The sequence below is a fragment of the Flavobacterium panici genome, assembly GCF_903819335.1.
GTDB lineage: Bacteria > Bacteroidota > Bacteroidia > Flavobacteriales > Flavobacteriaceae > Flavobacterium > Flavobacterium panici.
Genome location: NZ_CAIJDE010000029.1, coordinates 269,904 through 327,574 on the forward strand (window position 1 = coordinate 269,904; position 57,671 = coordinate 327,574).

The following is a 57,671-nucleotide window of genomic DNA, read 5'->3' on the forward strand; positions in this document are numbered from 1 at the left end:
GATTTTCCTGCAATGTTAAAAATCGTTGGATTGGCTAAAACTGTTGCCATTGTTTTCATGGCAATAGTTTTTGCTTTTGGTGTATAACCGTCTTTTACCAAAACCTGACGCCATTTGTACAATTGATCGTGAATATCAATTTTTACAGGGCAAACGTTGGTACAGGAACCACAAAGTGTACTGGCAAAAGGCAGGTCGGCATTTTTGCTCATGTCTAAATTGGGTGCCAAAATAGAACCTATTGGCCCGGCAACCGCATTATGATAACTATGTCCGCCGCTTCGTCTGTAAACTGGACAAGTATTCATACACGCACCACAACGAATACATTTTAGGGAATTTCTAAAATCTTCTCTTCCTAATTGCTTGCTTCTGCCGTTGTCGACAATTACGATATGAAGTTCTTTTCCGTCTCTTGGTTTCTTGAAATGGCTTGAAAAAGTTGTTATGGGCTGTCCTGTTGCGCTTCTTGCCAATAATCTAAGGAAAACGCCTAAATGTTTACGCTGCGGGATCAGTTTTTCAAATCCCATACACGCGATGTGAACATCGGCTAGATGAGCGCCCATATCGGCGTTTCCTTCGTTGGTGCAGACTACAAATTCTCCGGTTTCTGCAATGGCAAAATTAACTCCGGTCAAAGCTACCTTTCTAGTTAAAAATGTATTTCTTAAACTATGACGCGCCGACTCGGTTAAGTATTGCGGATCAAAATTTCCTTTTTCTGTTCCTAAATGTTCATGGAAAGTTTCACTTACGTCTTCTTTTTTAAGATGAATGGCTGGTAAAACAATATGACTTGGCGGTTCTTTACGAAGCTGTACAATATATTCGCCTAAATCTGAGTCGATAACTTCAATGCCTTTTTCGGCTAAATAATCATTTAAATGACATTCTTCTGTAAGCATTGATTTTGATTTCACCATTTGCTTTACGTCATGTTTTGCCATGATTGAATGCACTATCTCGTTGTGTTCTTTTGCATCGGCTGCCCAGTGTACAATGATTCCGTTTCTTTGGGCATTGGCTTCAAATTCAACTAAATAATCGTGAATATTAGAAAGCACATTGGCTTTTATTTGCGATGCCGTTTCACGTAATAATTCCCAATCCTTAATTTGATGTGCCGATTTATCACGCTTTGCACGAACAAACCAAAGTGTTTCGTCATGCCAATTGACACGCTCTACATCTTTGTTGAACTTTGTTGCGGCTTCGCTGTGCTGTATTATTTTTTCTGAAGACATCTTTTGTCAGTTAAATGTTTTTACCATTAAGGTATTAAGTTAATTAAGCCAAACTTTATGAACTTAAATGCTTAAGGATAAAAGAAAATTAAGCTTCAATTTTAAATAGTTTCTCTGTTTTAGCATTAAGTCAAACTTTATGAACTTAATATCTTAATGGTAGAAAAAGAAATTTATGTTTATCTTAAATTTACTTCGTTTTCGAGTGAATTTAATATTTCAGCAATATGAATGGTTTTTATTCGGCTTTTTTGTCTTTTCAAAATTCCGTCTAAATGCATTAAACACGACATATCACCACCTGTAATATAATCTACATCATGGCTTTCGTGGTCTTTAATTCGGTCTTGTCCCATTTTTACAGAAATGGCTTCTTCGGTCACACAAAATGTTCCTCCAAAACCACAGCATTCATCTTTTCTCGTTAAAGCAACTAAATCTAATCCTTTTATATTATGCAGTAATTGTTCAGGTTTTGAGAAAAATGGTGCGTTTAATTCCGACATTTGAGAAAGATGTAATCCACGTTGTCCGTGGCAGCTTACGTGCATTCCGACTTTAAAAGGAAAACTTCCGTCAATATGGTCAATTTTTAAAATATCAGTTATAAATTCTGTTAATTCAAAAACGGTGTTTCTAATTTTTGTCGCTGCTGCTTCATTTTTTTCGTCATGCAAATGATCTTTTACATGCAGCACACAACTTCCCGAAGGACATACTATATAATCGAATCCCGCAAAATTGGCTATAAAATTAGCGTCACAGCCTTTTGTTAAATGTGCATAACCGCTGTTTGCCATTGGCTGTCCGCAGCAGGTTTGTCCCATCGGAAAATGAACTTCACAGCCTAATTTCTGTAAAAGTTCGTATGTCGCAATACCTACTTTTGGATAAAACTGATCGACATAACACGGTATAAATAGTCCGATTTTCATTTTTTATTATTTTATTTTTAGCCCGCAGATTTGGCAGATTAAACAGATACACGCAGATTTTCTAAAATTAAATCTGAATGAATCTACTAGTTTGTTTGTCATTTCGACGAAGGAGAAATCTTCGTAAGTAACTCCGCAACTAAAGTCCAATCGAGCTTCTCGCGAAGATTTCTCCTTCGTCGAAATGACAATACTATCTCAATTTAACGCACATTTTTAATTCTTAATCTATTTATCTGCGTTATTATGTTAATGCTTATAAAATTTCAAATCAATCAAATCATTCTGGATTGGTTTAGGATTCCAGTTTTGGTGAATGGCCAAAGCTGCTCCTAAAGCACTTGCCTGTGCCATTGATGCGGCATAAACTTCTACATCCGGGAAAGCTTCGGCTAATAAATTCATATAAATGGAATTTTTACTGAAACCTCCGTCTACAAATATCTTTTTTACAGGGCTGTTATGAATGACTAAGTTAGTTGAAAAAACCTGCTGTTCTACCAAATCTAACATTAATTGATGATAGGCCGTTTCGTAATTTTTGAATGTTGAAAGGTCTCTTTTTTGAAAAGGGCATTCTTTCAGAATATCAAAATTGTATTTTTTAGGATAAATGATTTGAAAGTTTAATGCGCGTAAATTTGAAACAACATTTTTATCAAAATAAACGTCTTTGTATGTATCAACCGGAACGTTAAAATGTTCTGCTAAACGTTTGGTTTGTACTTCGTGTTCGTTTCCTGCAAAAAGTCTTGCGGCTTTTACAGGCTTTTCTGTGTATTGTAAATAACACAAACAATCGTTTTGTAACTCTTCAAAAGTCAACGGTTTATTATTGAACGGGTTCAAGGAAATACTCCAGGTTCCTGTCGATAATAAAACGAAAGGTTCGGTAAAGTTTATGGTATACGGAATTATCGCCGATGAACTATCGTGAAGTCCAGCGCCTACTGCTAAACCGTCTTTTGTTTTGACAACATCTTTTCCGTAATAAAACGACGGAATTTTACCTGAAATGCCTTCACTTTTTATCCATTTGTGGTATTTCATTTTTTTGAAATTCCAAAGATTGGTATGACAGCCAACGCTTGTAATATCGGCGTAAGCTTCATTGGTTAAAAGAAAACTCAGAAATTGCGGAAGGTGTAAACAATATTGCACCTTTTTAAACAAGTCCGGCTTTTCTTCTTTTAAACGGTAAATCTGCATTCCTGAATTTAAGCTTCCCAAAACGGGAGAAGCTGTTTTTACGGCAAATGCTTCTTTTCCTTTGTATTTTTTATAGAAGTCGTTTTTTAAATCCTCCGGATAATCTTTTAAATAATTATACAGAGGAGTTAAAACTTTTCCTTCTTTATCAATGTAGACAAAACTAGCACCGTAAGTACTGAAATTGATGGCTTTTAAAATATAATTGGTTAAAGCTTTAATTTCTGATAAACGCTCAAAAATCCAGTTTTTAAGCACTTCTATATCTTCGCAGGGAAAACCATCTTCGTCGACAGTTTCGTCAAAATTGACTGATTTCTCCCAAACAATTCTATAATTTTCATCAAATAAAAATACCTTTTTGTTTGTTTTACCAATATCAAAAATTGCAACTACATTCATTTTTTTAATTGTAAATTGTGAGTTGTGAATTGTGAATTACAGATATTAACTTATAATTCAAAACTCATAATTATAATCCCGTAGCTAATGTTTTTAATCCTCTTTCTCCAATAAGATTTTTTCTAACAGAAAGACTTCTGTATAATTCTACAGGATTTAAAGCTGCTCCTGAACGTAAACGAGCTTCGGCAACAAGAGCGCGAACGTCTGTACGGAAAGCGTTTTGAAGAATTTCCTGTGCTTTTACTACATCATTTTCCTGTTGTGCTTGTTCTAATGCTTTTCTGTCTACAGAAAGTGCTTGTGCGTAAGCAATCATAATGGCTTCTACAGATTGTAATAAATCTTCTAACGGATCTTTGATGTTGTGCGATGCGTCGATCATCCAGCCTAAATCTTTGGCGTGGTTCATTCCTCTTGCGTCCATTCCTTCAACTAATTCATTGAAGATCAAGAATAACTGATATGGTTTTAATGCTCCGGCAGTTAAATCGTCGTCACCGTATTTTGAATCATTAAAGTGGAATCCGCCCAGTTTGTTTTCCATTAATAATAAGGAAACGATCTGTTCGATATTAGCGTTTGGTAAATGATGTCCTAAATCAACTAAGGTTTGTGCTTTGTCTCCTAATTTTTTTACGTAAGAATATGATTGTCCCCAGTCTGCAACAGTTGTAGAATAAAAGTTAGGTTCGGCACATTTGTATTCTAAAAATAGTTTCCAGTTTGAAGGTAATGCATCGTAGATTTCTTCTAAACTTTCTAAGGTATTTTGGTACGCTTTACGGAAGTTTAATTGCCCAGGAAAGTTAGAACCGTCAGCTAACCAAACGGTTAATGACTCTGATCCTAATTCGATTCCGTGTTTAATTACTTCAATATTGTGTGCAATTGCCTGTTTGCGAACGGCCTTATTTACGTTTTGTAATGAACCGTATTTGTATGTATGTTCTGCATCTGCCTGATCCTGAAATGTATTCGAGTTCATGGCGTCAAACTTTAAATTGTGCTGCGATGCTAATGTTTTGATTGCTTTATAATCTTGTGGAATATCCCACGGAATATGAAGCGAAATGGCTCCTGAAGCATTGTTTAATTTATGAAGCAACCCAACATCTTCGATTTTTTCTTCGATTGAACGTGGTTCTCCGCCTCCTGCAAAACGTCCGAATCTTGTTCCTCCTGTTCCTAATGCCCAAGATGGAATTGCGATTTGAAAATCGATTAGTTTTTTAATAATCGACTCTGTATTATCAATTTCTGATGCTGTAAAAACAAGTTTGTTTTGGTGTTTTTTTAATAATCCCTCGTTATGAGATTCGATGTGGTTTGATCCGATTAACATAGTTATTGATATTTTAATAGAGTCACAATATATGAATTTTATCCGTTTGCGTTTATTTTTCTAACACATAGAAACATAGTTTTTCTTTACGTTCAAAGGCGTTTCACTTGCATTAACAAACATAGCTCTGTGTGATGACTTGTCATCTTTTTAATCTTTACTCAAGAAAAAAAATCTATGTTTCTATGTGTTTAAAAAACTTCTGCTGATTAATTTATATAATCTAAACTCTGGTTTAACTTTACTATTTTATGGTAATTGGTCTGCTTATAAAAATGGATTGTCTAAAAAAATCTAACGTTCGAAAGAATTCGAACGCTAGACCACAAAAAACCACTTTTGCTTAAACAAACTTATAAAAAAACTTAAATATTTTTTATCTATAAAAGCCCATTGCAACGCCGCCGTCTACGTTTAAGGCATTTCCTGTCGATTTGTTCAGGAAACCTCCAACAAACGCAAAACAAGCATTTGCGATATCATCCGGCAATATGATTTCATTCAATAACGTACGTTTTGCATAGTAAGCCGGTAATTCTTCTACCGTGATTCCGTATGCTTTTGCACGACCTTCTGCCCATCCGCCAGACCAAATGTTTGAATCTGAAATTACGGCATCAGGATTTACGGTGTTTACACGAATTTTATCGGCTCCTAATTCAGCAGCCATTAAACGTGTTAAATGCGCCTGAGCAGCTTTTGCAGAACCGTAACCTGGATTATTTGGGCCGGCTACCACTGCGTTTTTAGAAACAATGTTTACAATATCCCCTCCAAAACCTTGTTTGCGCATTACTTCGATTCCGGCTTTAGAAACAATAAATTGTCCTTTTACCAAAATATCATATAATCTGTCCCACTCTTCAAGAGTATGTTCTGCAATAGATTTTGAAATACTGATTCCTGCATTGTTCACAATAATATCAGCACCTCCAAAAGCTATAGAAGCTTGGTCAAAAGCTAATTCTGTGCTTTTTTCATCCGTAACATTTAATAAAGTGCTTGAAACTGCATCTTTACCAAAAGCTTTTATAAATTCAGCTGTTGCGCCTTCTAAACGCTCTTCGTTGATATCGTTGATTACTACACAAGCACCTTCCTGAGCAAATTTCTTAGCGATAGCTTTTCCAATTCCGCCCGCAGAACCTGTAATTACAGCTACTCTTCCAGACAATGCTTTTGGTTTTGGCATACGCTGTAATTTAGCTTCTTCTAACAACCAATATTCGATATCAAATGCTTCCTGATGCGGCAGTGAAGTATATTCTGAAACGGCTTCTGCACCTTTCATTACATTTACGGCATTGATATAATATTCTGATGCCAAACGCGCCATCGTTTTATCTTTTGCAAAAGTGAACATTCCTACTCCCGGATATAAAATTACCACCGGATTTGGGTCACGCATTGCAGGTGAATTTGATTTCTTGCAGGCATTGTAATAATCTTTGTACATAGCACGGTAAGCTTCAAAAGCAGGAGCTAATTTTGCTTTTACCGCATCAACATCTGATAAATCTTCGTTTGGATCTAATGTTAAAACCAGCGGACTGATTTTTGTTCTTAAAAAGTGATCCGGACAAGATGTTCCTAATGGAGCTAATTTTGATAAATCATTAGAGTTAATGAATTCCAATACTCTTGCATCATCTGTATATTGTCCAATCATTTGACGCTCTGATGAACAGAAACCTCTTAAAATCGGGGCTACTTTTGCTGCTTTTAGTTTACGGTCTGCTTCTGGAAGGCTTTCGATTTTTTGACCTCCAAAAACCGGACGTTTTTTACCGTAGTTATTTTCTAAATATTCAGCACATTTCTCGATTACTTCCAGCGTATTGATATAACTTTCGTATGCAGTATCTCCCCAGGTAAAAAGACCGTGAGAACCTAACATGATCCCGCGTAGTTTTTTTCCTTTTTTAGCAGCTTCTTCTAAACAGCTTCTTAATTGAAGCCCTAAGTCAAAGCCCGGGCGCTGCCAGCCTACCCAGCCAATTTCTCCGTCAAATAATTCTTCAGTGATTTTTGCTCCGTCTTTTGCAGCAGCGATTGCAATTGCCGCATCTGGGTGCAGGTGATCAATATGTTTGAATGGTAAAAAACCATGCAAAGGCGTATCGATAGATGGTGCTTTTGATGCCAGATCGAAAATACAATGATTGAATAATTCTACCATTTCATCTTCAAACTCGATTCCTTTGTAAACATTTTCAAGATTACGTAATCTGTCTAAATACAATGCTGCACAGCCAGATTTTGTCAATGTACCAATATCTCCTCCAGAACCTTTAATCCACATAACTTCTGAACTTGCTCCTGTTAAGGGATCTTTGTCTGTAATTTTTACAGAAGTATTTCCTCCTCCATAGTTAGTCAATCTTAAATCGGCTCCTAAAAGGTTCGAACGATAAATGAAAAGCGCTACTTCATCTCCTGCTAATGCTGCTGCTTTAGCTTCATCCCAAAGATAGCTCACATGCTTAAAATTCATATTTTTTGTATTTGTATTTGACATTGTTATCATATATTTTTTCAAGTATTTACAAAGAATTCCCAATTCCGACTAAAATGATCGAAAGCATTATCAATCCGATTCCCCAGATAAAAGTCCTGAATGTTTTTTGCGAAACACCCTGCCACTCTTTCAAATAGAATCCCCAAAAATTTGCTGTTAAAATAATAGTTGCCATATGCAGAATCCATGAGCTTGCCCCGTTTCCTAATTTGCTTTCGCCCATTCCGTAAAAGAAAAACTGCAAAAACCACATTGTACCGGCAAGTGCTGAAAAAAGCACATTTTTTGTAATTGGAGTTGCTTTATTGGTATAATCTCCAATCGTTTTATTTTTAAAATTTAAATAGATACACCAGATAAAATTGGTGGTTAAACCTCCCCAAAGCAAAACAATATAGGTTACATTATTTTGAAATAATGGGTTACAGCCATTTATTACTGCCTGTTCTGCCATTGGTTTTCCGGCTTCGATTCCGTAGTTAAAAAAAGAACTTAAAATTCCAGAAATTACCGCAATGATTAAACCTTTTACAAGACTGAAATCTTTGTCTTTATCTTCGTGACCAACAGCAAAATCTTTTTCTTTTAAGATTCCCGCTTTTCCAGAAATTGCAATTCCCAAAAGGCAGACAGCAACACCTAGTAAAACCAATCGTCCGCCAGAACTTGCCAGCATTTCACTAAACGAAATTTTACCTTCTGTTGGATATAAATCATAATATATAGAAGGAACTAAAGCTCCAAATGCAGAACAGAACCCTAAAATGATCGAATTTCCAAGTGACATTCCTAAATAACGAACGCCAAGACCGTATGTTAATCCTCCAATTCCCCAAATCAGTCCCATTGAAAAAGTAAAGGTTTTGATGGCAGGTGACGCTGTTACAATAATTTCAGTAAAATTTGGAATCGTTAAATAGGCAGCAATTGGCGGTACAATTAACCAGGAAAAAAATCCGCCTACAAGCCAGTAGCTTTCCCAAGCCCAATCTTTAACTTTTTTAAAAGGCATATAAAAACTACCTGAAGAAAATCCTCCGATAGAATGAAAAATGATTCCTAATAATGATTCCATTTAATAATTTGTTTGTGGTTAATTGCGATAGTTAATTTCGTTTTGTAAAATAATATAATGTAAAAAAGAAAACTGTCCTGTACTATCCTTTATGATTCGTGTATTTTTTGTTAAAAGTGCGCATTAATTGCAAAGATCAATGCAATTGTATTGGAAAAATAAATTTAAAAACGCTACTTTAGCAATCGATTTCGTAATTATTATTTCCTCTAGTTGATATAACACCCTGAAAATAAAGAGTACTTTTATTTTATAGTTATTGTTTGTAAGGAAAGTAGTAAAATCAATATATGAAGCAGTTTTTAGGATTGTTTTTTATAAAATTATAATTAAAAAAAATTGTTTCATGCCCCAAAACCTGAAACAGATTGCAAAATAGCAGCATGATTAAATTAATTAAAATAGATGAAGATTCGAGGGTTCCAAAATACAAACAAATTGTTGACTCGATTTTGCAGAATATTGCTAACGGAAATTTAAAAATCAACCAAAAAATTCCTTCTATAAACAGTTTCAGTGAAGAGTTTTATATGTCACGCGATACGGTTGAAAAAGCATACAATATTTTAAAGGAAAGAAAAATCATTTCTTCGATTAGAGGAAAAGGATATTATATTACCCGAACAAAACTGGAATCGAAAGTAAATATTTTGTTCTTGTTTAATAAACTGAGCGCTTATAAAATGAAAACCTACAGCTCGTTTATTGATACGCTTGGTGCTAATGCGCATACTGATCTTCATATTTACCATTGTGACGAAACGCTGTTTTTAAATTTACTGGATAAGTTTGAAGGGGCTTATGATTATTATGTTATTACAACGCATTTTAAAACAGATGAATTAAAACATTTGAGTTTTACGGATGAAGTTGCCAAAGCGATTCAGAGAATTCCGGAAGAGAAACTGGTTTTAATGGATAATATCAAACTTTCGCATGAAGGTGAAATCATTAAAATTTATCAGGATTTTGAAAATGACATTTACAATGCACTGAAAGAAGGCTTAACAAAAATCACCAAATACAAAAGATTAATTTTAGTTTATCCTGATAAAGCTGTTTATCCGTATCCGAGAAGAATTCTGCATGGTTTTAGAAAATTTTGTGTGGAACACGAAATCAACTTTGAGATTCTTAGTGAAGTTTATGATGATATGATTCTTAAAAAAGGGGACTTATTTATTACTATTGAAGAATCTGATCTGGTGAATTTAATGAAACAGATTCGGGATGAAGAATATGTTTTAGGGAAAGATATCGGCGTAATCTCTTATAATGATACGCCATTAAAAGAATTACTGGGCATAACCGTAATGTCTACCGATTTTAATATTATGGGAGAAACTGCTGCCAGAATGATTTTGAATAAAGAAAAAGGGCAGTTTAAGGTTCCTTTTAATTTTATTGATAGAAATTCTATTTAAGGGAGGTTCAAAGGTGCAGAGGCTCAGAGGTTCAAAGGTTTTTTCTTTAGGTTTTGAGATTCTGAGATGCTAAGGTTCTAAGTTTTTTTGCAGACGTTTAAAATAAAAAATCTGCAATAAGTTTTTTTCTCATTGCAGATGATTAGATACTTTATTTAATGCTTTTATAAAGTTGCCATGTCGATTACGAAACGGTATTTTACATCATTTTTTAGCATTCTTTCATAGGCTGTGGTGATGTCTTTGATGTCGATTAATTCGATGTCTGCAACAATATTATGTTCGGCACAAAAGTTTAGCATTTCCTGAGTTTCAGCTATTCCGCCACAGGCAGATCCAACAATACTTTTGCGTCCGCCTAATAATGAAAAAGCACCTAAAGCTCCATCCAGATGAATTCCTTCTACCGGAACGCCTACGCAAATATGAACTCCGTCGATATTAAGTAAAGACAGATAAAAGTTAAAATCGTGGTCTGCTGCCACTGTATCTACAATAAAGTCGAAAGATCCTTTTACTTTTTCAACTTGCTCTGCATCTTTCGTTACTACAAAATGATGAGCACCCAATCTTTTTGCATCAACTTCTTTTTGTGGAGAAGTACTCAAAATAGTAACTTCAGCTCCCAGAGCAACTGCAAATTTTACAGCCATGTGTCCAAGTCCGCCCAAGCCAAGAACGGCAACCTTATGTCCTTTACCTATTTTCCAGTGTTTTAATGGCGAATAGGTTGTGATTCCTGCACACAACAAAGGCGCAGTTGCTGCTAAGTCTAGTGTTTCAGGAATGTGCACGGTAAAGTTTTCATGGGTTACAATAGAATTAGAATAACCTCCATATGTTGGTTTTCCGTCACCAAATTTGTCAAGACCGTTATAAGTAGGCACAACACCTTCGCTGCAATACTGCTCTAATCCGTCCTGACAGTGTCCGCATTCTCCGCATGAATTAACCATTGTACCAATTCCGGCAAGATCGCCTATTTTAAATCCTTTAACGTGATCTCCCACTTTTGTGATACGTCCTACTATTTCGTGGCCGGGAACCATTGGGAAAATTCCCGGAAACCATTCATTGTTAATTTGTGCAAGATCTGAGTGGCAGACTCCACAATATAAAATTTCGATTTGTACGTCATGTGCCCCAACTTCCCTTCTCTCGAAATTCCATGGAGCCAGCGTTTCATTTGCACTTTGTGCCGCATATCCTTTTACTGCAATCATTGTTTATAGGTTTAGTGTTATAATCGTTGCAAAGTTATTGGCAGCACCTATCATCAAAGATGTGTTTATCAAATAGAAAGCTGAAAAAATCAAATATGTCAAACAGCAAACGTTTCTTTGATTTTTACAGCTTTCTATTTGATATTACCAATTTACTTGTATTCGATTTTATACCTTTGTACTATATTTACATAAAGCAATTTTAAGGCTATAAGTATCTGTTAAAAAAGCGATTAGAATAATTTTGGAATTAAATGAAGGAAATTGATTTACATAAGGATCTCAAAAATGACAGCAGGGTTTTTATGCCCGGATTGTTTGATAAAGACATCAAAAATTTTAATGTGCTTTACATAAAACACAATACAGATGACAAATTTAATTGCAAGCCTTTCAACAGGAAATCACTCTATAAAATAAGTTTATTAAAAGGCAGAACCAAGCTGTATTATGCTGACAAAACAATGGAGTCTGATTGTGCTTTATTATTCACTAATCCTAATATTCCTTATTCCTGGGAACATATTGATTCTGAGCAGTCTTCTTATTTTTGCATTTTTACCGATGAGTTTTTTGACCAATTTGTAAATATCAAAGATTATCCGGTTTACAAACCTGGCAATGTTCCGCTTTTTCATTTAAATGAGGAGCAATATGTTCAGTTTGAAAATATCTTCAAACAGATGCTGCACGAAATTACTTTGGAATTCAGCTATAAATACGATTCGCTTCGAGCCATGCTGCTTCAGCTTATTCTTACCGCATTAAAACTGGAACCGGCGGCCTATCAGCGATATAATGACTCAAATGGTTCCCAAAGAATAAGTTCTATTTTTATGGAACTCCTGGAAAGACAATTTCCTATCGAATCACATATGCAGCGAATGGAATTTCGTTACCCAACTGAATTTGCACATCAATTATCCATACATGTTAATCACTTGAATCACGCTTTAAAGCAGGTAACAGGAAAAACGACTACACAGCTTATAGCCGAAAGAATTATGCAGGAAGCAAGAAGCCTTCTTCAGCATACGGATTGGAATATCTCTGAGATTGCGTGGTGTCTGGGTTTTGATGATCTTCCTCATTTTATCAATTTTTTCAAAAGAAGCCAGCAATTAACTCCAAAAATCTACCGCAGAGAAAGCAATATTTGATTTTTTCAGCTTAAACCACATTTCTTTTTAATAGTTTTGATGTATTAAAATCAGATTTCCAGATCTTATTTTGCATCCAAAACAAAAACTTCTATTTCATCATCAATGATACAAAACTACCTTACGGCTATTCTCTGCTTATTTTTATCGCTTAAAACATTTGGTCAGACCACAAATCAGCATGCCAGTAAACGGGTTTTAAATGCTCCCGAAAGTGTCTATAAAAAATTTCGCGATGCCGGAATGAATCCTGTAAATCACGAATTGACTGAAAATGAAAGAGCAAAGGTTGAAAAAGCATTCTCTTTTTTACCGCCTCTGCATCAGAAAATCTTAAAGGCAAATTTGCATAGTATTAGTTTTATGGATAACATGCCTAATACTGCCCTTACATCTCCTGTTGAAAATCAAGATAGTTTGAAAGTATTTAATATTACTTTTCGGGCTGGTATACTCAACGAAACAATTTCTCAATGGGCTACTGCAAAAGAGCTTATTTGCTATGATCGCTCCACAAATCCCGATTATGAAATCCGTATCGAAGCCGGTGAAATGGATGCGTTTCTTTATGTGCTGCTTCATGAGGCTACGCATGTTGTTGACGCCGTCCTTAAACTAACGCCGCATCCTCTTGAGAAAGATACTCTAATGGAACCAACAGTTTTTACAGAATCTATTTGGTACAAAATGAATATTCCTGTGGAAAAATTCATTGATCCATTACTAGAAAAAACTCGTTTTAGAGGTGGCAGTCCGTTACCTGTAGAAGTGGCACCCGAAATATACGCAAAGCTGCAAAAAACGCCTTTCCCTTCTTTATACGCAATGGCAAGCTGGTTTGAAGATATTGCCGAACTGGAAACAATTTATCATCTAACACAAAAAATGAATCAGCCGTTTTATATCACAGTTAAAAAAAATAATGCCGAAATATTTCACTTCGAACCTCTAAAAAATGACTTTGTAAAAAGCCGATTGAAACAACTGACTGTTTTTTACGAAGTTTAACCAAATAAAAAGCATACCAATCCCAACCTTTTTACAATTTATTATATCATTATAATAAAAGTAAGTCTATGAAAAATATAGTTTATGTATTGCTGATTCTATCTTGTATCCTTTTTAATTCCTGCAAAGCAAAATTAAAATATTACCCTTTTTCAGATACGCCTTATTCTATATTTATGAAAGGTACTAAAAGCGGTGTAATGGTTACTTCTACCAAACAAGTTCTTATTCCGCCAAACTATGAGGCAATAGATCGGTATTTGGTTGGTGAAACTTACCCGCCAACATCAAAGCAGATTTTTTATATTGGATATTCTCCGCTAGACACGATTACCTGGAATTCCAAAAGTTTTCTATTTAATGTAAATGGCAAGCTGCTATATACTTTTGATGAAGGTGAAAGTATAAAATCACTTTTTCACTATAATAAACAGCTTTACCTTATAACTAAAAAACAATTTTTAGGTGAACCAACAATTCCCGAGCAGACCAATCTTATAAAATTTGATGACAAATTACTTCGTTTAGATGATAATAAAGCGATTGAAATTTGTAGTTATCCTGTAATAACACATCTTGATAAAAATATGATTTATCTTAATAGCGACAATCAATTTGGATATTTCGATCTCAATACAGATAAAAAGATTTTATTAAAATTATATAAAGATTTTCAAAGCTATTTATATGTAAAAAAGAAAAATGAAATTTGGGCACAGAAAAGCAATTCAGAAACCGGAAAACCAAATCCATATTATGATACCGTTATTGACAGTACATTAAATATAAAACCTAATACTGCCAAAAATGTGCTAATGGCTTATGATAAATATTATTTTTCTGAAACTGAAAAAGGGATTCAGATTGTTGATTTTGATGGAACTGCTGCACCTTTTGCCTATCCTTTTCTTGAACCTGTAAAAAACAGAGTTGCTTTTTATATCAATACTTTTGGCAGAGAAGCAATTACAGATAAACTTTTTACTTTTTCACCTCGAAAAGAAGGAGATATAATAGGTATTATAGATCAAAGCGGAAAAATTATCCTGCCTGCCGAATTTAATCTAATAGCGATGCAGGAAATACATTATTATTATCAGCCAAGTGAGGAGTTACGAAATTTTTTCAAGGAAAATAAATTATTAAACTTTTACTATTTTACGGTTAAAAACGAAGATACCCATGATGTATATGCTTTGTACAATCAAGAAGGTCAGGAAATCATAAAATTAAAAGAAGACAAAAAAGATCGTTGGACGTATCAGTTTGATTTAATGGAACAAAATCGACTGCAAATTAAGTTTCAATGCAGTAATAAAACTAAAATATATGATTTAAAAACCAAAGAATTAATTGCTGTTGGGCCAAGGCAATGGTAAGTTTTTTTTAGAGGTAATAAGATGCTAAGATTCTGAGATACTAAGGTTTTTAAAACCTATATATTAAAGCAAAAAAAACCTCGCCAGTTGACGAGGTTTTAGTTGTATTATTTTTTTGATTCTTCGATAGAAACTTTTCTGAACTCTTTTAAAAGTTTTTCGATTTCTAAAGTAGCTTTACGTGCTCTTGGTCCTGCAGCTTTGATACCTTTTTCAGTTAAAGATTCAGCTTCTGCTTTGAATGTGTCAATTTCGGCGTTGATTTTTACTAATAGATCTTTCATGCTTATAATTATTAAATTAAGGCGCAAAAATAGAAGTTTGATTGATAGTTACAACATATTTGCTGTTAAAATTATCATTGTTTTTTACTCTTTAAATTAACCTAAAATTTACGAATCACATTTTGCTAAATCATCTTTCCGCAACAAACTATTAATCAGACAATTATTATCAAAACAAAATTTAAGAGCTTATTTAGACATGTTTTAAAATAGGTTTATAAAAAATAAAATGATTTTTAAAGTATAAGATTTTCGCTTAAATTTTTATTTCACCACTGAGAATGTGTGGAATTTTTCCCCAATTGATTGTCTATTTAAAGGCAGAACTTCAAAATACAAGTCAAATATTATGATTTTGTTATTATATATCTTAAATGACGTTGATATCAAACTTATTTTATACTTATCTTAATTTTAGCCGAAAGCTGCTTTGCCAAATTGGTTACATAATTGGTGAAGTAAACAGAATCCTTAAAGTTTGCATCTGCACTTAATTCCCATCCCGCTATTGGATAATAACTAATTTCTTCTTTGTTCTTTGTTTTCAGTTTTATTAAATAAGAATCTGTCAGCTGTCCTGTTTTTGGTGCTTCAATATATCCTTTGTAAACATTTTTCGGAACAATAACAGCAGTTCCTAAAATCCATTGACGTTCATAGGTCAATTTATCATGTTGTATAAAACACACAAAATCTCCAGCTTCAATTACCTGCAGCGGGTTTTGGTTGTTAAGATTAGAAAGTGTAACAAGCAGCATTTCGTTTCCTTTTAAACCATTCAGCGAAACTGTATTTTTATAACCATACATTCCCGGCCAGATTGAAGTGGTTTCCTGTGCCTGATATTTATTTCCCGAAGCTTCCCAATTTTGATACCTATAACTTAAAACCGAATTAACCGGGCCTTCACTAACAATTTTAAAAGTTGTTTTTTCGATATTATTTAAAGTGTCAGCAGCAAGTATTCCCAGTCTGTTGATTTTATTGTCATTAGTCAATAAGGCAAATCCTCCTAAACCAGCCGAATTTCCAACAGGAAAAATATCTCTTCCCCAGTCGTACATTACATGATAATTGTCTTCAACGGCGCCTTTGCTGTTAATTCCAACATCTTCCGGCGTTATTCCCGGCAATTTTTTCCCAAAGACATCTTTTGAGTTTCTGCCATCTAAATAATGCCTGAAACCTACTTTATCATTTTCCCAGGTTGGTCCGTCCGTTTGGTATTTTTGATAACCTAATTTTTTATGAACCTGATCTGCCATCAAAATTTCCTGAGTATCTGGATGAACGGGAAGGTTCTTCCCTTCTCTTTTTCCAAATCGCACACTTGTTTTTATTGGATATTTAGGATCTTTCTGCGACCAATTGAGCAGTATTGTTTTTTCTTCATTTGGAGAAAAATTGGTTACAAAAAAAAGTTCATCCCATTTTCCGTCACCGTCTAAGTCATTAACCTGAGCAGGAATTGTATCGTTCTTAAAAAGTAATACAGGATAAGTTCCTAAATCTTTATTTAATGTAATCTGATTTCTTTTTACAGTAATCGCTTTTTGAAATAATTCGATATTAGATATGTTTTTTAAAACAATCTTATTTTCTTTAGAGCGTTTTTGCTGCGCTTGACACGATGCAAAAATTAGTACCGAAAATGCTGTCGATGCGTAAAATTTAATTGTGCTTTTCATTCTTTTTATTTTAAACCCATTCAGGCATTTGAAATTAATTTATTTATCTGATTCCTTTTTTAAGGTTTTCTAAAGTTTTATCATCTAAAACTTTAATTTGATTTACTACTATTTGTGCAATCGTTTTGGCACCTAATAAAGAAAGATGCGTATCATCTGCCTTATCTTTATCATAATAGGCATTTTCACCTGCTTTAAAATGCAAATGCAGTTGTTTTGATTTTTCTGGCCCGTAAGACTGTTCTAAAACTTCGGTATAATATTCTAAATCAATTAAAGGCACTTTATATTCCTGCGCCGTTAAACGGGTTTCTAAAGGATAATCTCCATGCGTGGGAACTAATACTCCTTTTTCATTAAAGTTACGTCTAGCAATTGAAGTTAACAAAATAGGGATTGCTCCTTTTTCCCTGCTTTCTTTTACAAAACGAATTAAGTTATATCTATACGCAGTATGCGGGTTAGTGTAACGGGTCGAATCTTCTATTTTTTCATCGTTATGTCCAAATTGTATAAAGACATAATCGCCTTTCTTTAGTTTTTTATAAATGGAATCCCAGCGTTTTTCGTTAATAAAACTTTTTGTGCTTCGGCCATTTACAGCTTTGTTAACCACAACGATATCGTCTTTAAAAAAAGGCTGTAAAACTTGTGCCCAGCCATGCTCTGGATTACGCTCCGGATCTTTTTTGTTTGCCATTGTCGAATCGCCAATACAATACACTGCTGTTTTTTGTGCGAAACAAGCTGATGTGATTAGTACTAAGATTAAGATGTATTTCATTTTAGATTTTAGATTTTAGATTTTAGATTTTAGATTTTAGATTTTGAAATGCGGAGTTACTTGCGTTCCTTCGACTTCGCTCAGGAGGACATATCTTTACGGATGCTCTTTGCGTAGACGCACTGCTGTGCGTCTCTACAGAAAAACCTTTGTCCCTTTGAACCTCTGTAACTTTGTACCTAAAATAAACGCACTTCTGTGCGCCTCTACAGAAAAAACCTTTGTCCCTTTGAACCTCTGCCCCTTTGAACCTAAAAATTCAAGGTTTCGAAACCGCCGTTGGCACTGTCGCTCTTTGTCCTATAAAAACATCTGTCATTAAAACATTTTCGGCATTTTCGTTAGAAAGGGCATTTTTTGCTTCTTTAATTTCAATATTTTTCAGTGAGATGTTTTTGATTTTTTTATCGGGAAAACCCTGAATTACAATTCCGGATTCTGATGCTTTATTACAAGTAATATTCGAGAATGAAACATTGGATATATCCGATTGAAATCCTTTTCCTTCTCCGTGATAATTGGCTGTAATATAAATACAGTCTTCAACCTGATCCAACTGAATATTCCGAACGAATATATTTTTAATAAAACCGCCTCTATCGGCATTGGTTTTTAAATAAATTCCTCTTTTTAAGTATCCGATGGTTTTACAATTTTCTACAAAAACATTCTGAACTCCAGCCGACATTTCACTGCCAATAACTACGCCATGAAGTCCTTTAAAATTACAGTTTCTTATTATTATATTCTCACTTGGTGTTGCTGTATTGGCTCTTCCTTCGTGATCTCTGCCTGCCTTTATAGCAACGTTATCGTCACCGTTATTAAAAGTTACATTTTCTATTAAAACATCTTTGGCATATTCAGGATCGATTCCGTCGTTATTGTGATTTAAGGATTTATAACTGATGCCGCGAATGGTAATACTTTCCGATTTTAAAAGGTGTAAACACCAAAACGGCGAATTTTCGATTCTCACATTTTCGACTAAAATATTTTTAGAATTCAAAAACTGAATCATCTGCGGACGCAGGAAATAACTTTCGCCAAACTTTCTGTCTTTTAACGGAATATTATTGTGGTTCATTTCACGGCTTAAATCCTTGCCAGAACCTTCTTTTGCCTTAAAGCTTTTCCATATTTTTCCTCCTTCTCCATCAATTGTTCCTTCGCCTGTTATGGCAATATTGGAGCATTCATTGGCATATATAAGCGGACTATAATTATATAGCATAGTTCCTTCCCAGCTTGTTAAAACCATTGGAAGGTAATCCTGCGGGTTGTCACTAAACTTGATCTTTGCTCCTTTTTCTATTTTCAGGTTTACATGGCTTACAAAATGAATTGGTCCGTTTATTTTATAAATGCCTTTTGGTACAATAATAGTTCCGCCATTATTCTTTTTGCACAATGCCATCGCTTTATCAAAAACAGCTTTGTTGTTTGTGATTGAATCTCCTTTTGCCCCTAATTTTAAAATATTTACCTGATAAGCAGGAAAAACCGGAAGCTGGATTCTGTTTACAATAGAATCAAGTTTTGCCGTTGGAAAATCATTGTTCTGGGCAAATGAGCTAAAGCTGATTAATATGAGGATAAGATATTTCATTTTTTTTAAGGTTCTAAGGTTCTTAGATTTTAAGGAACAAAGAAGCAAAGGTTCAGAGGTTCAAAGATTGGTTCGAATACTTAGCATTTTCGTTTCCACGGATCTTTGCTCCTTTGCTCCTTTGTGCCTCTGAACCTTAATTAAAAATACCAATTCAGTACAGTATCTTTTAAAATATTTTCTATCGAATATTGCTCTGCTTCTGATTTGGTAAGCTGATGTGACCATGATACTCTTTTCGCTGGTTGAAATCCTTCTCCGCTGTTATTGTATTCGGCATAAAAGGTGTTTTTTTCTGCATCTGGTTTCGACCAGTTTTCCCAGCCTTCGGGTTTTATATGTTTTCCTAATTCGCAGTTTATATAAACTGTTTTGGCATAAATTCGCCATGGCCTTCCTAAATAAACGGCATTGGCAGAAGGTTCTGCCGTTAGTTTACAATTTTTAAAAACAAAGCCGTACGCTGTTCCTTCGGGAGTTGAAGCGGCTGTTACATAGGAACTTTTAATGCTGTGAATTACACAATTTTCAAACAATGCAGTTGCGCCTCCAAAAATAAAATCGGTTGTTCCTTCAATATAACAATCTTTAAAATACTGCTTGGCGTTTTTTCCAGATAAATAAAGTGTATCCTGATTTCCTAAAATAATACAGTTTGAAATTTTAACACGATTGCTTACCACTGATAATGCAATTGCCTGACCTTTATCGCCAGAAGCATTTTGAATGGTTAAATTTGATGCCGAAAAATCGTCTCCTTCCACTAAAACAGTTGAAGTATAAAAGGTGCTGTTGCGTCCTAAATTGATCTTCGAAAAATTGTCATCAAAAGTAATAATGGTGTTTTCTTTACTTTCTCCCAATAAAATCAAATTGGTATTCCATTCCGGGATTCTCAGCTTTTCTTTATAGGTTCCGTTTTTTATAAAAATGGTCACTTTTTCATAAGGAAAAGACGGACTTGCATAAATGGCATCTTGTATTTTGGTAAAGTCACCAGAGCCATCCTGAGCAACCGTTAAGAAGTTAGTTTTTTTTTTCTCGGATGCTGTTTCCGAAACTTTTACACCATTTTTAACTGCCCACGAAGCATATTTTTTCAAAACTTCTTTAGGTTCGTCGGTATACCAGGCGTAACCATTTCTTCGTTCTGCGCCTATTTCATCCAGTGATTTCTTTTTGATTCCGTCACGATCACTAAAGAAAGGTTCGTTATTGTCCAACTCCATAAATCTCGCCCAGATTGGTGAAGCATTTTGAACCGGAATCATTTTTTTATCGATAATTTTTCCGGCGTCATTTAAAACACGTTTTTCTTCCAGATTGGTAATTTTTGTTTTTTCAAACCAGATATTGGCACTTTTTACAGCAGTAATTATTTCTGGTGAAGGTTTTTGAATGGACATTAAAAGCAAAACAATTTTAGCCGATTCTTTTCCGCTAAGCGAAGGAAGTTCATACGCTCTCGCCTTTGCCGGAAGTAATGTAACCTCATCATGCTGCGCGCACCAGGCCGTTAAAACTCCGTTTTGTTTGTATTGTGTTTTAATAATGCAGTCAATGCCTTTATCAAAAGCTGTTTTTGTTTTGGCAACGATTTCTTTTGAGGGTTTAATGCTGTAAAAATCAGTTTCTTCAGCAACTTCTTTCATAACATTTAAAATGCGAACCATCGAATCGTCATTATATGTTATATGGGTGTAATATCCTTTTTTTAAGGGATAAAACTGAGGCCAGCCGCCGTTTGCATATTGGGCTTCTAACAAATAATTTAAACCTTTTAAAAAGGATTCTTTATAGCGTTCGTCTTTAACCTGCGCATACATTTTAGACAAAAAAAGCATTTCCTGGGTCGTTGCTCCATTGTCTGTAGTGGTTTCTTTTGTGGTTTTCTTTATTTCAAGTAAATCCTTTTTCTGCGAAGGAGTCAGCTCATTCTGCATTTGAATATTTTTTGGCCATCCTCCAATATCTCTTTGGTAAAGCAAAACGTTTTCGGCAATCTTTTTTGCTTCTTCTGTACCAAACCACGATGCATTGTTTTTACGAATTACATCCGGCCAGTTTTTATAAGTATTTTGCGCATTTACTGCGAAACTAAAACCAACAATAAAAAGCAGTACTATTTTTTTTAGTGGAATCATTTTATTCTTTTAGTTTTTGATCATTTTTATTTCGTTATTCTAAACCAATCAACGGCGGCATTTCCAGAATCGTTTGTTATTTTCTCGCCTAAAGCAAAAAGCCCGACTTTCGCCCCAATCCATTTTCCTTCTTTCGAAATAAAATCAGTTCCTATTGATTGATAGTTTTTATCGTCTAAACTGTAATAAAAACTGCATACTCCGCCTTGCTTAATTTTAACCCTCAAATAAATAGTATTGTCTGCAATTAAAATAGGTTTTGTTTCTGTTTCTGAAACGGTTTTATTGAATGTTCCTGTTTTTTGGCTTAGATATAATTTTCCTTCAGCATTTTTAAAATTCAAATAACTGTAATCTAATCCCATAATAATTAGTCCGGTCGATTCTCCATTTAATCTGGTATTGAAAGTTATTTTGGCTGTAGCCGAAAATTCTTCGGCAGGAAACTTTTGCAGAAGCAAATTTGGAGCATCAAATATTTTATTATCCTTGATTGTTGTTACGCAAAATAAATTCAGATATCCCATACTCGTAGGAAATCCCCAATTGACTTGCGAATTGGCCTGCCACTGCCATTGTAATCCTAATTTTGGTTCATTAAATTCATCTGAAGTTACCGGATTTTCTATTGGATATTTTTTGCCAACATTTGGCTTTTTAAATGCTGTAACTGGTTCGCCTATTCCGTTTTTATCAAAATCCTGTCCCATAACCGGCCAGTCCTTTTCCCATTTCATAGGCTGCAAATGCACAATTCTTCCGTACGCGCCTTTGTCCTGAAAATGAATAAACCAGTCTTCACCAGTTTGTGTCTGCACCCAAGCGCCCTGATGCGGGCCGTTTATTTTTGTTGATCCCTGTTCTAAAACTTTTTTCTTTTCATAGGGGCCAAAAACATTTTTAGATCGCAAAATGGTCTGCCAGCCCGTAGGAACGCCGCCTGCCGGAGCAAAAATGTAATAGTAATTGTTTCGTTTATAAAATTTTGGACCTTCAATTGTTCCTTCGCTTTCATGTCCGTCAATCACCATAACCTCATCATTATTAGCGATAGTTCCTTCTGCATTCATCGTGCAGACTACTAATAAACTTTTTATCTGCGCACGGCTTCCTGCAAACGCATGCGCTAAATACACTTTTCCGTCATCATCCCAAAGCGGACTCGGGTCAATCAATCCTTTTCCGGCTTTTACTAAAAGAGGTTCTGACCAAGGACCTTCGGCTTTTTTAGCTTTTATCATATAAATCCCAAAATCAGGATCTGGATAATAAATATAAAATTCGTTGTTATGGAAAGTAATACTTGGCGCCCAGACTCCGTTTCCGTGCTGGACTTTATCATAAGTTTCAAAAGGCGGCTGTTTTGACAATGCATAACTTAAAATTTTCCAGTTTACCAAATCCTTAGAATGCAGAATCGGAAGTCCGGGCATACAGTTAAAAGACGATGCCGTCATATAAAAATCGTCTCCAACCCTAACTACATCAGGATCTGAGTAATCAGCATGAATGATAGGATTGGTATAAGTTCCGTCTCCATTATCCGGTGTCCAGACTTGTGCTGAATTTTTCTCTAAAGAGAAAAAGGAAAGGAAAAGGAAAATGATTTTTATATTTTTCATTTTTTGTTTTGTTTTATTTTTTTACCTCAACGTTTTGTCATTTCGAGGGACGAGAAATCGCACTAGAAACTCCATTCCTATTGTCGTCAATCTTTGTCGATATACTAGTGCGATTTCTCGTCCCTCGAAATGACAAACTGTTTGCATTTAAACCCGACAGGTTTTTAAAACCTGTCGGGTTTGTATCGTGATTTGCAATTGGAGTTTCTTTGAGGAGTTTCTTTGCGGTGCTTCGACTTCGCTCAGCAAGACAAAGCGTGCGTTCACTCATAATTCAAAATTCATAACTCACAATTAACAATTAACTTCTATCTATTCAACTCCAAAGCAGCCAAAATAAAAGGCCCTGTCGCTTTAGGGTCATTGTCTTTTTTCTTTTCGTTTACGTAATATTCATAAGAACCATCACGATACGGAGTTCCGCCTAAACCTGCGACCTGACAGCAGTTTGTTAAAGTAATTCCGCCGTCTTCATCAACTTTTTTGATTAAGATTTTAGTCAGTCCATCAAAAGCTTTGTTGGCCAGTTTTTTATATTTTGCCGGTAAATATCCCTTGTTTGCTCCTTTTGCAAATGCATAAGTAAACATTGCTGATCCTGAGGCTTCTAAATAATTTCCTTTTTCTCCACCTTTATCTGTAACCTGATACCATAATCCGGATTTATCCTGATACTTAGCCAAAGCCGCAGAAGCATTGTTTAAATATTTAATTAATTCTGCTCTTTTTGGGTGGTCTTTTGGCATATAATCCAAAACATCAACCAATGCCATTACGTACCAGCCTAAAGCTCTGGACCAAAAGTTTGGTGAATTTCCTGTTTCTTTATTTGCCCAAGGCATTGCTTTGCTTTCATCCCAGCCGTGGTATAATAATCCAGTTTTAGGATCTGTTGCATGAAGCTGAATCAATTCAAATTGTTTTGCTATATCATCAAAACTTTTTCCGTTTTCAAATGTTGCTGTGTATTGTGCGTAAAATGGTTCTCCCATGTATAAACCGTCTAACCACATTTGGTTTGGATAAATTTGTTTGTGCCAGAAACCGCCGCTTGCTGTACGTGGCTGTTCTGCTAATTGCTTGCGAACTAATTGCATTGCTTTTAAGTATTTATCCTGTTTTGATTCTGCGTAAATATCAAAAAGCAAACGTCCGGGAACAACTAAATCAATGTTGTATTTATCGAATTCGTAAGTTTTAATGCTTCCGTCTTCCTGAACTAATTCATCAACATAACCTCTTATGTAAGCTTTGTAACGCGGATCTGGATTTTTCTTGTACAACTCTTCAATCGAATGCAAAACCAAGGCATGAACATAATCCCATTTTGGCTTTTTTGAATCGTCGAGCATATAACTTTCCGGATGACGTTTCATTAAGGTTAAAGCCATTTTATCTGACCATTTCAAGTCTTTAGAAATAACAATTTCTTTTTTTGCTGGTTCCTGCGAAATCGCTTTACAGCCTGTTAAAGCAATAGCACAAACTAATAAAACCGACATAAAACTTTGTTTCTTAGTATTTTTCATTTCAAAATATATTTTAATTCTATTATTTTTCTAATTCAATTGAAGCCATTAAAAATGCTCCCAAACCTATCGCACCATTCTCTTTTGTTTTGGCAATAAGATAATAATCGTTTGTCCCGTCCCTAAAAGGTTTTCCGCCTAAACCTACATTTGCCGACACATTGAGAATATTTACTTCTCCTTTTTTATCGACCTTAACAAACTCTTTTACAAAACTGTCAAATGATTTTTTTGCTGTTTTTTTATAACTGGAAGACAAATATCCTTTGCGTGCTCCTTTTGCAAAAGCATAAATGATCATTCCTGAACCAGATGGTTCTGTATAATTGGCATATAACTGTGTTTTATCTGCTACTTGGTACCATAATCCTGTATCGTTTTTGTATTGATCTACAGCCGCTGCAATTTCATTTAAGTACTGAACCAAAACTTTATATTTTGGATGAGATTTTGGAAAATAATCCAACGTTTCTACCAATGCTGTCATATACCAGCCAATTCCGCGTCCCCAAACCGTTGGGGAAGTTCCGGTTTGTTTGTCGGCCCAGGCAATTTCCTTGCTTTCATCCCAAGCCTGATAAACCAGTCCGCTTTTTTTATCGATCATATGATCGTGAACTAATTCAAATTGTTTGGCAATATCATCTAAGCTTCTTCCTTTTTCATATTTGATAGTAAATTGAGTATAAAAAGGTTCCGCCATATACAAACCGTCAATCCACATTTGATTCGGATAAATTTGTTTGTGCCAAAATCCGCCGCTCACTGTTCTGGGCTGATTTTCTAACTGATTTCTCAATTTTCCAATAATTTCAAAATAGCGCGAATCTTTTGTCACATCATATAAATTGAACAGCAGTTTCCCCGGATTCAAACAATCAATGTTGTATTCTTTAGTTTCGTATTTTTTAAGATTTCCGTCACTGTCAATCATACCGTCAACATAGTTTTTGATATAATCGAGATATTTTTTATCACCTGTTTCCTGATATAATTTCTCAAAACCAGACAATACAAAACCCATTTTATAATCCCATTTCGGACTGTCATTTCCGTCTAGTTTCCATGCTTCGGGATATTTATCTAAAATAGAAAGTGCAGTTCTCTCAGACCATTTTAGGTTATCCGGCAGTACATTTTCGGGATTGTTTTGTGCAATTACAAAAACATGGAGAAGCAGAAATAATAGTACGGCTGTTTTTTTATACTTCATATTTATATTTTTTTTGCCACAGATTTCACAGATTAAATGGATTATTCTTTGCTTGTTTTTTAAACACATAGAGACATAGTTTTTGGGACTTAATAAAGGCGTTTCACTTGCATTAACAAACATAGTACGCTATGTGTTAGAAGCGAGCTACTTTTTATACTCTTTTAAAACATCATAAATTCTATGTTTCTATGTGTTAAATATTTTTCACGCAGATTTTGCAGATCAGCAGATTTTTTAATCTTTTTTAATCCTTTAAATCTGTGGCAAAAAATAACTTACATCTTCCCTTTTTTATTTAAAACCTCTAATTGTGCATCTAAATATTTTACGAAATCTTCCTGCGATTTTATGCCGTTTTGTTCTTGTTCCCAGGCACCTAAAAGATAAAAAGAATTTGCTTTTGTTGTTGGTTTAAAAACCAATAAATAATCTAAATCTGTATCAGCGATATTTTCGATTGTGTTTACTTCATAAAAAATTCCCAGTCCTAATTTGTCCGGAACCAAAGACTGTGTGCCATATGTAGCTATATAAGCCCATTTTTTGTTTTTACTTTCTTTTTTAAGCAATTCCGTATTCTTTTGTTTTACAATTCCTGTACAGATTCCTTTAATTTCTTTGGATGCCTGAATCGTATGTTTTGTATATAACTGATCTGGTTTTATGGTTAAAGTAGAAGTAAAATCAATTTTATCAGATGCTGTCTTCCATCCATAATAATTCACTTTTACGCCCGATTCGTTGTCTTTATTTACAACTGTTGCAATCGTAGAATCTACTTCACGGAAATGCAGTTTTTCATTGTTTAAATAACGATCGATAGAACCAATTCCGATTGCTTTTCCGGCTTTCAGGATATCAGCTCCCCAATCGCTCATTTCATGATACGAATCAAAATTATCCTGACCTACTTTTGGTAAAATTATAGCTGATGTTTTCTTTCCGAAAATATCAATTGCATTTCTCCAGTCTAAATACAAACGGTAACCAATTCGGTTATTTTCCCAGCCCGGACCTTCGTAACGAATATCAAAAGAATGATCTGTATGTTCTGGTGCCAGTTTTAATCTGTCGACGTTTTTAAAAGTTGTTCCGCCTATGTATTTGCGTCCCTCCCAATGTCCGTCTGTTTTTGCCGAAATTTCAGCATACGTTTTAGCCGTTTTAATATCATATTTTTGAGCATTAACTGATGTAAAACCAATTAAGAATAAAGCTGCGGCTGTAATTTTTGTTTTCATTTTATGGTAAATTATTTGAATATCTTATTTAGAAATTGGACTGTAAAATCGGTTGTTTTATAAAACCAGGGTTCAAAAAACCAAAAAGAATGCGGTGAGTTTTCTAGTGTTTGAACTTCATTGTAAATTTTATACTGATTTAAAATCTTTATCATATCATCTCTACCGGCATGAAACCTGTCAATACTGCTGTTTATAAACAATGTTGGCGGTGTATTTTTATCGGTATGGCTTAAAGCTGAAGCATTTTTCCAATTCTCCGGTTTTTCATCATAAGAACCTCCAAGCCAAAACGATGCCATTTCTCCTTCTGAAGATTCTGGATGTCTGAATGCCAAAACGCCGTCTATATCAATAATTGCATTTACTTTTGATGATGATTTACTTTGATTTGAAGCATCTTCAAAAGTTGGATTTTCATTTGTTGTACCAATCAAAGCTGCCATTTGTCCGCCCGAAGAACAGCCTAAAACCGCAATTTTGTCTGGATCTACTTTGAATTTCGCTGCGTTATCTTTTATAAATTTAATCGCATTTTTTACATCATAAACTCCGTAAGGATATTTTGCCTCAAGCGACAATCTGTATTCAATTGTAAAACAGGAATAACCGTAAGATGCAATTTCTTCTGCCAAAGCGTTCATCTGAGTTTTATCGCCAGATCTCCAGCCTCCGCCATGAATCATAATAACGGCAGGATTTTGCTTTTTTGTGTTATATACAAAAGCATCAAAATGCAAGGTTCTTTCGTTCTCTTTAAAATAAATTATATCCTTAATTTGAATCAGATTCTTATTCTTTTCTATAACCGGAATTGTGATTGACGGATATTTTTTTATCAATTTAGCATACGTGCTTTTTACCGTGTACGACGTGTCGACAGGATAAGTCTGCTGCGCGTTTATCGCACCCGAAAGCAAGAATAAAATCAATATTATTTTTCGCATTACAATCCTTTTTACTTTTTAGTCAGAAAGGAGTCCGACACTTAGGTCAAACTCCTCCTTAACTTCTTCAAAAAAACTAATAGTCTCAAAAAACTAACAAATTATTAATAACCAGGATTCTGAGGAAAATCTTTATTCTGGTTTAAATCCAATGCCACTTGCGGAATTGGTCTTAAAATTTTAAGTTGTCCGCCAACACCAACAAAATTTGCGGCCTTAATTTTATAATTATGAGCCGATGCTCTTGCAACTAATGTTCCCGTACGTTTTAAATCAAACCAGCGTTTGTATTCTCCTAACAATTCTCTACCTCTTTCATCTAAAATGTAATCGATGTTGAACTCAGCTAATGTAGCATTTGCAACTCCGGCTCTTCTTCTCACTTCGTTTAAACGGTCTAAACCAGTTCCCGGCTGTCCTGCTTTTAAATAGGCTTCGGCAGCGATTAAATACGTTTCTCCCAATCTTGAAACAATAATATCCCTTGTACTTACTGGTCCTGTACTTGAAGGCGTTGTAGGATCCGGATCGTCAAATTTCTTTACCGGAATCGTATAACAATCTAAGTTTTTAATTAAAGTATGCGCTGCAGAATATTCTCCCCAAGGATGGTACACAAACGTTGCCGATTTTCTGGCTGCATTTGCTGTTTCCCAAGCTGTTCTGTCTGCTGGTGTAAACCATTTTGGCTCGTAAAAATGTCTCACTTTTAATGAAGCCGGATTTGTGCTTCTGTAATATGGATAATACAACACGTTTTTTGTAACACCGTTTGTAGTTTCAGGACCTTCTAAGATTTCTGTCATAAAAGTCCCTTCCCATCTTTTATCTCCTTTTTCATAAAGACCTAAAGCATAATCAGTTGGACATAAATTATAACTTCTTAATGGCGCGCCCGTTTCTGCACCGCCTAAATACGAACTGAAATAATAAAACTGATTGTTACCCAATTTTGTTGGGTCTGTGCTTGTTGAAGCTTTATCGTATTGTACAGAGAAAATAGTTTCGGCATTTAAATCGTTTCCGGGTTTAAATAACTGATCGAAAGCAAGCGCTAAAGTTTGTCCGCCAATTGCTGCATCAGCATAAGCTGCTGCTTTTGCAAAATCATCGGCTTTGCCAAACGTTTCATATCCTCTCGTTAAATACACTTTTGCTAATAAATCATTTACCGCTCTTTTGTTTACTTTTCCGGTTGTGCTGTACGAGTTCGTTCCTACGCTTGCCAAAGCTGTATCTAAATCTGAAATAATCTGTGTATATACTTCTTCTGCCGTATTTCTATGAAAAGATAAAACCGGTGTTGTAATATTTTCATTTACAATTGGAACTCCGCCATAAGTCTGAACTAACAAGAAATAAGCTTGTGCTCTCAAAAATTTAGCTTCGCCTACTAAAGTGTTCAAATTAGCCGTTTGTTCTGTTATTGCCGAATAATAAACGGCTTTATTTACAGATTGAATTAACTGATAACAAGGTGTGTACAAATCTGCAACGTTATCTGAAGAAGGAATCAAAAGTGCATACTGGCTTAAACCTGCTGGTTCCGGCGTTCTTCCTTCGGCGTACATATCGGTTCCTGCTTCAAATAACCACGGATTTCCTCCGTAAATACTTTTAAGCCATGCATAATTGGTATTGATCAATAACTGATATCCTGATGCTGTTTTATAAGTAGCATCGGCAGGAACATTCGAAAGACTTTCTTCTTCTATATAATTGCTGCATGAATTTAAAGACAAGGCAGCAATTCCTAATATTATTATTATTTTTTTCATTTGATATCTTTATTAAAATTTAACACTTAATCCCAATTGCGTTGTTACAGATGCCGGACGGTTTACCCCAAAAGGAGAAGCGGCCCATTCTGGATCATATCCATCAAAATCTGTAAATACAAATGGATCTAAAACATTTACATAAATTCTCAAATTACTGATTTTAAGTCTTTCCAATAATTCTGAATTTAGTGTATAACCTAAAGATATATTTTTGATTTTTACGTAAGAAACATCTCTGTAGTACCCAAATAAAGAAGTCCAGTAAGCTCCCGCACCCGTTGCAACCGGCCCTGGTCTTGGGTTTGTGTTATTGGCATTGGCTTCGATACCTGTACCGTTTGTTGGAATAAAATAATCCATTGCCAATTTTTGACGTCCTCTGTCACTTACATCAGCAAAGTTTTGGTGAAAAGTACTTAAAACCGTTTGTCCCTGACTTGTCAAAACTGAAAAATTGAAATCGAAATTACCAACAGTCAGTTTAGAATATAAACTTCCCTGCCAATCCGGATTTGCGTTTCCAATAACCGTTCTGTCATCCTGATTAAATTTTCCATCTCCATTTAAGTCTTTTGGTCTTGCCTGTCCCGGAGCTTGTCCGTAAGATGCTGCACGTGCTGCTTCGCTTTCCTGCCAAACACCATCGTAAACGTAGTTGTAATTTGGGTTTAATTCTGAACCCAAAATTAATTTATTTCCAATATCGCTAACTTTATCCTGATTGTAAATTGACTCTAATTTGTTTACGTTTTTAGTAAAAGTAAAAGTCGTTTCCCAGTTTACATTTTCGCTTTTGATATTTTTTGTCGTTAATAAAACTTCGACACCTTTATTACTTACAGAACCAACGTTTGCAAAAGTATTTTTCCAACCGCTTTCTGCAGGTAATTGCTGTTTGTAGATTAATTTATCTGATAATCTGTCATAAACATCAACGCTTCCCGAAATTCTGTTTTTTAAGAAACCGAAATCAAGACCAAAGTTTAATTCTCGTGTCTTTTCCCAGGTTAAATCCTGATTCGCCAAATTTTCTGACTGCCAGCCCGAAACTACATTTGCTCCGTTTGCATAAAAAGTCTGCTGATTTAATAAAGCCTGAGAAGTATAAGGCGCTACGTTGTCGTTTCCTGTATAACCTAAACTCGCTCGAAGTTTTAAGTCTGAAATTACATTACTGTTTGCTAAGAAAGATTCCTTGCTGATTTTCCATCCTAAAGCTACAGAAGGGAAACTCTGCCATTTATTGCCTTCTGATAAAACAGATGAACCGTCCCATCTTGTAGAAGCAGTCAATAAATATTTGTCTTTGAACGTATAGTTTAAACGAACAGCATAAGAACTTAATGTATTTTTTTGATATCCTGAACTAATATTATAACTGGTCTGAACTCCAGATCCCATATTGTTTGATCCTGTATCAAAAGGCTGATTATTAGAATACAAATACGAAGTTTCATCAACATTTGAATACAAACTCTGCAATAATAAAACACTAAAATCATGAACTTCGGCAAAAGTATGTTTCAAATCAACTTGATTGTCCCAAGTATAATTGAAGTTGTTGAAGTTTTTTATGGATGCCGAATTTTTTCCGTTTAAGGTAACTCCGGCATTTGACTGTGCGCCATAAGCTGCGCTTGTAACGGTATTTTCTATTCCTGCAGAAAACGTGGTTTTAAACGAAAGCCATTTTAAAGCCTGGTATTGAAAGAAAACATTTCCAACAGTCTGCCAAGTTTTTTCTGTCTGCGAAGAATTGGCAATTTCCATTAACGGATTTACCGCACTGGTTTTATTAATTGCCCACGAACCATCAGGATAAGTTAGTTTTCCCGGAAGAAAAAATAAAGTTCCTACTCTTTCATTTCCAGCGGCATCAACTGCCCAAGGCGACATTAACGGACTAAGTCTAAAAGCGTCCTGCATCGCTAAATCACTTCCTAACTGCGTGTCAACACGAGCAATGGTAACGTTTGCACCCGTTGTAAATTTGTCGTTTATTTTATGATTTAATCCTAATTTAAAAGAATATTTATCAGTTCCATCATTGTCTATAAGTCCTTCATCACTTTGAATCCCGAATCCTAAATTGTAGCTCAACCCAGAATCTGAACGACCTGTAACATTTAAGTAATTATTTTGTGTCATTCCTGTTTTTAGAACCGCATCGGCCCAGTCAAAATTGTAACCGTTGTTGGCTCTTGAAACTAATAACGGACTTTGATTTCCCGCTAAAGCTGCAAGCTGAGCAGGAGTCTGAGTTGCCGGAGTTGCGCTCATATAAGCTACTTGGTGAAATTTCCACCATTCTTCTCCGCTCATCATTTTTGGTAATCTTGCCGCCGTTTTTGTTCCGTAAGAAGAATCAAAAGTTACATTGATTCCTGATTTTACGTTGGCACCGCTTTTTGTTGTAACAATAATAACACCGCTGGCTCCTCTTGAACCGTAAATTGCTGCTGATGAAGCATCTTTTAAAACGTCCATTCTTGCAATATCCTGTGGATTCAAAAAGTCAATATTATCAACCGGAACTCCGTCTACAACATATAAAGGAGACGATCCAACTAAAGAGTTATTTCCTCTAATAACGACTTTAAATCCGTCACCGGAACGTCCTGAAGTTGACGAAATCGTAACTCCGGGTGTACTTCCCTGAATGGCTTCAAGTGCACTGGTTGTATTTCTTTCCGTAATTGTTGCCGCGCTGATGGTGCTTACAGATCCTGTAAGGTCTGTTTTCTTTACAGAACCGTATCCCACAACTACAACTTCGTTTAATGAATTTGATTGTTCTGCAAGGCTTACATCAATTCTTGTTTTTCCGGCAACGCTTACTTCCTGCGTTTGAAAACCTAAATAGCTTATTATTAAAACAGCTTTGCTATTGGTTACGTTTATTTTAAAACTTCCTTCAAAATCTGTCGAAGTTCCGTTTTTAGTTCCTTTTTCCTGGATATTAACGCCTGGAAGCGATAATCCTGAAGCATCTGTAATTTTTCCTTCTATTGTTGTAGACTGTGCGTTTATCGTATTGCACAGCAGGAAATTCAGGAAAAATAAAAATACAAGGTTGTATTTTGTTTTTTTCTTTAATGGTTGTTTAATTTTCATAAGTGGTTTCGTGGTTTGGTTAAATGTTATAGTTATTAGTTTTTATTTGTTTACTTTTTTTCCATTGATATAAGTGTTTATAAAATTGATATTCTTTACGTTTTTTAAGGAATAAACTGAGTCAGCTTTTTCGATTTTTACATTTTTCAGCGTAATATTTTCTATCGGAGATTCTGGATAACCTTCTGCCAAAACACCAAATTTTCCGCTGTTTTTTACTGTAATATTTTCGAGGTTTATATTTCGTACCGTTGGTATAAAATTTCCCGTTTGGGAGCCATACACGTTATAAAACATGGTGACGAGCAAAACACATTCTTTTACCGTTCCTACTTCAAGGTTTCGAACAAAAATATTTTCAATGACACCGCCTCTTTTTGAATTGGTTTTAATGCGAATGGCACGATCTAAGTTTGGACTGTCCATTACACAATTCTCTACAAAGACATTATTCACTCCGGCAGAAATCTCGCTTCCAATTACAACTCCGCCATGACCGTCGATCATTTTACAGTTTTGAACAATGATGTTTTTACTCGGGATCGCTACTCTTCTTCCGTCGGCGTCACGTCCGGCTTTAATGGCAATGCAGTCATCGCCCGTATTGAAAGTGCAGTTTTTGATTATTACATTTTGAGAATATTCAGGATCGCAGCCGTCATTGTTTGGTCCGTGGCTGTTTACCGTTACACCGTCGATAATAATGTTGTTGGTTTTTATGGGATGCAGAATCCAAAAAGGTGAATTGATAACCGTTATGTCTTTTACCAAAACAGTATTACATTCAAAAAACTCGATAAAGTTGGGACGTAAATATCTTCCTTCTCCAAAAATTCTTTCTGAAACCGGAATATTTTTCTCAGCCATATCTACTAAAACCTCGCGGTTTGCCGGATCATTTTGAGACGGAATTCCTTTTTTCCAGCCGTATCCTTTTCCGCCAGACCAAATCCACCAGTTTGTGCTGTCTGCCTGACCGTTTAAAGTACCCTTTCCGGTAACGGCAACATTGGTTTTATTTTTAGCATAAATAAGCGGAGAATAGTTCATTACTTCTGTTCCTTCCCACGAAGTATGAACGATTGGATAATCTTTTGGATTTAAGCTGAAAAGAATTTCAGCATGATCTTCTAAATGCAGGTTTACATTGCTTTCTAAATGAATCGCTCCGGTTAAGTATTTTCCATTTGGAACCAATACTTTTCCGCCGCCATTTTCAGCACAGGTTTTAATAGCTTTTTCAAATGCCAAAGTGTTTAAAGTTTTGCCATCTGCAACAGCTCCAAAATCGTTTATATTATAGGTTTTATCCTGAAATTTTGTTTGAGGAAGGGTTTTTATGGTCAATTCCATATTTTTCCACGGATCAGATTCAGAGGCACTCGCAACTTTTTTAGCACAGGATATAGTCAAAACAACCATTATACTGGCAAAAACAATTGATTTATACGCTATAACCTTGTTTATAATCATTTTTGTAGAATTTCAGGTAAACATTGAAAAATCATGAATAATCATGTAATCGATTACACGAAAGTAGAAAATATGTTCCATCCAACCAAATTTATTTAGAAATTTATTGTATTTTTAATTTTTATTAAGAATTATAATTACATTTAATGCAAAAATTATTGTAATTTATTATCATTGTAAAATAAAAAACGTTGTAGTAATTCGTTACGGTAATCGATAACATTAAATATTAGGTTATCTAAAAAAAATGTATTTTTGTCTAAGAATTTAACTTGTAAAAACCCTTTTTAATGAGCGAAAAAGTAACCATTTATGATATTGCCGAAAAATTAAATATCACTGCAGCTACTGTTTCCAGAGCGTTGAATAACAACCCGAAGATAAAAGAAAGCACTCGTGAGTTGGTTATTAAAACCGCTGCCTCAATGAACTACAAGCAAAACAAACTTGCTTTAGCATTAAAAAGCGGCCGAAGTAACAATATTGGCGTGATTGTACCGCGTATAGACAGTAACTTTTTTGCCTCTGTGATCAGGGGAATTGAAGAAGAACTGCACCCTCATGGTTATCAGGTAATTATTTGCCAGACGCATGAAAGCAAAAAGAGAGAAAACGAAAACTTATATACTTTAATTGATGCTCAGGTTGACGGAATTTTAATGTCTGTAACCGATGTAACCGACGAAAACGATGCTGCATTTCAGTATGTACTTCAAAAAAACGTTCCGCTGATTTTTTTCGATAGAAGCAAACATATTGAAGGTGTAAGTTCTGTAACGATAAACGACTTTAGAGGCGGTTATTTAACGACCAAACATTTAATTAATGAGGGTTGTAGAAAAATTGCACATTTCTCTGGAGATCAGTCGCTGGAAATCTTTAAAAACAGGTTTTTAGGCTATAAACAAGCTTTGCTGGATCACGGAATAGATTTTAAAGAAGAATATGTTATTTACACTAAAAGTGCCGTAGAAGCCGGAAAAGAAGCGGTTGATAAACTTTTACAATTAGAAACGCCGCCGGATGCTATATTTTCTGCGAGTGATTTTGCTGCATTAGGCGCCATTCAGGAACTAAAAGAAAGAAATATCAGTATCCCGAAAGAGTTTTGTGTAGCTGGTTTCAGTAATGAACCTTTCACCAAATTCATGGAATTATCAATAACTTCTGTAGATCAGTCTCCGCTTGAAATGGGAAAAATGTCCGCGCGCGTTTTCTTGGAACAAGTTGACAAAACAGAAACCATCAAAATCGAAAAAAAGGTAGTTCTAGCACCAGAACTACATATCCGCAAATCTTCGTCAAGAAGCACCTTTTAGTTTTTTTTTAAAACCATATAAGTTATATAAGTTCATTTTAGAATATACTTAGAATAAAAAAGCAGCTCCATAAAGAGCTGCTTTTTTATTGCTATGTTTTAAGAATCAAACTTAAATTTACTTATATAACTTATATGGTTAAAAAATAAAAAAAAGACGCACTGCTGTACGTCTCTACATATAAACCTTTGTCACTTTGTATCTCTGTACCTTTGTAACTAAAAACTAAAGCGATACTCCTCTTTTCCAAGGGATGAAGTCGTTTTGGTTTAATAACGCTGCTTTGGTTTTGATTGTTCCGCTGGCAACATCAATAATAAACTCTAACATTTCATCTGCCATTTCATCGATTGATTTTTCTCCGGTGATGATTCCTCCGGTGTCAATATCGATAATGTCCGACATTTTGTTTGCTAATTGTGTGTTAGAAGAAATCTTAACAACCGGCGCAATTGGATTTCCTGTTGGTGTTCCTAAACCTGTTGTAAACAATACCATGTTTGCTCCGGAACCTACCATTGCTGTTGTACATTCCACGTCATTTCCTGGCGTACAAAGCAAAGTTAAACCTGGTTTAGTGATATATTCACCATAATCAAAAACTCCTGTAATTGGCGAAGTTCCACCTTTTTTAGCCGCTCCTGCAGATTTCATGGCATCGGTAATCAAACCGTCTTTAATGTTACCCGGAGACGGATTCATATCAAATCCTGAACCTGCATCAACAACTGTTTTTTCATACCATTGCATTAAGTCTAAGAAACGTTTTCCGCCTTCGTCTTCAACACATCTGTTTACTAATTCCTGCTCTACTCCGCATAATTCAGGGAATTCAGAAAGAATGGTAGTTCCGCCTAAAGCAGCCAGTAAATCTGAAGTTACACCTAAAGTTGGGTTTGCAGAAATTCCAGAGAATCCGTCAGATCCACCGCACTCTAAACCTATTCTTAGTTTCGATAATGGAGCTGGTTCTCTTTTTATTTCGTTTGCTTTTTTAATCGCTTCAAAAGTGTCTTTTACCACACTGCTCAACATCGTTTCAATCGTTCCAATTGACTGCTGATCATAAATTAAAACAGGTTTTTTACTGTTTGGATTTATGGCATCAAGAGCATCTTTGAAGATTTGAATTTGAAGATTTTGACATCCTAAACTCAAAACAGTTGCTCCGGCAACGTTTGGATTGTTTACATAACCTGCCAATAATTTAGCCAGACTATGAGAATCCTGACGAATTCCGCCGCAGCCGCCTTGGTGCGTAATGAATTTTACTTCAATATTATTGAATAAGTTAGCATCGTTTGAAGCTTCCTGATTTCCGGCACCGCCAGTTTCTGATTTCACTAAAGAACGCAATAACAATTGGTAATCATTTTCTTTAGGTTTCATTAATTCTTTCTCAAAAATATCTTTTAAGATTTCGATGTTTCTGTTTTCACAAAATACTAACGGGAAGAACAACCAAACATTTTCAGTTCCAACTTGTCCGTCTTCTCTGTGATAACCCTGCCATGTTCTGTCTTTCCATTTGTCAACATTTGGAGCAGTCCAGCCAATCGTTTCTGTTTTACCAGTAACTTTATCACTTTCGTGTTTTACATTTTCAGTAGAAAGCAATCCTCCTCTTTCGATTTTTGCACTAGCTTTCCCTACTAAAACTCCGTACATAATGATTCTGTCTCCTATATTAAAAGGAACCATTGCAATCTTATGTTTCATTTTTACATCTGTCTCAACCGTAACTGATTCTCCTTCGAAATCAATTACTTCGCCAGCTGTAAGGTTCACCAAAGCAACCGCAACATTGTCGGTTGGATGAACTTTTATCAATTTTTTCTGCGCTGCCATAATCCTTATTCTTTTTGCTTTTTGTTTTTTTGCTTTTTTTTATTTTATTCTTTCCTGAAACCTGGCAAAACCAGCTTCAATTCCATTTGCATCAATTTCTTCTAAGGCAATTGTAATCGCTTTTGTTAAGCCCGGAATTTCAGTTAAATCTTCATCCCAAAAACTTTTGTTTTGCAAAGTCAATCTCGCTATTTTTTCATAATCATCTGATTTCCATAAACCATCAAAAAACGAAACAATATCTTCACTATCATTTACCGGCAAACTTTGTCCGTTCCAAGTTCCTTTGTAGAAACGTATTAAAGCGGCAAATGCAAAAGTTAAATGAACCGGAAGTGTTTTGTGAATATCAACATATCCTGTTAAACTTGGTAAAACACGAACTTTAAATTTCGAAATTGAATTTAAAGCAATTGATGATAATAAATGCTTGATAAACGGATTTCTGAAACGGTCTAAAATCTCTTCAGAGAAACTTGCCAGTTCTTGTTTATCCATGTTTAAGGTTTCGTTGATTTCCTCAAAAACAGCTTGGTTAATGAATTCTCCTGTAAAAGCATTATCAACGGTTTCTTTTACAGTTTCGTTTCCGTAAAGTAATGAAAACGGCACCATTGCAGTGTGCGCTCCATTTAAAATTCTCACCTTACGTGTTCTGTAAGGCTGCATATCTTCAACGATTTTTACATCAAGATCTGTTTTTTCAAACGGAAGTTTTGCTTTCAATTCATCATCACCTTCAATAACCCATAAAAAGAAACTTTCAGCACTTACAATCAAATCGTCTTTATAATCTAACTGACTGTTGTATTCTTCAATTTGATCTTTTGGATATCCCGGAACGATTCTGTCAACTAATGTATTGTGGAATGAACAGCTGTTTAAAAGCCACGAAACAAAGTCCTGACCTAATTTCCAGTCTGTACAATATTTTAAAATAACTTCTTTTAAAGTATCTGAATTATAATTGATTAACTCACAAGGAATAATTGTTAATCCTTTATCAGCAGCACCATTAAAATGTTTAAATCTTTCATGTAAAAGTACGGTTAATTTTGCAGGGAAAGATACAGGAGGCTGCATTGTAGGCAAGTCTGAAGCGATGTATTCGATACCTGCTTCTGTTGTGTTTGATATAATAAAAGCTAATTCTTCTTCTTTTGCCAAAGATAAATATTCGTTGAAAGAAGCATAAGGATCAACTGCTTTTACAATATTAGTTATCAATTCTTTTTCCTGAATTTCCTCGCCTTTTTTTACACCTTTCATAAACAAAGTGTATAAACCATCCTGCGCATTGATCATATTCACCAACCCTTTATCAATAGGCTGAACAACAGCGATTCCGGCATTAAAATCTGCATTTTGGTTTAATTTCTGAATAGCGTATTCTACAAAAGCTCTTAAGAAATTACCTTCTCCAAATTGAACTATTTTAATAGGAAGCCTGTTTGAAAACTCTGAATTTGATCTGTTAATTTTTTCCATTTTAATTTTTGCTTTAAAGTGTTTTAAATAACCACTTAATACCTTATTGACATTTTAATACATTGTAAATGAAACATTACACTCGTAATTAAAATAGATCTTGCTGTGAGGAGTGACAAGATTTATTTTTCAAGCGTAATGCTCAATTACAATCTCTAAAATCTAAAAAAAACGCATAAATAAGGATTGGCATGATTACTCCTTATTTATTTTCTAATATCTTTTATAATGTCAAGAACCTGTTTAACCTTAGTAGTTAAACCATCGAAATCTTTATTGTCTAATATATCTTTTGAAATCAATTGTGATCCTAAACCAACACAAGTTGCTCCTGCATTCAACCAAGAACTTAAGCTTTCAACTGTTGGATAAACACCTCCTGTAGGCATAATGTTTGTCCATGGGCAAGGTCCTTTTATGGCTTTGATAAATTCTGGCCCGTAAATGTCAGCAGGAAATAATTTTACAATTTCACAGCCTAATTCTTCTGCTTTTGCAATTTCAGTAAGTGTTCCGCAGCCTGGCGACCATAATACTTTTCTGCGGTTACAGGCAATTGCAATATCTTCTCTAAATACCGGAGTTACAATAAAATTAGCTCCTAAACTCATATACAATGAAGCCGCAGCAGCATCGGTAACAGAACCAACACCCAAGATCATTCCCGGTAATTCTGCTAAAGCATATTTATTTAAAGCTCCAAAAACTTCATGTGCAAAGTCACCTCTGCTGGTAAATTCCATTAATCTGGAACCTCCGTCGTAACAAGCTTTTAAAACTTTTTTACTTAATTCAATATCCGAATGAAAAAACAACGGCACCATTCCGTTATCCTTCATTGTCTGCGCAACCTCTATTCTTGAATATTTTGCCATATCTCTAATTAATTATCTTGATACTAATGCAGAACCATCACCATCAATCATATTTTCAACTTCTTTTAAAGTAACAAAATTGTAATCGCCGGCAATTGTATGTTTTAAACAACAAGCTGCTACTGCAAAATCTAATGCTCTCTGGTTATTATTTTGATATTCTAACAATCCATAAATCAATCCGCCCATAAAAGCGTCACCGCTTCCTACTCGGTCTACAACTGGCGTAACTTCTTTTACAGCTGCCTGATGAATTGTTTTTCCATCAAATAAAATACCCCCAATTCTTTGGTGCGATGCACTTACAGAATAACGAAGCGTTGTTGCTGCAATTTTTAAATTCGGAATTAATTCAAACAACTTTGAGTATAAAACCGGAAGCGATTCCTCATCCTGATAATTAGGGTTTTCCTTTGGAATTCCTAACATGAAATAAGCAGTGTCAATATCGCCTAAAACAACATTGCAGTATTGTAACATTTCCGGCATTACTTCACTTGGCGTTTTTCCGTACTGCCACAATTTTGATCTGTAATTTAAATCACAGGAAATTTTGATTCCTAGTTTATGAGCTGTTTTAATAGCTTCTAAACAAGCTTCTGCAGCAGTTTGAGAAATAGCAGGAGTAATACCGCTCCAATGAAACCACTCTGCTCCTTCTAAAACTTTTCCCCAGTTTATCTGGCCTTTTTCAATAGTTGCCATTGCACTGTGTGCACGATCGTAAACTACATTACTTCCGCGTGTTCCTGCTCCGGTTTCCAGAAAATAGATTCCTAAACGTTCTCCTCCATAAACAATGTTTTTGGTTTCGACATTCATTTTTCGCATTTCTTTTAATGCTGATGAACCAATTTCATTTTCAGGTAATCTTGTAACAAATTCGGCATTTACACCATAATTAGCTAAAGAAACACACACATTAAATTCTCCGCCTCCGTACGTAGCACCAAATGCTGTAGATTGCGAAAAACGTAAATGTCTTTCTGTCGATAAACGCAGCATGATTTCTCCAAATGCAACTACTCTACTCATTTCTTATATTTTTAATTTAACCATTAAGGCATTAAGAAAATTAAGCTGTACTTTATGTTCTCTTTGCGATTAAAGGTTAAGTTTATTAAGCCTATACTAGCTTAATTATCTTTTTATTATTAAGTAACTATTCAAACCCAAAACTTAATTTTCTTAATGCCTTAATGGTTAAAAAAAATTAAAATTTGAAATACTCTTTAGCATTATTATATGAAATGTCGGCAACTAATTTTCCTATCCATTCCATATCGTTTGGAAGTTCTCCGCGTTTGATTTCATCTCCTAAAAGATTACATAAAATACGTCTGAAATATTCGTGTCTTGGAAATGATAAGAAACTTCTTGAATCTGTCAGCATTCCAACAAAACAGCTGATTAATCCCATATTTGAAAGCGCGTTTAACTGCTTTGTCATTCCGTCTTTTTGATCTAAAAACCACCATCCAGAACCAAATTGTACTTTTCCGCGAACGCTTCCGTCGTTGAAATTTCCAATCATCGTTGCCATAACTTCGTTATCAGCCGGATTTAGGTTATAAATAATAGTTTTAGACAATTTATCTTTACTGTCTAAAGCATTTAAAAAGCTTGACAGTTTTTGTGCCTGCGGATAATCTCCAATAGAATCCCATCCTGTATCTGGACCTAAAATTCTGTGCATACGAGCATTATTATTACGCAAAGCACCTAAGTGAAACTGCTGTACCCATCCAAATTCATGATAAGTTTCAGATAAAAACAATAAAACAGCACTTTGGAATTTTAAAGCTTCTTCTGAACTTAGAATTCTGTTTTCTCTTTTCTTTTTGAAAATGGTATTAATCTCAGATTCTGTAAATTGTTCAAAATAAATCTGATCTAAACCGTGGTCACTTAATTTACAGCCATTTGCATTAAAAAATTCAATTCTGTTTCTTAATGCAGTTTGTAAATCAGCATAAGTATTAATTGCAACTCCGGACACATCCCCTAATGTGTCCAGATATGCATTATAACCATCATTAGCAATTAAGATGGCTTTATCAGGTCTGAAAGCCGTACTCATTTTAGTTCCAATTGGATTTTTTGCCAGTTTTTGGTGAAACTCTAAACTGTCAATTGGATCTTCAGTAGTACAAACTAATTCAGCGTTTACTTTTTTAAGAAGGTTTTGTGTGCTGTATGCCTGAGAATTTATTTTCTCAGTCGTTTCGATATAGATTTTCTCTGCATTTTTTTCATTCAGCAAATCATAAATATCAAAATAGCGCGCTAATTCTAAATGTGTCCAGTGGTACAAAGGATTACGCATTGTGTACGGAACTGTTTTTGCCCAGTTTAAGAACTTATCTTTATCTGAACCATTTCCGGTTACAAACTGCTCGTTGATTCCTAATGTACGCATGGCGCGCCATTTATAGTGATCTCCATTAATCCATACATTTGTAATGTTATCAAAAATCTTGTCTTCGGCAATAAACTGCGGATTTAGGTGATTATGATAATCAATAATTGGCTGATTTTTAGAGTAATTGTGATACAACTCTTCAGCATATTTATTTTCTAACAGAAAATTATCGTGTATGAATGTCTGATTCGCGCTCATGTCTTTTTAAAATATATTTTGAGAATTATTCTTCGTTTGAAGGTTTTCCTATTGTCGCCAGGATTCCGCCGTCAACATATAAAATGTGACCGTTTACAAAATCACTCGCTTTTGAGGATAAAAATATTGCTGCTCCGGCTAAATCACCTGGGTCTCCCCATTTTGCAGCAGGAGTTCTGCTAATGATAAAATCGTTAAACGGATGTCCGTCAACTCTAATTGGTTTTGTTTGTTCTGTTGCAAAATATCCCGGCCCGATTCCGTTGATCTGCACATTGTATTTTGCCCATTCTGTTGCCATGTTTTTCGTCAGCATTTTTAAACCGCCTTTTGCAGCAGCATATGCCGAAACTGTATTTCTTCCCAACTCACTCATCATCGAGCAAATGTTGATGATTTTCCCTTGTCTTCTTTCAATCATTCCTTTTGCCACATGCTTAGAAACAATAAACGGACTTACTAAATCAATATCGATTACTTCTCTAAAATCAGCAACTTCCATTTCAAGAAGCGGAATTCTTTTAATAATTCCTGCGTTGTTAATTAAAATATCGATTGGTCCAACTTCGCTTTCAATTTTGGCAACTGCAGCTTTTACTTCCTGCTCTTCGGTTACATTAAATTTATAACCAACCGCATTGATTCCTTCACTTTTAAGTGCCGCTACAGCATCGTCAATTTTTTGTTGAGATGAATTTCCGTTTACCACAATTGTTGCTCCGGCTTCTCCAAGTCCTTTTGCCATTGCCATTCCCAGTCCGTGTGTACTTCCTGTAATAAGGGCAACTTTTCCTTTTATGTCAAATAAGTTTGTCATTTTTTATCTTAAATCAGTGATTTTACAAACATCCATATCTCCGTAATCTAGGTTTTCACCCGCCATTCCCCAGATAAAAGTATAGTTGCTGGTTCCTGATCCTGAGTGAATTGACCAAGGCGGAGAAATTACTGCCTGATGATTGTTAATCCAGATGTGTCTTGTTTCCTGCGGCTGTCCCATAAAGTGACAAACGGCCTGATTTTCCGGAATATCTAAATAAAAATAAACTTCCATTCTGCGATCGTGAACGTGTGCCGGCATTGTATTCCAAACACTTCCTGGTCTTAATTCCGTCATTCCCATTTGTAATTGGCAGGTTGTTACAACACTTCCAATAATCATTTGGTTTACTGTACGGTGATTCGCCGTTTCCATTGTACCCAATTCTAATTTATTTGCTTCTGCCAAACTTACTTTTACCGTTGGGTAAGTCGTGTGAGCCGGTGCAGAATTGATGTAAAATTTAGCCGGGTTTTTGCTGTCAGCACTTTTGAAGATTACTTCTTTATTACCGCTTCCAATGTATAAGGCATCTTTAAAACCAAGTTTATAAGATGTTCCTTCGACTACTACAGAACCGCTTCCTCCAACATTAATAATTCCTATTTCTCTTCTTTCTAAAAAATACGGCGCTTTAAGCGGATCGATTGTTTCCAGCGCTAAATCGCCTTTTACAGGAACTGCAGAACCTGCAATGTATCTGTCGTAATGCGAATAAACCAATACAACTTCATCTTCCTGCATTAAATCATCAATTAAGAATTCTTCTCTTAACTGCTGTGTGTCGTATTTTTTAACTGCTTCTGGGCTTGACGCGTATCTTGAGCTATATTTTGTCATAATTTTATTTTAATGTAATCGATTGCACAAATTTAATTTTTTATATTGAAAAAAGCATAATTCCAACTAAAAAATATTTCAATAATGCTAAATTACAGATTTGTAATTGGACTATACTTAGGAACTAAAGTTTTCATTACTGTCCAGCCAATTAAATAACAAACCGCACAAATCGAGAAAATAATCATATAGCCTGTATTGATTCCATCAGAAATTACGGCACCGCTTTTCTCTAATTCTTTAAAGAAAGTTTCCGGAATAGGCTGAGTTACAAATTGTGGGAATTTCTCTAAAAACGGCTGTCCATTTACGGTTGTCAATGTTTTATGTGTATAATCAAACAATAATCCTGAACCTTTATTAATCAAAGTCGAACCTAAACCTCCTGCTAAACCTCCAATTCCTGTAATGGTTGCAATTGCTTTTTTAGGAAACATATCTCCAACCGTTGTAAATATATTTGCAGACCACGATTGGTGTGCTGCACCAGCGATTCCGATAATAATGATAGGAACCCAATAACTGATATATCCTAAAGGCTGTGCGACTAAAGCTAATAGTGGAAAAAATGCAAAAATCAGCATCGCTCTCATTCTTCCTTCGTAAGGGTTCATTCCTTTCTTTTCCACAAAATAAGTTGGAAGCCATCCACCAATAATCGATAGTAAAGTAATCATATACAAAACGAATAATGGCAATGCAGCTTCTGTAGAATCCATGTGGTATACAGAACTTAAATAAGCCGGAGTCCAAAATAAAAAGAACCACCAAACACCATCTGTCATAAATTTACCAAAAGCAAAAGCCCAGGTTTGTTTGAATTTTAAACATTCTATAAAAGATACTTTTGAAGTTGTTTCTGGAACGTAACCTACTAATTTACTGTCTGCAATATCATCTTGCTGAATATAAGCTAATTCCTCTGCACTTACTCTTTTATGTTTTTCTGGTTTATCGTACATAAAAATCCAGAATCCCATCCAGATAAAACCTAATGCCCCGATGATAATAAATGCCATTTCCCATCCAAATGATTCTGCGATAAAAGGAATTGAAATTGGAGCTGCCAATGCACCAACTGTTGCACCGGCGTTAAAAATACTGGTAGAAAAGGCACGGTCTTTTTTAGGAAAATATTCGGCAGTGGTTTTAATTGCTGCAGGAAAGTTCCCTGCTTCACCAACGGCTAAGATAAAACGGGCGAAAATGAACAATGTAACACTTACATTAATTACTTTTCCAGTATCGCTTAAACCGCTGATTATTTCTTTTGATCCTTCAAAACCAACAAACCAGTTGCCAGTTATAATTCCCGAAGTTGCAATTCCGCAAAAAGCGTGTAAACAGGCTCCTACAGACCAAATCCCAATAGCCCAAAGAAACCCTTTTTTAGTATCTAACCAATCTACAAATCGTCCTGCAAACAATAATGAAACAGCATAAAAAATAGAAAACAACGCAGTAATGTTTCCGTAATCGTTATTTGTCCAATGAAACTCAGGCGCAATAAAATCACTCCAGGTTAACGAAAGAACTTGTCTGTCGAGGTAATTAATGGTGGTTGCAAAAAACAAAAGCGCACATATACTCCAACGATATTTTCCTGCGGATTTAATAGTTTGATTTACTGTAACAGCATCGGTTTGACTCATGATTGTGGTTATTATAGTTAGATTATTTAATTTTAAGATCCGTATACAAATGCATAATTTAAACACATTAGAATCAAGAGATTAAAATTATAGGATTGCAATAATGTAATCGATTGCACAAATTTAATTTTTTATATTTATATTCCAAATAAATTATATATAAAATTATTTTCAGCACCAAATTTAAGACATTGCATAAAAAAAAGAACTCAAAATTACACATTAACTAATATATTTGTTAAAAGCCAATAGGTGAAATTTATCCGTATTTAGGGGTAAAATTGTCCCGGGATTTAATCCTCATGAAATTGTTTTTAATTACCTTTCATTTATTCAAATTTATAAATCTGCCCGACTAAACAAGTAAACAATTGTAAAACAACTAATTAAATTTAACATTGAAAAATTCAAAAAAACAATATTTTAGAAAAACTGTATTTAGTTTTATTCTTTTTACAGGAGTATTATTCAATATAAAAGCGCAGAATCAGGTAATTCCGCTTTGGAATAAAATTCCGGATGAAATTAAAGCACCAGATTATAAAGAAAAAGAAGTCATAACTGACGGAAAAGTTCAAAGTACCAGTTTAGTTACAATTCCAACTTTAACGACGTTTTTCCCGAATGTAACAAAACCAAATCAGACTGCTGTAATTATTCTTCCCGGCGGAGGATATCAGCATTTGGCTATTGATAAGGAAGGAACAAAAGTGGCGCAATGGTTTAATAGTTTAGGAATTCCGGCTTTTGTATTGAAATACCGACTTCCGAGTGATTTAGTAATGAAAAATAAAAACGTAGGCCCATTGCAAGACGCTCAGGAAGCGATTCGCTACGTAAGACAAAATGCTGCAAAATGGAATATTGATCCTAACAAAATTGGAATTTTAGGCTTTTCTGCAGGCGGACATTTAGCTGCTACCCTATCCACTCATTATGATGATAAAGTTTATGAATCTGCTTATAAAGTAAGCGCCCGCCCCGATTTTTCTCTTTTAATTTATCCTGTAATTTCAATGCAAAATGATATTACGCACAAAGGCTCGCAGATTAATTTATTGGGAAACAATCCTTCACAAGATTTAATTGATTCCTTTTCAAACGAAAAGAAAGTTACCACAAAAACACCGCCCGCATTTTTAATTCATGCAACAGATGATACCGTAGTTTTACCGGAAAACAGTATCGATTATTATTTAGCACTCAAAAAAAATGGTGTTACAGCGGAGTTACATTTATATGAAAAAGGTGGTCACGGTTTTGGTTTAGGCATAAACGACACCAGCAAATATTGGACAAGAGACTGCCAGGAATGGTTAAAAGTAAACGGCTATAACTAAAGCCAAAAAAGTATGAAACAAAAAAAAGGTTTTTAGAAGAGGCCAACCAATTAACCAAATCTAAAAACCTATAAAAAATTAGACATCTGTTGTATTATTTGCAAATTTCTACAAGTTACCCATGATAAAGTGAATATGTCAAATTTTTAAAAATTAAAAAAATTGTTTCTCCAAAAACAGTTTAACCGTTAAGATCTTTGAGGAATAATTTAAAAGGTAGTAAATCATTATCTCAATCTCAACAAGACAAATCTAATACAGCCTTTTGAAATCCCATTACGGGTTTCCCGTATATTTTTTTTAAAGTTGCTAAGATTCTGAGGTTCTAAGTTTTTTTTAAAGCTTAGAACCTTTCTTATTCTAGGTTAAGTTGAAACCGTAATCAAACAAATAAATTTGCATAGTAAATTACAAGTTCTGTCAAAAACTGAAACCAAATAGAAAAAGAAAAATCTTAGAATCTTAGTACTTCAGTATCTTAGAAACTTTAAAAAAATCTTTCTTGTTCTAGATTAAGTTGAAGAAAAAACAAAACAAATAAATTTGCATAGTAGATTACAAGTTCTGTCAAAAACTGAAACCAAATAGAAAAAGAAAAAACTTAGAGTCTAAGCATCTTAGAACCTTAGTAACTTCTTATTCTAGATTAAGTTGAAGCCATGATAAAACAAATAAATTTGTAAAGTAAATTAGAAGTTCTGCCAAAACTAAATTCAAAGTAAAAAACTTAGAATCTTAGCATCTCAGAACCTCAGAAACTTAGAAAAAATGAAAACACTTGAATTCTTATTACTCGGAAAAAACGAAGACATACTGGCCATTTTACTTCGCCTTGTAAACGCATATGAAGATTGGAACGCAGTTTCTTTCAACAATGAAAAAGAAGCTCAGGAATATTTTCAAAATCACAAAATCGATGTTGTTCTTTTGAGTTCCGGAATCGAAGATCATGTCGAAAAAGAGTTTACTTCATTTTGCTTAAAACAGCAGCCGGAAGTTGAAGTAATTGAACATTTTGGCGGAGGAAGCGGTTTATTAAAATCAGAAATTCTCCACCGATTACATCTAAAAGGAAAAATTTAGGTACCAGCATTTTTCTCTTTTAAAATTCATTAAAAGCTTTACGATAATACATTAACGAATATCCAATTTTTATTGACGATATATCGCTAGGATCACTATTGCCTTTTCTGAAAATCCTTTTAAAATCAACACATTACAAACAAGGCATTTAATTTGAATGCTAAACACTGAAAATCAAATACAAAATATTTTTAAACCTTTTAATTAACAACAAAATCACATTATCATGAAAAAATTAATCCTTACCGCAGCTTTATTATTTGTAACATTTATTGGATTTGCTCAAAAACCAAGTCCTGCATTGTTAGATCCAACAAATCATGCATTAGTACTAATTGATTACGAAAGCCAAATGGCATTTGCAGTAAGCAATATTCCAATCGATCAGCTTAGAAACAACACTGCTCTTGTAGCCGGAGCTTCAAAAATATTCAAAGTTCCAACTGTTGTAACAACTGTTGCTGAGAAATCATTCAGCGGACCTGTTTTTAGAGAAATTGAAGAATTCTATCCTCAAAAAACTTCAAACTATATCGATCGTACTACAATGAATACCTGGGAAGACGCTCCTGCACGCAAAGCGATTATTGCAACTGGTAAAAAGAAAATCGTTTTTGGCGGTTTATGGACAAGCGTTTGTATTGTTGGGCCAGTTTTATCAGCAATCAACGAAGGTTATGATGTTTACGTAATTACAGATGCAAGCGGAGACGTTTCTAAAGAAGCACACGAAATGGCTGTAACTCGTATGGTACAAGCGGGTGCACATCCTGTAACTTCATTACAATATTTATTAGAATTACAACGCGACTGGGCTCGTCAGGAAACTTATGTACCTGTAACAGATTTAGTTAAAAAATACGGTGGCGCTTATGGTGTAGGTGTTCAATATGCTCACGAAATGTTGAAACACTAAATAGTAAATGGAACGCGGATGAAACGGATTCGCTAGCGCGAAGGCGCGGATAAAACGGATTTTTAAATCATTAATTATAAAATAAAATCTGTGTAAATCCGCGTCTTTGCAAAGCAAATCAGTAAAATCCGCGTGCCATTTCGCACTAAAATACTTCCAGAAAAACAAAGAAAGGCTGTGTAACCCCACAGTCTTTTTTTCTCCCAAAACCAACTAAATACCACTATTATGAAACTCTCTTTCAAAATATTAGCTTTTCTTTTATTGCTTTCTGTTTCAGTTTTCGCTCAAGGCAAAAAAGCTACACTTATCGTTCATCATGCTGTAATTCACACTCTAGACAATAAAAATACGATTGCCGAAGCTATGGCTGTCGCCGATGGGAAAATCCTGAAAACAGGAAAAAACAGCGAAATCTTAAAATTAAAAGACAAAAAGACAACCGTAATCGATGCCAAAGGAAAAGTAATTATTCCCGGAATATTCGATTCTCACATGCACATTATTCGCGGCGGAAGATTCTTTAATACCGAATTACGCTGGGATGGTGTTCGTTCTCTCAAAAAAGCTTTAGCAATGTTGAAAGAACAAGCACAAAGAACTCCAAAAGGACAATGGGTTCGCGTTGTAGGCGGCTGGAATGCCTATCAGTTTGAAGAAAAAAGGCTCCCAACTTTAGCAGAAATCAACGAAGCAACAGGCGAGATTCCAACATTTATTCTTCACTTATACGGACACGCTTATTTAAACAAAGCAGGGTTACAAGCTTTAAAAATTGATGCCAATACGCCAAACCCAAATGCAGGATTAATTGAAAAAGATCCAGAAGGAAACCCAACCGGATTATTAGTTGCTGAGCCAAATGCTTTTATTTTATACTCAACACTTTCTAAACTTCCGGAATTATCTCCAGAAGAAAAAATAAACTCTATAAAACAATTTATGACCGAAATGAACCGTCTTGGCGTAACCGCTATTATGGATGCCGGAGGCGGATTTCAAAACTTTCCGGACGATTACGGTGTAACAAATGGTTTATGCAAAGACAGTGATTTAACGATTAGAATGCCGTATTATTTGTTTGCACAAAAAGCCGGAAGCGAACTAAACGATTACACTAAATGGATTAATACGGTTGAAATTGGCGAAGGTTGCGACGACGATCATCATTCAGATAAAGTAGAATATCATGTTCAGGGTGCAGGAGAAAATTTAGTAATGAGTGCGGGAGATTTTGAAAACTTCGATAAACCAAGACCAGAATTAAGCCCTGCAATGGAAGGACAATTAAAAGAAGTTTTGTCTTTATTAATTAAAAACAGATGGCCGTTTAGAATTCACGCCACTTATAACGAAAGCATTACAAGATTTTTAAATGTAATTGAAGATATTAATAAAGAAACGCCTTTAAACGGACTTTTATGGTTCTTTGATCACGGAGAAACAGTTTCTGTAGAAAATTTAAAACGTATCAAAGCTTTAAACGGCGGATTGGCGATTCAGCATAGAATGGCGTATCAGGGCGAAAGTTTTATTAAAAGATACGGAAAAACGGCGGCTGCAAATACAGTTCCGCTAAAGAAAATATTAGAATTAGGAATTAAAGTAGGAATGGGAACTGACGGAACGCGTGTTGCAAGTTACAATCCGTGGGTTGGCTTATATTGGTTAACAACCGGAAAAACTTTAGGCGGTTTAAAATATATGAATGATGAAAATATTCTGGACAGAACTACTGCTTTAAAATTATTCACTTACGGAAGCGCACAATTAATCAATATTGAAAAAGACCGTGGAATGCTGACAGCAGATAAACTAGCCGATTTTTCTATTCTTTCTGATGATTATTTCGCAACTCCTGAAGAAAAAATCTTAAATATAGAATCAAAATTGACAGTCGTAAACGGAAAAGTAGTTTATGCCGATAATGAATTTAGAACCTTTGCCAAAGAAACCCCAAAAGCGATTCCGGATTGGAGTCCTGTAAATTACTTTGGAGGTTACCAAAAAAACTAATATGAAAAATACATTCCGATTATTGTTGCTTTTGGGAATCATTTTTTCTGCAAATGCACAACAAAAACCAGTTTTCCAAAAGCTGCGATATGACGATGATTTCAAATATCTAAAAGCCGACTCGACGAAAAACTGGTACGAGAAAATCAAATATATTCCGTTATCGAAAAACGATAAATATTACGCCTCAATTGGGGGCGAAATCAGGGAACAATATTTTTATACCGTTAATGACAAATGGGGCGATGAAACCACTGGCGGCGATGGTTATTTATTGTCAAGATATTTACTAAATGCCGATGTTCATTTAGGAAGGTTCAGAACTTTTATTGAATTTCAAAGCAGTCTGGCAAACAGTAAAATTGATCCGAGTCCGGTGGATGAAAACGAACTTGATTTTCATCAGGTATTTTTAGATGTTGATTTCATTCAAAATAAAAATCAGCAGTTAACTTTTAGAGTTGGAAGACAGGAAATCGCATACGGTTCGCAGCGTTTAGTCAGCGTTCGCGAACGTCCCAACAACCGAATTGCTTTTGACGGAATGAAACTATTCTACAAAAACAATAATTGGCAGACGGATGCTTTTTATTCGCATCCTGTTGCCAATAAACCCGGAGTTTTCAACGATGATTTTAATGACAATGCTAAACTTTGGGGAAGTTATACGGTATTTCATAAAGTACCATTTATTCAAAATATCGATTTGTATTATTTAGGTTTATGGAAAAACCACGCTGTTTTTGATAATGCTGTTGGCGAAGAAACCAGACATTCCATAGGAACAAGAATTTGGAAAACAAAAGGAAACTGGAAATATGATTTTGAAGGTTTGTACCAATTCGGAAAAATCGACTCGCAAAATATCTCGGCGTGGACGCTTTCATCAAACACATCTTATACTTTTGAAAATGTAAAATTCAATCCTGAAATTGGTTTAAAAACCGAATTCATTTCCGGAGATAAAAACAGCAATGACAATCAATTGCAGACATTTAATCCTTTGTATCCAAAAGGTGCTTATTTCGGTTTAGTCGGTTTAATTGGCCCATCAAACTTAATTGACATTCATCCGTCAATTGCGTTAGATTTAACCGAAAAATTAGGCTTCGGAATCGATTATGATATTTTCTGGAGAAGTTCCATTCACGACGGATTATACGCCCCAAACATGCAGCTTTTATATTCTGGAGATAACACAACCGAACGTTTTATAGGAACTCAATTAATTACAAATTTTGATTATAATGTAAATCCTTTTTTAACTGTTTCTGTAGAAGGTGCATGGTTTGATGCAGGTGCATTTTTAAAAGAAGCCGGTTCTGGAAAAGATTATTTTTATACCGCTTTGACAGCACAATTTAAATTCTAAATTTGTGTAACTCAAAGTCCTAAAAATGGAGAAAAAGTATTCTGTTGCCATTTATCCTTCACAAGATGTTATTGATTCCGTCAAAACAATGAAGGATTATTTAAAAAGTAAAATTGATTGGTACAACAGCTGTAATTCTGTTGGACATATTACAATTTGTGAATTCACAATTACCGAATCCGAAATTGATAAATACAAACAAAAGCTTGTTAAAGTTTGTGATACTTTTACTCCTGTTCAGGTTCATCTAGATCATTTTGGTTCTTATGACAATGCCGGAGCGTTTTATATAGCTCCAAATGAAGAATCAAAAATAGTCTTGAAACCAATTATGAAAAAGATTCAGGAATCTTTAAAACCTTTAAAGCTGAAAAAAAGCGACGATCCGCATATGTCAATTGGAAGGAAATTAACGCCTGAAAATCTTAAAATAGCCTCGCAGCTTTTTACTACAATCGATATTGATTTTCTATGCAAGGAAATTGTACTTCGAGAACTTGATCCTGTTAAAAAACAGTTTTTTGTAATTGATACTTTTTTATTTAATGGAAATGCACAGCCAGAGTTTGTTCAGGGTAGTTTGTTTTGAGGTTTTGCCACGAAGGCACTAAGACACAAAGTTTTTTTACAAAGTATTGTCATTGCGAGGAACGAAGCAATCGCACTAACAAAAATCACCAAATTGATTCAGCAAGTGAGATTGCTTCGTTCCTCGCAATGACTGTGCAAATCTGTTTTATCCGTAAAATCCGCGGGCCAAAAAAATTTCGTATATTTGAATTTTACAATTCACACATATGAAATCCCTAGATTCATTTTACCAGGATATTACCGGAGACGAAACTGTTGAACCTAACTTATTATTACCAAACGACATTCAAAAAGAGATTGGTCATTTTAATGTTTTTGATATTAAAGAACTTTTAGAACGTCTTCAGGGAAAACCGACAATGCCTTATGACAGAAGAGCTTATTATAAAATAAGTTTGATTCGAGGTCATAATAAAGCAGAGTACGCCGACAAAGTAATTGAAATAGAAAAACAAGGATTGTTATTTGCAACACCAAAAATTCCATACAATTACGTTCCGCAAGACACAAACCAATCTGGACAGTTTTGCGTTTTTACAAGTGAGTTTTTATCTAAAAACAAAAGCGGAATTGACTTAGACGAACTTCCTATTTTTGCTTCAGACGGTTATCCTATTTTTCAATTATCAGATGAAGAAGTAGAAGAAGTTGCATTGATATTCAACAAAATACAAAAAGAAATTAATTCTGATTATATCTATAAATATGATTTAATCCGAAATTACGTGGCTGAATTAATTCACTTTGGGCAAAAATTACAGCCCATAACTGCTCTTTATTCTAAACACAATTCTGCAGCGAGAGTTTCCTCTTTATTTGCCGAATTATTAGAAAGACAATTCCCAATAGAATCTCCGCATCAGCGATTAGAATTAAGAACCGCAAAGGATTTTGCAGCGAGATTATCTGTTCACGTTAATCATTTAAATAAGGTTTTAAAAGAAAATACCGGAAAAACCACAACGGAATTAATCAGTTCAAGATTGACAAACGAAGCGAAAATCCTTTTAAAACAAACGGATTGGAATATTTCTGAAATCGCTTATTCTCTTGGTTTTGAGGAATTAGCGCATTTTTCTAACTTTTTTAAAAAACAAACTACTTTAACGCCGCTGGCTTTTAGGAGTTAGATTATTTTAGATTTTATAATTATTTTAGATTGCTGATTTTAGATTTTAGATTCCCACAAAGCTTGTCCTCCTGAGCGAAGTCAAAGGATCTCATGCTGAGTCCATACAGTATGTTCTTATAGGGCGTTTCCTTCGACTTCGCTCAGGATGACATAAAATGAGAATTTTTATTTGAGCCAGTAATAATTGGAATTTGGTCCCGAAGCCTCGGGATAAAAAATTGGAATTTCACAACACCTGATTTGAATTTCGCAAACATCGGTTTGATATTTACAATCCCCCAACTCTACTTCACTCCTACCTTTGTCTTATCAATTTAAAAGATCGAAAAGATGAATTTATCAAACAACAAAATTTTAATAACAGGTGGTGCAAGCGGAATTGGGCTTGGACTTACTGAACGATTTATTCAGGAAAACAATACCGTAATTATCTGCGGCAGAAGAGAATCTGTTTTAAACGAAGTGAAAGCAAAATTTCCTTCTGTAATTACAAAAGTATGCGACTTATCTTTAGAAGAAGAAAGAGTTGCCCTTTACAAATGGATTCAAGAAAATTATCCTGATTTAAACGTATTAATCAACAATGCCGGAATTCAAAAATGGGTTTCTGTTACAGATGCTGATTTCTACGAAAGCATGAAAGCAGAAATCAGTACGAATATTGAAGCACCGCTGCATTTAACTTCCTTATTTATTGAGTTGAAATCTTTAACAACGGTAATGAATGTAACATCTGGGCTGGCATTTTCACCTTTTGCAAAAGTTCCGGTTTATTCGGCTACAAAAGCATTTTTCCGTTCGTTTACAATTTCACTTCGTCATTTATTAAAAGAAAAAAATATCGAAGTAATCGAAATTATTCCGCCTGCATTGAACACAGATCTTGGCGGAGTTGGATTACACGACGCACATCCGAGTGTGAGTGATTTTATTCTATCCATTTTTGAGCAAATAAAACAAGGAAAAGAAGAACTTACTTTTGGAACCAGCGAAACAAGATTAAACGCAAGCGTTCCGGAATTAAAAGCGTCATTTAACGCATTACACGGTAACTGAAATTAATTTTTAAACACATAGAAACATAGTTTTTGCAAACACATAAAAGGCATTTCATTTTATCTAAACAAACATAGAAATGCAGCTAAAATCCACATCGCTATGTGTTAGAAACTAGTTTCTTTTTACAATCTTTTTAGATCAAAATAAAATCTATGTTTCTATGTGTTTAAAAAAATCACACTCACTGTGCGGGGTCTTCGACTTCGCTCAGACTGACAGAACAACAAACAAACTATCAACAATTCACAATTAATAATCAACAATTATAAAAAATGGCAGTAAATACAAAAATAGCTCTGGTTACAGGAGGAAGCAGAGGTTTAGGAAAAAATATGGCAATTGCAATTGCTAAAAAAGGACTTGACGTTATCATTACTTACAACAGTAAAAAAGACGAAGCAGACGCTGTTGTAAAAGAAATCGAAAGTTTAGGTCAAAAAGCGGCATCTCTTCAATTGAACGTGGGAGATTCACAAACTTTTGATGGCTTTTTTGAAGGAGTTTCTACCACTTTAAAAAACACTTTCAATACTGATAAATTTGATTTTTTAGTAAACAATGCCGGAATCGGAATTCACAATTCATTTGTTGGAACAACTGAGGCAGAATTTGACCAACTGACTAATATCCAGTTTAAAGGTCCGTTTTTCTTGACTCAAAAAGCTCTGAACATAATGAACGACGGCGGCGGAATTGTAAATATTTCAACTGGTTTGGCTAGGTTTTCATTTCCTGGTTATGCAGCTTATGCTTCTATGAAAGGCGCAATAGAGACGTTAACAAAATATCAGGCAAAAGAATTAGGTGAAAGAAAAATCAGAGCCAATGTTGTCGCTCCGGGTGCCATCGAAACTGATTTTGGCGGCGGTGTTGTTCGTGATAATGAACAATTAAACAAAAACTTAGCCTCAATTACAGCTTTAGGAAGAGTTGGTTTGCCAGACGATATTGGCGGCGTTGTTGCTTTTTTATGTACCGAAGATGCGCGCTGGGTAAATGCACAACGTATTGAAGCTTCTGGCGGAATGAATTTGTAATTCTTATTTACGTTAAATATTAAACCCGACAGGTTTTTGAAACCTGTCGGGTTTGCTGTTTTAAATATGTTTGAGTAAGTATTTTTTTACCCTATTTGAATTGTTTTAATTAAGTTTCCTTCTTCATCAAAAATAAGATTATAATTTTTTCCTTCTTTTACCGCTTTTACTTCATAAGTTGTTTTGTTTTTAGCATCAAGTACAGAGTAAGCTTCTCTTGGCAGCACTACGGCTTTAGCTTTTGTTTTTGACTTACTTTTTGATTTCGAGTTTGATTTAATCGGATAATTGGAATCAAGATAAACCTGAGCATTTTGCGGTATTTTAGCGCTTGAGATTTGCTCTTTATACTTTTTAAAATTTCCATCACTGTCATAAACCGCATAAGCCTGAGTTTTGACTGCTACAGTAAATTTTGCAGCAAAATAAATATCATTCTCAGTCTTTCCATATTCCATAGACCAAATTGGCTTTTTTTGTGGATATTGTTTTTCAAAAGCCTTTACTGTCTTTTCTGACGGAAGCAAAATGCTCTGCTGTCCTATTAAAAAATTGAAACATAAAAAGGCGGTAAATAAATAAAAATTCTTCATAATAATACTTTAATAAAATTAAACAATCTGCATATAAAGTAATAAAATTACTACATTTTAACCATATTAAAAAGTTAAAATTTAGAATATCTTCTAACAACAAAAACAAAACCCGACAAGTAAAAAACTTGTCGGGTTTGCCGTTTTAAATATAATTGAATTAGTAAGTGTTCTTTTTAATTTTTTTCGATGATTACATCAAAACCTCCATTTTGATCAAAAACAACATCATAAAATCTGGAATCTTTTTCTATGCCCACTTCATATGTTGTTTTGTTTTTATCATTTACTATCACAGCGATTTCCTTAATCGCTTTTGGTGCGTAATTTTTCTTTAAATAAGTCTGCGCTTTTTGAGGTAATTGACTTAACGGAATTTGTAGTTCATACGCTTTCAAAATTCCCAAATTATCATAAACTGCGAGCGCTTTGGTGTTCTTATCGGTATTAAATTTTGCCTGGTACCTAATTTCATCATTATCATCGCCAACATAATCTATAGACCAGACCGCAACTTTGTTTGGATACTCTTTTTCAAAAGTAAACCGAACTTTTTCGGGTGGCGTTACTACTTCATTTTGAGCGCTTAAAAAACCACCGTAAAGTAAAATCAGCAGTAAGAATACTTTTTTCATGATCCTGACTTCTAAAATTAAAAACTCAAATAAGTACTAAAATTATTACTTTTAAAATGAAATCCAAATATTTTTTAA

Annotated in this window: 44 protein-coding genes (1 of these 44 only partly in view); 14 read left to right on the forward strand and 30 right to left on the reverse strand. The window is 34.7% G+C overall.

Features of this window, described 5'->3' with window-relative positions; translation table 11 throughout:
• The 6 genes from FLAPXU55_RS04095 to rhaT form a co-directional block, all read right to left on the reverse strand.
• A protein-coding gene (locus tag FLAPXU55_RS04095; protein WP_180856697.1) for a lactate utilization protein B crosses the window boundary here: on the reverse strand, nucleotides 1-1,247 show its 5' portion. The gene continues 157 nt to the left of window position 1, outside the view; only the first 1,247 of its 1,404 coding nucleotides appear in the window; the start codon lies at nucleotides 1,245-1,247; the stop codon falls past the left edge of the window.
• A gap of 179 nt (nucleotides 1,248-1,426) precedes the next feature.
• A complete protein-coding gene (locus FLAPXU55_RS04100) occupies nucleotides 1,427-2,182 on the reverse strand; it encodes a (Fe-S)-binding protein (RefSeq protein ID WP_180856698.1) in 756 nt (251 codons plus the stop codon).
• 249 nt (nucleotides 2,183-2,431) lie between these two features.
• Nucleotides 2,432-3,793 (reverse strand): FGGY-family carbohydrate kinase, encoded by a 1,362-nt coding sequence (locus FLAPXU55_RS04105; protein WP_180856699.1) that lies wholly within the window; start codon nucleotides 3,791-3,793, stop codon nucleotides 2,432-2,434.
• 70 nt (nucleotides 3,794-3,863) lie between these two features.
• Nucleotides 3,864-5,138: a TIM barrel protein gene (locus tag FLAPXU55_RS04110; protein ID WP_180856700.1), complete on the reverse strand. Its 1,275-nt coding sequence runs from the start codon at nucleotides 5,136-5,138 to the stop codon at nucleotides 3,864-3,866.
• A 376-nt stretch (nucleotides 5,139-5,514) separates the two neighbouring features.
• Complete coding sequence (locus FLAPXU55_RS04115; protein ID WP_180856701.1) at nucleotides 5,515-7,656, reverse strand: bifunctional aldolase/short-chain dehydrogenase; 2,142 nt, start codon at nucleotides 7,654-7,656, stop codon at nucleotides 5,515-5,517.
• Between the two features lie 25 nt (nucleotides 7,657-7,681).
• Nucleotides 7,682-8,731 carry an L-rhamnose/proton symporter RhaT gene (gene rhaT / locus FLAPXU55_RS04120; RefSeq protein WP_180856702.1) on the reverse strand — a complete coding sequence of 350 codons (1,050 nt, stop codon included), beginning with the start codon at nucleotides 8,729-8,731 and terminating at the stop codon, nucleotides 7,682-7,684.
• 383 nt (nucleotides 8,732-9,114) lie between these two features.
• On the opposite strand from rhaT, the gene FLAPXU55_RS04125 reads away from it, so the two are divergent.
• Complete coding sequence (locus FLAPXU55_RS04125) at nucleotides 9,115-10,155, forward strand: GntR family transcriptional regulator (protein WP_053471981.1); 1,041 nt, start codon at nucleotides 9,115-9,117, stop codon at nucleotides 10,153-10,155.
• Nucleotides 10,156-10,319: 164 nt separating this feature from the next.
• Here the strand turns inward: FLAPXU55_RS04125 and FLAPXU55_RS04130 are convergent, their stop codons facing one another.
• Nucleotides 10,320-11,378, reverse strand: a complete 1,059-nt coding sequence (locus tag FLAPXU55_RS04130) for an NAD(P)-dependent alcohol dehydrogenase (protein ID WP_180856703.1) — start codon at nucleotides 11,376-11,378, stop codon at nucleotides 10,320-10,322.
• A 254-nt stretch (nucleotides 11,379-11,632) separates the two neighbouring features.
• Here FLAPXU55_RS04130 and FLAPXU55_RS04135 point away from each other — a divergent pair, with 254 nt between their 5' ends.
• From FLAPXU55_RS04135 to FLAPXU55_RS04145, 3 genes are all read left to right on the forward strand, one after another.
• Nucleotides 11,633-12,538, forward strand: coding sequence for a helix-turn-helix domain-containing protein (locus tag FLAPXU55_RS04135; protein ID WP_180856704.1), 906 nt, complete (start codon nucleotides 11,633-11,635; stop codon nucleotides 12,536-12,538).
• A 105-nt stretch (nucleotides 12,539-12,643) separates the two neighbouring features.
• Nucleotides 12,644-13,546: a hypothetical protein gene (locus FLAPXU55_RS04140; RefSeq protein WP_219637241.1), complete on the forward strand. Its 903-nt coding sequence runs from the start codon at nucleotides 12,644-12,646 to the stop codon at nucleotides 13,544-13,546.
• A gap of 68 nt (nucleotides 13,547-13,614) precedes the next feature.
• Nucleotides 13,615-14,925, forward strand: a complete 1,311-nt coding sequence (locus tag FLAPXU55_RS04145) for a hypothetical protein (protein WP_180856705.1) — start codon at nucleotides 13,615-13,617, stop codon at nucleotides 14,923-14,925.
• 107 nt (nucleotides 14,926-15,032) lie between these two features.
• On the opposite strand, the gene FLAPXU55_RS04150 is transcribed toward FLAPXU55_RS04145, so the two are convergent.
• The 13 genes from FLAPXU55_RS04150 to FLAPXU55_RS04210 form a co-directional block, all read right to left on the reverse strand.
• Nucleotides 15,033-15,209: a histone H1 gene (locus tag FLAPXU55_RS04150; protein WP_026729959.1), complete on the reverse strand. Its 177-nt coding sequence runs from the start codon at nucleotides 15,207-15,209 to the stop codon at nucleotides 15,033-15,035.
• Nucleotides 15,210-15,601: 392 nt separating this feature from the next.
• Entirely contained in the window at nucleotides 15,602-16,897 is a 1,296-nt protein-coding gene (locus FLAPXU55_RS04155) for a DUF4861 domain-containing protein (RefSeq protein ID WP_180856706.1), read from the reverse strand.
• Between the two features lie 43 nt (nucleotides 16,898-16,940).
• The gene (locus tag FLAPXU55_RS04160) at nucleotides 16,941-17,681 is read right to left on the reverse strand and encodes a rhamnogalacturonan acetylesterase (protein WP_180856707.1); all 741 of its coding nucleotides are present in this window, start codon (nucleotides 17,679-17,681) and stop codon (nucleotides 16,941-16,943) included.
• 259 nt (nucleotides 17,682-17,940) lie between these two features.
• Nucleotides 17,941-19,290 carry a glycoside hydrolase family 28 protein gene (locus FLAPXU55_RS04165; protein ID WP_180856708.1) on the reverse strand — a complete coding sequence of 450 codons (1,350 nt, stop codon included), beginning with the start codon at nucleotides 19,288-19,290 and terminating at the stop codon, nucleotides 17,941-17,943.
• Between the two features lie 140 nt (nucleotides 19,291-19,430).
• Nucleotides 19,431-21,434: a pectate lyase gene (gene pelA / locus FLAPXU55_RS04170; protein ID WP_180856709.1), complete on the reverse strand. Its 2,004-nt coding sequence runs from the start codon at nucleotides 21,432-21,434 to the stop codon at nucleotides 19,431-19,433.
• A 26-nt stretch (nucleotides 21,435-21,460) separates the two neighbouring features.
• Nucleotides 21,461-23,056 (reverse strand): glycoside hydrolase family 43 protein, encoded by a 1,596-nt coding sequence (locus FLAPXU55_RS04175; protein ID WP_180856710.1) that lies wholly within the window; start codon nucleotides 23,054-23,056, stop codon nucleotides 21,461-21,463.
• A 308-nt stretch (nucleotides 23,057-23,364) separates the two neighbouring features.
• Nucleotides 23,365-24,585: a glycoside hydrolase family 88/105 protein gene (locus FLAPXU55_RS04180; protein ID WP_180856711.1), complete on the reverse strand. Its 1,221-nt coding sequence runs from the start codon at nucleotides 24,583-24,585 to the stop codon at nucleotides 23,365-23,367.
• Between the two features lie 22 nt (nucleotides 24,586-24,607).
• Nucleotides 24,608-25,798 carry a glycoside hydrolase family 88/105 protein gene (locus FLAPXU55_RS04185; protein ID WP_180856712.1) on the reverse strand — a complete coding sequence of 397 codons (1,191 nt, stop codon included), beginning with the start codon at nucleotides 25,796-25,798 and terminating at the stop codon, nucleotides 24,608-24,610.
• 278 nt (nucleotides 25,799-26,076) lie between these two features.
• A complete protein-coding gene (locus FLAPXU55_RS04190) occupies nucleotides 26,077-27,042 on the reverse strand; it encodes a DUF4861 family protein (RefSeq protein ID WP_180856713.1) in 966 nt (321 codons plus the stop codon).
• 11 nt (nucleotides 27,043-27,053) lie between these two features.
• A complete protein-coding gene (locus FLAPXU55_RS04195) occupies nucleotides 27,054-27,989 on the reverse strand; it encodes an alpha/beta hydrolase (protein WP_180856714.1) in 936 nt (311 codons plus the stop codon).
• Between the two features lie 104 nt (nucleotides 27,990-28,093).
• The gene (locus FLAPXU55_RS04200) at nucleotides 28,094-29,767 is read right to left on the reverse strand and encodes a RagB/SusD family nutrient uptake outer membrane protein (RefSeq protein WP_180856715.1); all 1,674 of its coding nucleotides are present in this window, start codon (nucleotides 29,765-29,767) and stop codon (nucleotides 28,094-28,096) included.
• A 12-nt stretch (nucleotides 29,768-29,779) separates the two neighbouring features.
• Nucleotides 29,780-32,884: a SusC/RagA family TonB-linked outer membrane protein gene (locus FLAPXU55_RS04205; RefSeq protein WP_180856716.1), complete on the reverse strand. Its 3,105-nt coding sequence runs from the start codon at nucleotides 32,882-32,884 to the stop codon at nucleotides 29,780-29,782.
• 42 nt (nucleotides 32,885-32,926) lie between these two features.
• Complete coding sequence (locus FLAPXU55_RS04210; RefSeq protein WP_180856717.1) at nucleotides 32,927-34,357, reverse strand: glycoside hydrolase family 28 protein; 1,431 nt, start codon at nucleotides 34,355-34,357, stop codon at nucleotides 32,927-32,929.
• Nucleotides 34,358-34,647: 290 nt separating this feature from the next.
• On the opposite strand from FLAPXU55_RS04210, the gene FLAPXU55_RS04215 reads away from it, so the two are divergent.
• On the forward strand, nucleotides 34,648-35,676 hold the full coding sequence (locus FLAPXU55_RS04215; RefSeq protein WP_053471997.1) for a LacI family DNA-binding transcriptional regulator: 1,029 nt from the start codon (nucleotides 34,648-34,650) through the stop codon (nucleotides 35,674-35,676).
• Nucleotides 35,677-35,901: 225 nt separating this feature from the next.
• Here FLAPXU55_RS04215 and FLAPXU55_RS04220 read toward each other — a convergent pair whose 3' ends face one another.
• The 8 genes from FLAPXU55_RS04220 to FLAPXU55_RS04255 all read right to left on the reverse strand — a co-directional run bounded on the left by FLAPXU55_RS04220 (nucleotide 35,902) and on the right by FLAPXU55_RS04255 (nucleotide 45,819).
• Nucleotides 35,902-37,524 carry a UxaA family hydrolase gene (locus FLAPXU55_RS04220; RefSeq protein ID WP_180856718.1) on the reverse strand — a complete coding sequence of 541 codons (1,623 nt, stop codon included), beginning with the start codon at nucleotides 37,522-37,524 and terminating at the stop codon, nucleotides 35,902-35,904.
• A gap of 39 nt (nucleotides 37,525-37,563) precedes the next feature.
• A complete protein-coding gene (locus tag FLAPXU55_RS04225) occupies nucleotides 37,564-39,012 on the reverse strand; it encodes a tagaturonate reductase (RefSeq protein ID WP_180856719.1) in 1,449 nt (482 codons plus the stop codon).
• 206 nt (nucleotides 39,013-39,218) lie between these two features.
• Entirely contained in the window at nucleotides 39,219-39,887 is a 669-nt protein-coding gene (locus tag FLAPXU55_RS04230; RefSeq protein ID WP_180856720.1) for a bifunctional 4-hydroxy-2-oxoglutarate aldolase/2-dehydro-3-deoxy-phosphogluconate aldolase, read from the reverse strand.
• A 12-nt stretch (nucleotides 39,888-39,899) separates the two neighbouring features.
• Nucleotides 39,900-40,922: a sugar kinase gene (locus FLAPXU55_RS04235; RefSeq protein WP_180856721.1), complete on the reverse strand. Its 1,023-nt coding sequence runs from the start codon at nucleotides 40,920-40,922 to the stop codon at nucleotides 39,900-39,902.
• Nucleotides 40,923-41,100: 178 nt separating this feature from the next.
• On the reverse strand, nucleotides 41,101-42,507 hold the full coding sequence (gene uxaC / locus FLAPXU55_RS04240) for a glucuronate isomerase (protein ID WP_180856722.1): 1,407 nt from the start codon (nucleotides 42,505-42,507) through the stop codon (nucleotides 41,101-41,103).
• A 25-nt stretch (nucleotides 42,508-42,532) separates the two neighbouring features.
• Nucleotides 42,533-43,324 (reverse strand): gluconate 5-dehydrogenase, encoded by a 792-nt coding sequence (locus FLAPXU55_RS04245; protein WP_180856723.1) that lies wholly within the window; start codon nucleotides 43,322-43,324, stop codon nucleotides 42,533-42,535.
• A gap of 3 nt (nucleotides 43,325-43,327) precedes the next feature.
• The gene (gene kduI, locus FLAPXU55_RS04250; protein WP_180856724.1) at nucleotides 43,328-44,167 is read right to left on the reverse strand and encodes a 5-dehydro-4-deoxy-D-glucuronate isomerase; all 840 of its coding nucleotides are present in this window, start codon (nucleotides 44,165-44,167) and stop codon (nucleotides 43,328-43,330) included.
• A gap of 92 nt (nucleotides 44,168-44,259) precedes the next feature.
• Nucleotides 44,260-45,819 (reverse strand): MFS transporter, encoded by a 1,560-nt coding sequence (locus FLAPXU55_RS04255; RefSeq protein ID WP_180856725.1) that lies wholly within the window; start codon nucleotides 45,817-45,819, stop codon nucleotides 44,260-44,262.
• Nucleotides 45,820-46,217: 398 nt separating this feature from the next.
• On the opposite strand from FLAPXU55_RS04255, the gene FLAPXU55_RS04260 reads away from it, so the two are divergent.
• From FLAPXU55_RS04260 to FLAPXU55_RS04300, 9 genes are all read left to right on the forward strand, one after another.
• Nucleotides 46,218-47,159 carry an alpha/beta hydrolase gene (locus FLAPXU55_RS04260; RefSeq protein WP_180856726.1) on the forward strand — a complete coding sequence of 314 codons (942 nt, stop codon included), beginning with the start codon at nucleotides 46,218-46,220 and terminating at the stop codon, nucleotides 47,157-47,159.
• Nucleotides 47,160-47,927: 768 nt separating this feature from the next.
• Nucleotides 47,928-48,242, forward strand: a complete 315-nt coding sequence (locus tag FLAPXU55_RS04265) for a hypothetical protein (protein WP_053472007.1) — start codon at nucleotides 47,928-47,930, stop codon at nucleotides 48,240-48,242.
• A gap of 226 nt (nucleotides 48,243-48,468) precedes the next feature.
• Nucleotides 48,469-49,158 carry a hydrolase gene (locus tag FLAPXU55_RS04270; protein WP_180856727.1) on the forward strand — a complete coding sequence of 230 codons (690 nt, stop codon included), beginning with the start codon at nucleotides 48,469-48,471 and terminating at the stop codon, nucleotides 49,156-49,158.
• 228 nt (nucleotides 49,159-49,386) lie between these two features.
• On the forward strand, nucleotides 49,387-51,174 hold the full coding sequence (locus FLAPXU55_RS04275; RefSeq protein WP_180856728.1) for an amidohydrolase: 1,788 nt from the start codon (nucleotides 49,387-49,389) through the stop codon (nucleotides 51,172-51,174).
• A 1-nt stretch (nucleotide 51,175) separates the two neighbouring features.
• Nucleotides 51,176-52,546, forward strand: a complete 1,371-nt coding sequence (locus FLAPXU55_RS04280) for an alginate export family protein (RefSeq protein ID WP_180856729.1) — start codon at nucleotides 51,176-51,178, stop codon at nucleotides 52,544-52,546.
• Between the two features lie 25 nt (nucleotides 52,547-52,571).
• Complete coding sequence (locus tag FLAPXU55_RS04285; RefSeq protein ID WP_180856730.1) at nucleotides 52,572-53,135, forward strand: 2'-5' RNA ligase family protein; 564 nt, start codon at nucleotides 52,572-52,574, stop codon at nucleotides 53,133-53,135.
• A 208-nt stretch (nucleotides 53,136-53,343) separates the two neighbouring features.
• Nucleotides 53,344-54,267, forward strand: coding sequence for a helix-turn-helix domain-containing protein (locus FLAPXU55_RS04290; RefSeq protein ID WP_180856731.1), 924 nt, complete (start codon nucleotides 53,344-53,346; stop codon nucleotides 54,265-54,267).
• 332 nt (nucleotides 54,268-54,599) lie between these two features.
• Nucleotides 54,600-55,325, forward strand: coding sequence for an SDR family oxidoreductase (locus tag FLAPXU55_RS04295; protein ID WP_180856732.1), 726 nt, complete (start codon nucleotides 54,600-54,602; stop codon nucleotides 55,323-55,325).
• A gap of 275 nt (nucleotides 55,326-55,600) precedes the next feature.
• Nucleotides 55,601-56,365 carry an SDR family oxidoreductase gene (locus FLAPXU55_RS04300; protein ID WP_180856733.1) on the forward strand — a complete coding sequence of 255 codons (765 nt, stop codon included), beginning with the start codon at nucleotides 55,601-55,603 and terminating at the stop codon, nucleotides 56,363-56,365.
• A gap of 86 nt (nucleotides 56,366-56,451) precedes the next feature.
• On the opposite strand, the gene FLAPXU55_RS04305 is transcribed toward FLAPXU55_RS04300, so the two are convergent.
• Together FLAPXU55_RS04305 and FLAPXU55_RS04310 are read right to left on the reverse strand one after the other, a co-directional pair.
• Nucleotides 56,452-56,958 (reverse strand): hypothetical protein, encoded by a 507-nt coding sequence (locus FLAPXU55_RS04305; RefSeq protein WP_180856734.1) that lies wholly within the window; start codon nucleotides 56,956-56,958, stop codon nucleotides 56,452-56,454.
• 176 nt (nucleotides 56,959-57,134) lie between these two features.
• The gene (locus FLAPXU55_RS04310; protein ID WP_053472016.1) at nucleotides 57,135-57,593 is read right to left on the reverse strand and encodes a PepSY domain-containing protein; all 459 of its coding nucleotides are present in this window, start codon (nucleotides 57,591-57,593) and stop codon (nucleotides 57,135-57,137) included.
• Nucleotides 57,594-57,671 lie beyond the last annotated feature (78 nt).

Coding starts and splice junctions, on each gene's coding strand:
- FLAPXU55_RS04100 (WP_180856698.1), bottom strand. CDS start 2,182: ATGAAAATCGGACTATTTATACCGTGTTATGTCGATCAGTTTTATCCA.
- FLAPXU55_RS04105 (WP_180856699.1), bottom strand. CDS start 3,793: ATGAATGTAGTTGCAATTTTTGATATTGGTAAAACAAACAAAAAGGTA.
- FLAPXU55_RS04110 (WP_180856700.1), bottom strand. CDS start 5,138: ATGTTAATCGGATCAAACCACATCGAATCTCATAACGAGGGATTATTA.
- FLAPXU55_RS04115 (WP_180856701.1), bottom strand. CDS start 7,656: ATGTCAAATACAAATACAAAAAATATGAATTTTAAGCATGTGAGCTAT.
- rhaT (WP_180856702.1), bottom strand. CDS start 8,731: ATGGAATCATTATTAGGAATCATTTTTCATTCTATCGGAGGATTTTCT.
- FLAPXU55_RS04125 (WP_053471981.1), top strand. CDS start 9,115: ATGATTAAATTAATTAAAATAGATGAAGATTCGAGGGTTCCAAAATAC.
- FLAPXU55_RS04130 (WP_180856703.1), bottom strand. CDS start 11,378: ATGATTGCAGTAAAAGGATATGCGGCACAAAGTGCAAATGAAACGCTG.
- FLAPXU55_RS04135 (WP_180856704.1), top strand. CDS start 11,633: ATGAAGGAAATTGATTTACATAAGGATCTCAAAAATGACAGCAGGGTT.
- FLAPXU55_RS04140 (WP_219637241.1), top strand. CDS start 12,644: ATGATACAAAACTACCTTACGGCTATTCTCTGCTTATTTTTATCGCTT.
- FLAPXU55_RS04145 (WP_180856705.1), top strand. CDS start 13,615: ATGAAAAATATAGTTTATGTATTGCTGATTCTATCTTGTATCCTTTTT.
- FLAPXU55_RS04150 (WP_026729959.1), bottom strand. CDS start 15,209: ATGAAAGATCTATTAGTAAAAATCAACGCCGAAATTGACACATTCAAA.
- FLAPXU55_RS04155 (WP_180856706.1), bottom strand. CDS start 16,897: ATGAAAAGCACAATTAAATTTTACGCATCGACAGCATTTTCGGTACTA.
- FLAPXU55_RS04160 (WP_180856707.1), bottom strand. CDS start 17,681: ATGAAATACATCTTAATCTTAGTACTAATCACATCAGCTTGTTTCGCA.
- FLAPXU55_RS04165 (WP_180856708.1), bottom strand. CDS start 19,290: ATGAAATATCTTATCCTCATATTAATCAGCTTTAGCTCATTTGCCCAG.
- pelA (WP_180856709.1), bottom strand. CDS start 21,434: ATGATTCCACTAAAAAAAATAGTACTGCTTTTTATTGTTGGTTTTAGT.
- FLAPXU55_RS04175 (WP_180856710.1), bottom strand. CDS start 23,056: ATGAAAAATATAAAAATCATTTTCCTTTTCCTTTCCTTTTTCTCTTTA.
- FLAPXU55_RS04180 (WP_180856711.1), bottom strand. CDS start 24,585: ATGAAAAATACTAAGAAACAAAGTTTTATGTCGGTTTTATTAGTTTGT.
- FLAPXU55_RS04185 (WP_180856712.1), bottom strand. CDS start 25,798: ATGAAGTATAAAAAAACAGCCGTACTATTATTTCTGCTTCTCCATGTT.
- FLAPXU55_RS04190 (WP_180856713.1), bottom strand. CDS start 27,042: ATGAAAACAAAAATTACAGCCGCAGCTTTATTCTTAATTGGTTTTACA.
- FLAPXU55_RS04195 (WP_180856714.1), bottom strand. CDS start 27,989: ATGCGAAAAATAATATTGATTTTATTCTTGCTTTCGGGTGCGATAAAC.
- FLAPXU55_RS04200 (WP_180856715.1), bottom strand. CDS start 29,767: ATGAAAAAAATAATAATAATATTAGGAATTGCTGCCTTGTCTTTAAAT.
- FLAPXU55_RS04205 (WP_180856716.1), bottom strand. CDS start 32,884: ATGAAAATTAAACAACCATTAAAGAAAAAAACAAAATACAACCTTGTA.
- FLAPXU55_RS04210 (WP_180856717.1), bottom strand. CDS start 34,357: ATGATTATAAACAAGGTTATAGCGTATAAATCAATTGTTTTTGCCAGT.
- FLAPXU55_RS04215 (WP_053471997.1), top strand. CDS start 34,648: ATGAGCGAAAAAGTAACCATTTATGATATTGCCGAAAAATTAAATATC.
- FLAPXU55_RS04220 (WP_180856718.1), bottom strand. CDS start 37,524: ATGGCAGCGCAGAAAAAATTGATAAAAGTTCATCCAACCGACAATGTT.
- FLAPXU55_RS04225 (WP_180856719.1), bottom strand. CDS start 39,012: ATGGAAAAAATTAACAGATCAAATTCAGAGTTTTCAAACAGGCTTCCT.
- FLAPXU55_RS04230 (WP_180856720.1), bottom strand. CDS start 39,887: ATGGCAAAATATTCAAGAATAGAGGTTGCGCAGACAATGAAGGATAAC.
- FLAPXU55_RS04235 (WP_180856721.1), bottom strand. CDS start 40,922: ATGAGTAGAGTAGTTGCATTTGGAGAAATCATGCTGCGTTTATCGACA.
- uxaC (WP_180856722.1), bottom strand. CDS start 42,507: ATGAGCGCGAATCAGACATTCATACACGATAATTTTCTGTTAGAAAAT.
- FLAPXU55_RS04245 (WP_180856723.1), bottom strand. CDS start 43,324: ATGACAAACTTATTTGACATAAAAGGAAAAGTTGCCCTTATTACAGGA.
- kduI (WP_180856724.1), bottom strand. CDS start 44,167: ATGACAAAATATAGCTCAAGATACGCGTCAAGCCCAGAAGCAGTTAAA.
- FLAPXU55_RS04255 (WP_180856725.1), bottom strand. CDS start 45,819: ATGAGTCAAACCGATGCTGTTACAGTAAATCAAACTATTAAATCCGCA.
- FLAPXU55_RS04265 (WP_053472007.1), top strand. CDS start 47,928: ATGAAAACACTTGAATTCTTATTACTCGGAAAAAACGAAGACATACTG.
- FLAPXU55_RS04270 (WP_180856727.1), top strand. CDS start 48,469: ATGAAAAAATTAATCCTTACCGCAGCTTTATTATTTGTAACATTTATT.
- FLAPXU55_RS04275 (WP_180856728.1), top strand. CDS start 49,387: ATGAAACTCTCTTTCAAAATATTAGCTTTTCTTTTATTGCTTTCTGTT.
- FLAPXU55_RS04280 (WP_180856729.1), top strand. CDS start 51,176: ATGAAAAATACATTCCGATTATTGTTGCTTTTGGGAATCATTTTTTCT.
- FLAPXU55_RS04285 (WP_180856730.1), top strand. CDS start 52,572: ATGGAGAAAAAGTATTCTGTTGCCATTTATCCTTCACAAGATGTTATT.
- FLAPXU55_RS04290 (WP_180856731.1), top strand. CDS start 53,344: ATGAAATCCCTAGATTCATTTTACCAGGATATTACCGGAGACGAAACT.
- FLAPXU55_RS04295 (WP_180856732.1), top strand. CDS start 54,600: ATGAATTTATCAAACAACAAAATTTTAATAACAGGTGGTGCAAGCGGA.
- FLAPXU55_RS04300 (WP_180856733.1), top strand. CDS start 55,601: ATGGCAGTAAATACAAAAATAGCTCTGGTTACAGGAGGAAGCAGAGGT.
- FLAPXU55_RS04305 (WP_180856734.1), bottom strand. CDS start 56,958: ATGAAGAATTTTTATTTATTTACCGCCTTTTTATGTTTCAATTTTTTA.
- FLAPXU55_RS04310 (WP_053472016.1), bottom strand. CDS start 57,593: ATGAAAAAAGTATTCTTACTGCTGATTTTACTTTACGGTGGTTTTTTA.